This window comes from Vibrio hepatarius (genome assembly GCF_018860525.1).
GTDB lineage: Bacteria > Pseudomonadota > Gammaproteobacteria > Enterobacterales > Vibrionaceae > Vibrio > Vibrio hepatarius_B.
In genome coordinates this window covers 115343-173013 of record NZ_JAHKPM010000029.1, presented here as the reverse complement: position 1 = coordinate 173013, position 57671 = coordinate 115343, and the positions used below count along the sequence as shown (strand labels likewise).

The window sequence follows — 57671 nt, the reverse complement described above, 5'->3', positions numbered from 1 at the left end:
CGATGAGGGGGTAGGAACTCTAGTGGCAACAACTAATGTCAATGTTAACGAAACAGCAAACACCATCGATATTATTAACTCATATACTTTAGAGCAGGATAAAAAATTTGTAAGAACGGAAACGACCATTTCAAATAATAGCACTACGACACCCTTAACCAATGTTCGTTTGTGGATTGGTACTAGAGATGACTTTGTGGGTGAATCAGATAAAAATTATATGGCCAAAGGTAATGTTTCCGATGGCTTTGTCCAAATTCCTGATCAAGACACTCAAGCTAAAGCAATTAAAATCACTGAAGAAATCGATGGAACTGGCGCTGCTGTATTATTTTATTCAACCTCTGATGGTGCCGATACTGTAACCACAGGTTTCGGAAAGTTTTCCAAAATCATGCAGAAGGATCCGCGCTCATCAGAAATAATAACAAACAAAATTGATGGATCTTACGCATTATTTTTGCGTATGAATGATCTAAGCCCTAACGCCAGTGAAAACCTTATATGGTATTATGCCGCCGGAAAAGCAAGTGATATCGAAAGCATAATCCAAACTGTTGCCGATGACAGTAACACGATTACTTCTCCTTCTCTGTCTTCTCCCTCTTCTCCTTCAGTAGAGAATTCTATTCCCCAAACGACGGCGGTATCTGTGGTTCAGTCCAGCGCACCATTAACGAACAAAATTATCATTACACCCCTTGAAATCAATTTTTCAAATGACATAGGTTCTTTAGATATGGTGCAAATAGATAGCTCACAGGTGGAGAGCGATACAACACCCTTAAAGAATGGTAAAGACAAAGCTATTGATTATTCCACTTTGTTTAATGGCCAAAGTAATGTATCTGGTCCACTAAAAGTTTTTGTTGTCGATGGCGGTATTAATTTCCCATCTTGGGTCTCGTCAGATTTTATAAGATCTTTTAATCAAATAAAAGTCGATACCCAAAGTCAAAAAAGGTAAAGAACGTTGTGTCACAGAAATTTATTTTATCACATTGCAGTTATCAGCTTTACAGGCATCATTACTATTTCTGTAGCGGCACAACAAAAGCCTGATTCTGGGCACACAATCCAAGAACTCAACAAATCATCTTTTTTTCCCAAAACGAGGTTAATGCAATCAATTACAGAACCAGTGAAACAAGAAATTACCGCCCCAGGTGGTACAGTAGTTCAAATAAAAACTATTGTGGTAAGCGGTAATTCCATTTTTTCAGATGAAGAACTATTATCACTTTTAGATATTAAAGGGAAAACGTTAGATTTTTCTGCTATACATAACCTTGCCGATACAATTACGGCTTTCTATCACGCACACGACTACCCTTTCACTCGCGCAGTCATCCCTGCACAGACCTTAACAGATGGTAAATTGCAAATAAAAATTATTGAGGGCCGCTACGGTGATATATTCATATCAAATAATGAAATCAACACAAATTATATAGAAGCCGCCCAGCAGTACCTGTCTCTACTAAAGTCAGGAAATATAATAAAAGGTTCCGAGCTTGAAAATATCTGCCTTATTCTAGACGATCAGCCAGGTTACAAAGTTACACCCGTTATCCGCCCTGGAGATAAGATTGGCTCAGGCGATCTTATCGTCAATATGAGTCCGGAAACACCCCATGGTGGAAGCGTACGTATAGACAACCATGGAAATCGCTATACCGGTAGCGGACGTGTTGAGGTAAAAGGTTATTTAAACAGCCCTTTAACTTTTGGCGATAAATTCGACACGACAATAATATACACAGAAGAAAAAATGTGGTTTGGCTCAGTATCGTACAGCTTACCAATTCTTCATTCAGGGCTGCGTGGTAATATGGGGTTCCAACATACGGACTATCAATTGGGTAAAGAGTTCAGCAGTCTTGATGCTCATGGCACCGCAGATATAATAAGTACTGGATTAAGTTATCCTTTAATTCGCTCTCAACAAAAAAACCTTTCACTTTTCACAACCTACCAACGAAAGTGGCTAGTAGATGAACAAAGAATCACCTCTACAAAAGCGAAAAAATCAAGCGACACTATCACAACAGCATTGAACTTTGATTATAGAGATACTCTCTGGGGAGGAGGGGTAACATACGGATCGTTATCTTGGACCCATGGGTTACTTGATTTGGATGACAATTTATACACCATTGATAACTTAACAGCACATACTCAAGGTGTGTTTGATAAAATCAATTGGGATATTCGACGTTTACAAACTCTCCCGACCCAAAAACTCAGTCTCTTTACTCGCATAGTAGGGCAAAAGGCCTTTGAGAACCTAGACTCTTCAGAAGATTTTGGTCTGGGCGGTCCCAGTGCTGTACGCGCTTATCCAGCAGGTGAGTCTTATGGTGACGAAGGAATGTTAGGACAAATAGAACTACGCTACATCTACAAAAATAACATTAATCCATATATATTTTATGATTATGGTCATATCAAAACTAATCACACGGCCTGGACAACACAAGATAACGACCGAACCATAGGAGGTATCGGATTGGGTCTACGAGCCACATACAAAAAATTAAATATAGATACCGCAGCAGCATGGCGAGCAATTGGAGGACCACCACAATCAGATAGCCGTATCACCACACCCACATTTTGGCTAAATATTTCTTATAGTTTCTGAAGTCACTCAAAATTTACAACAGATATTCGTGTTAACTTCTCAGGCAGAAGCGAACCACAAACAATAAGCTCGCCTTTACTACTGAGGTACTGGGTAAAGTACTATTTTAATGGATCATCATCCGGTAATACGCTGTGAATCCAAAGTGCAAGTCTGTGTTTAATGCTTGTACCATCAAGCTTACTATCGGGTAGTGGCGTGATTTGTTTAGCATCAACCAAAAATAAATAAATAGCTTTAACCTTTAAAGGCTGTGGTGACTGCGGTAAATCGAAGCCTTGCATATTGGCCATCTTCCCCCCAATTTCTAACGCTTTTTTTACTAGTTTATCTTCGTTATGCAGCTTTGATTTTTTTGACATGAAAAAAGTCTCTTTAAACAATTACGTTTAGATTACCTCAAACCAGCAAAAGCTCGTGTCAACTGACTCTCAGAATCGTTAGGCTTGTCACACCAATACTCAGCTAGTCGCATTTATCGCTGTCGTTTTAATGCTAACATCCCATTCACCATTTCCGATATGATATAGTGGCCAACACTTTATTGTTATGCACCTTCTCGATTTCAACATTCTGAACATGACGCAGGGAGTACATACATTGAGAAATACTATATTAAAGAATATTCGACAGCGTTTTGAATCCCTGCTAGACCTAGTAGAATCACTTGAGCCTTCGCTACTGACTTCACAACTCGATATAGTCAAAAGTAAATCTGTTAGCGAACATATGTGGTGTATTGTCGGCGCAAGAGAGAGTTATTCACGAGCCCTGAGCTTAGGAAAATGGGATGGATTTTCTTGCTCTCTAGAAGAAACCGATAATCCGTCAAACATTATAGCTAAATTGCACTCTTCAGAAGAGGCATTCAATAATGAAATAAACAAAGTTCATGACTGGACACCAGAAAGACACGATTTACTCGTCCATTTACTTGAGCATGAAACTATGCATGAAGGTCAGTTAATCAGGCACATATATGCACTTAAACAAGAGTTACCCAATTCTATTAAGTGGGCATAAGTGCCCACGAGTCATCCCACCAATTCTATTAAGCAATCTCAATCAAGCAACCATAAATCATCTTAATTACTATTAATGCGACTTCTGAATTGGGAATAAGCAAAGAATGACAACGACCAAACGCCGTGAGCAGCATATCAAAAAAGTATGCGACTTTATTGATCACAATTTAGATGATGAGTTCACACTAGAACAACTCAGCGCACTGGCAGCAAGTTCCAAATACCATTTTCACCGGATATTCAAGTCGTCTTTGGGAATAAGTGCTACCCAATATGTATTATTGGCTCGCATGAAAAGAGCGTCATTTCGTTTAGCATTCGAACATGAAGTAAGTATTACTGATATTGCATTTGAAGCGCACTTTGAAAGCCTAGAGGCATTTTCTCGTGCTTTTTCGAGAATATTTGGTCAGTCCCCCTCTCAATTTAGAAATCAACCTGAGTGGCGTGGTTGGCACTCACGGTATGACTATCATCCCCCAAAAGTTGGAGATAAAGTAATGGATGTAAACATCATTGATTTCAAACAAACCCAAGTTGCTTTAATTGAACATATCGGCTCTGAAAAGCTGATTTATGAAACCGTCTCAACGTTTATACAGTGGCGAAAATCGACAGGATTATCGCCAATAAAAACACACGACACATTTGGTATCCCGCACTCTGATCCAAGTATCACACTAGATGAAGAGTTCCAGTTTGATATTTGCGGTTCTTATCAAGGGGAAATACCAGAAAATGAATATGGGGTAAAATCTGGAGTAATTCCTGGTGGTAGATGCGCGGTTGCAATTCATAAGGGAAGCCATAGCCATATGAATGAAACGATAGAATACTTATATCAAAAGTGGCTTCCTCAAAGTGGAGTCAGTTTACGGGATTTTCCGTGCTTCTTTCGGTATATAAACTTTAGCCATCAAGTGGATGAGTGTGATCTACTCACAGAAATTTATTTGCCTATACGGTAAGAGTCTATCTTCCAAATCGAAGAACCGACCTAAATCATAAGAATTTAGGCTCCACTGGAGTCTAAATTTTATGATAATACTCAACCTTATAATGCATAACAACACAACTTTTGTGAAAGCAAAACCTACAAATCCCACAGCAGTTTTACTAATTAACATTAAAAATCGCTGACTCACGCTAACCAAATAACATGCTACAGAAGTAACGTTTAGGTTCTTAATTGTTACAAGCTTGTGATCCTTTGCCATAATTTAAAAGTGTGAGGTTTGCACAAAGCAAATCTATAGCGTACAAAAAACACACATACGCTAGTAAGTTCATAAAAACGCAATATTAGGGGTTTACTTTACATGCCAACTATTTATGACACCAATTTTGAAGATGCAGAAAATTGATACTCATTTCCTAACCTTTAGCGCTATCAGCGAGCATGTGCAATCATATAAGCTGCCAAATTTCGCTCAGTCTATCGCACGCATTACGCATAGAAAAAACGACGCTAATAAAATCAAACTAGCCGAGTTAAAAAGAGACATTTCATGTCATGTAAGTAGTCTTAAACTGGGCCAAGAAGGTAAGCGTATAGTTATTAGTAATGACATCAGTTTAAAAGACGCCCGCGTCATAAATAAAGAATTGGGGCGCTTAAATCAAATAGAAAAGTTAGAAACAGAGCATGAGTTACGAGCTGAACAATACATGCAAGATACAGCCTATCTCAGCAAAGTGGGCGCAAGGCAACAAACAACAACAGGCCTAAATATCACTGGTAATATTGATGCAAGCGGTGCAAAAGTACTTAGTAAAACGTTTGGTATCGAGTCGGGTAGACGCTTTGACAATAATGACGAAGGCTCAGTGAGAATTAATAGCGTTAGACGTATTATGGCAAGGTTATGGACAGGACTTTCTTTTAAAATAAGTGATCATGTTGAACTGGGTGCGGGAGCTCAAACCCAATTATCTGCAACTCAAACTAAATATAAAAAATTCACTAATCACAAAGAATTAAGTCAATATCTTGCCAAAAAATCATCGCCTAAGCTGATGCAACAAAAACAAAAAGTCCTTAATGCCAAAACCACTATGGCCCCTCTACTATCTGAGCATATTGCCAACATAGACAGTAAAAGATTTGACCAAATTTATCAGACGATGCAGCCTGATCAAAATAAAATTTACAAACATGGTGTCAAGAATAGACATACTTCTGATGCTGAAATAAGTGCAACAGCAAAGTTTAGTGTCAGCCCACGTTATACACTCGGTGCTCAAGCAGCACTCCAAACATCTAAAAGCAAAGAAAAAACAGTAGAAACTGTATACGAAGATCTTACTCAGCATATTAAAAACCAAAAAGATCTAACTAACCTTGCGCCTTTTCTTAACACATTTTTACCAAGTATTAATAAATATAAGGAATGGATAGCGTTTTCCGAGCAGTTAGAGAAAGATATTATTGAATATTCTGATACCGTCAAGAAACACGATCATATAAAATCAGCAAGCCAATGGAACGCTTCTCATGAATGCAATAAACATAGGTTAGAAGATAAGTACGGCAATATTGGCCGCCATCAGCAATTGCAGTTCTTCCATTTGTGTCATGCATGGCTTAATCTCTCAGCTAAAGAACTGAGCCCACCTTCAAACCAAGAAGAAAACAGCTTTAAGCACATGGTCGATCGTATCAGCCTGGCTCTTCAGGATATTGACTTTAAATATTCAGTTACTCGACTCAACCACCTCACCAAAGTTCAGCGGCATGTTATGGAGAGCAAAAAAGACATCAACCAAACGGCTACCATACAAGTCGGCCCCATTACCCTAACGATTCATGAACGCGAACGACATTTTATCCATCCAAGTCGGGTTAGGTGCGGAGAGTATCGAGATGTGAATGTTACACTCTCAGCTCACTCGAATTTAACAGAGTTACTCCAACTTCCCAAGTTACAACAGCAGTTGTCTGAAGTACTAGTAAACCATCAACTTGACTCCATCATAAATATAGGATCTTTATTACAACTCGACTTGACAGGCTTAGTCACTATACAGAAACGCTGGTTCAAACCCGATGCAAAACAATTGGCATTTAATGACCAAGAGCAACGCCAGTTTACCCGTTATTATGTAGGAAGCGATATTGTTACCAGTACCAGCGGTAGTGTTCAGACGGGTACCGGGTTTTCACTCGATGCTAACTTGCGATATCAACAGCGCCAGCAACAGGTGGTAGGTGAAGATATCGACTCTAACGACCTTATATACAGCCTAGTCAGATTCAATAAGCTGTATAAAGATGCGGGTAAAGATCTATCATCGCAGGAGAATCCTTGGGCACAATTTATTCAGTCACACAAAAGCAGTTATCAGGAGATGTTTTTTAAGCTGGCAGATCCCGAGAGTGCTTTACACCATCAAGCCCAAACTTTGCTAAAAGAAGCACAAAAGGAAACTCGAGCCTTAATTACAGAAACTGAGTTTTTCGATCAAATGCAAGCTTACAGGAAAGCAGTAGAAGCATCGGAAGATAGTACTTCTGCAGAAAGCTTTGGCGATGCGCTTTTGGCATTCAATCAATTACTCATAAGCCAATTTGTAAAAACAGAGAAGTTACATAAATCAACATGGGCTAAAAAGCCCTTTAAAGCTGAGCGTTCAAAAGCTCTCAGTAATAAGAGCAAAATTGCTAAAGCATTGCACTTGCAGAGAAAAGTGCATAAAAACACACAGACGAGTTCTTCTCGCTAATGAACAATATCGATACACTATTCTGTTATCAAAAATGCTAACTCAGCTGAAGCTTTAGTCGGTATTATCTCTATGACTTCATAGTGGTCAATGCCCTCGTAATAAAAAGGATCCTGAGTGAGTATATTGTTTAGATCAGCTTTCTCAGACAAGGTTGAAATTATGACTCCACCCGTTCTAGGTTCCTTTCGTCCTGATAAGATAAAGTTTCCTTGCTCATACTGAAGGTTAAGATATTCAATGTGTTGTGAAATAAAACAATCAACTGTTTCTAAAGGGACCTGATAAGTTAAGTTGATGACAAACATAAGCAATCCTGAGATTATATTTCAGTTATTACACTGCAAAGCTCCTTATATAGCAAAGGAGCTGCCTTTTTTTGCCTATCTGCTGCCAAAATTACTCTGCTTCAGCTGCCAATCTTGGCTCGCAGCAACTAAAGCTTCATTTTCTATCACCTGTGACCATATATCAGTTAACAGCAGGTGATCAAATGGGCGCCAACGCATAGATGGCATATTTAATACAGCATAAAGCTGAGCACTGACATCTTGCCAATACTTGTCACTAAGATAAACATCTCGGCTTACAGACTCGGTGAGATAAGTTTTATGACCTCGACCCATTTGTAAGAACCAGTCAACGGGGAAGCGTTGATTATATAGAGGTAAAACTTGTGCCCAAGATTGAGACGATAAGTACCAGTATGGCTTACTTAAGTAAGCGTTAAACATTGGCCCATAGGTAGATTCAGGCCAAATTTTCTGCTGCCAAGGCACAGGTAAAAAGTGCAACCTTTGCTGTTGGCGTAGCTCATACTGAAAACGAAAAACAAAATCACCAAGCATCACCCACGCTTTATGCGAATCCATGGTAGAAATGGTTTCTCGCATCGACCGATATATATATGGTAAAGCTTGCTGCGCAGTTAATGTTTCTGGAATATTTTCAAGCACATCAATAAGCAATGGCATGTCTTTTTCTATCACTTGCAGCGATGGGTTACCTAAATAAGGTAAGGCATAAAAATGATCCTCATTTCTATGTTGCCACTGAGCCCACAAGTTGATGTAGGGCTCATCCAATTCAGCCTCAGACCAGGCATGCTGATAATGTTGTGAAAGGTACGCTTGAGTATCAAGTCTTAGTAAAGGCTGATTCAATCTGACAAGCAGCGGATCTTGAGTCTCATCAAACAACACTTCTCGGCCCTCATATACTGTACAACTATAGAGACCACACACCAATTCACCTTCATCAACTAAAAAACGTCCTGTTTCAAGTTCACGCTCAGTTGCAGGGCGCTGCATTATCTGTAGTGAAAAATTGTTGATTGCAATATCTCTCCCTCGTTGGTAAAGGTTTTGCTGATAACGAATAAGATCGTCACTAGAAATAACAGATTCAATTGCTGTATCAATCGCGGTTTTCTGTATATCAATGATAGTCTGTCGCCAACTTGAAATATGCTCAATAGCTTGGTCTACCATTTGTTGTTTGTAAGAAAAAAAGTCACTTCTAGCCGCCTCATTTAAATGACTTCTTCCGACACCAATTACCATTAAATTAGCTATCAAAGCTTGGTAGCCACATTCTCTAAGACTCTGGCGCTCCCTAACACTGATATTTTCACTCGCTTGTAATTTATCCTCCAGCAATTCTCGTTGATTAATACAAGCTCTATTACCAAAAGGATGAGTCAAGTGCTCGGTTGAATTATAGCGATTGAGCATAAGGTGCAGGTACTCTGAGTCCATTTTCGCGAAAGTCTCATCGAGCACCTTTTCGATCTCAAGAACTTTTGCACTAAACGTCGCATCGTAATGCAGCATATGGACACTAATGATCCTTTTAGCCAGCTCGTTAGTGTGGTTTTTCAGCTGTTGATACTGTTGATCGATATGAACCGCTGTCGCTCTATTGATTATGGCTTCTGGGTTATCATTTGCATAAGTATAGTGACCCAGTTGGGCAAATTGCTCAATGCGCTTTTGGGGGCTATCCATATGAGATAACGTATCGTAGTAGCTGACTGCAAAGCCTATAAAGGGTATAGGCTCTAATGTCACAGCAAGCCTGTCCAACGCAGTGGCTGAATCATCCCACATTGTTCTGACCAATCTATCATACCAAGGGATCAAAGTAATAATGTCTAGGCCTGCGGATAATCCTTCAGCAACACCATAGAGTAATTGCCGACTCAATGTACGCTGTGCAAGACGCTGAAACTGATTTTTTCTTGTATTAGATGCCGTCCCCCTAGATTGAGTATTCTCTTTGATGGCCGAGGCTAAACCAGACCATGCTTGATTTCCTGTAAAGCTATTATTCTGTGGAAAAACTAGGCTTGGGATTTGTTCAATAGCAGAAAGGGACTGCGCATTTTGCAAGCTAGATGAGAATTCCATATCAAGTCGAGATAGCCAAACCTCTTCCTGTTCAAGCTGGCTGTTGAGTATATCGCACCTCTGTGTAGCTTGAGTTGGAAAAAAGACAATAGAGAGCAAAAAAACAAAACGGTGTCTAAGCCTCATTATAAACTCCAACACTTTTTAAGTCGAGGAAGCGGCTTTTCGGGGATGAGAGTAACATCTTGTTGTAATGCAAGGTCAGCCCAAGCTTGTTTTAATTGAAAAGGATGAATTCGAGCATGTAAAGCAAGCTCTCCAGTATGATTGACCATAAGTGAGGTACCTTGCCCAGAAATATATTGGGCTAACTTAATTGAGCTCACCTCATTATTGGGGGAAAACAAAACGACATGGCTGGCTTGCCGAAAGCTAGCAAGCCCTTCTCCTATCAATTCACTGTCTGCGATTGACACAAATTTCACCTCAACATTTGAGTTATTCGATGCACTGGAAATCGCCTTTAACTGCAATTCACGAATATACTTTTTTTTACCATAAGAAAGATGTCTAAACTCATCTCCGTCAAGAACCACAATATCGCTATCTGTAGCAAGAGCGATATCAATAATATTCTTAGCATCTCGGTTCATCTTGGGACTCATATTGTGGTCTGAGAATACACTTGAGCTCACAACAACTAGTGGCTTGTCGGAATTATCTAGATATGAAGTTGTGGTATGAGTCCGCTCAGCTAAGGCATTGACTTTTCCCGGTCTGCGACGAAGCATAGAAGTACTCTTACTACCAAGGTGAGGAGAATCAATATGTTGGTAAGGTATCATTCGACCAGGCCAGTACATATCTCGATTAGGCACACCTAATTCCTTGGCTAAGTGATATTCTGTAACGGGCTTTTCCTTTTTAAGCAGCGCAAGATTTGTTCTGACTTCTTTATATTCAGCTCGCGATACAATGCCTTGCTTTTTTGCTTGATACCAGAGTTCGCCATAGCTCTGACGACGTTCAATCGAACGCTGACGAGTAATTGTGGGCTTTTTTATTTCAGCAAAAGATTCCTTATTGCGATAAGCAAGCCCTGTTGCCTCAAATTCTTTACGTGCAAGCTGAAACTCTATACGTTCACCTTGTGTAAAAGCCATTCCTTGTTCATCAACCCCATCGACAGGTGCGACATGCGAAACGGTACGCATTCCTGTAGGTAATCCACCAGACAGGTAGTCTCGGGCATGAACCAGTTCATGTCCTAAAGCGACAGATGGTTTAATCGTTTCTCTCGTTCCTGGAATCACGACTTCTGTTTTCGGATTGAAATAAATACGTGCAGGCACACCAAGGCCATTTGATTGATGACCAATATATGACAATTCTGTAACTAAAGGTTCAGTGACAAAGTTTTTGTTGCCGGTTGCCTCATTTATAACGACATGGATTTTCTTTAATACATTTTCGGGTGCAGAAGATTTTGAGTAAGGCAAGGCTCTAGATTGGCCGGGTAATGGTAATGGGTGATAATGTGATACTTGACGTAAAAGCGCCCTACCACTTGGCGTACTTTTAATCTGATCTAATAAATTCGTTATATTCTTAATATAATCTTGAGATGTACTTTGTACATAGACCCCTTTTTCAATCTTAAATAGGTACCCCTTGGGATCGCAAACATCAATAATGGTTTCACCATCAGCAGGACCATAGTACAGAGTTCCCGCTGCATAGGATGTATACATAGATAGTAATATCACCAATACCCTTTCCATATTTTATCTCTTTATATTCTTCTCTGAACGCCACAAAAATTTTGATTTCATCGCGAATTTTTTTGCAAAGAGAAAGAGACTGCCTCTCAATTAATCCACTTTAAATGCGCAATCGTTCCGAAAAAAATCAAACAATATGAGTCTGCGACATACTGGTTATATAAAAACTGACTTGGATCAATCAAGAATCATATTTTTCTATAAGCAACTGATATTTATTTTCTATAAAAAACTTGCCTTTTTATATCGAGATTGACTGATAAAATCATATGCGATGGTTTATTATTTATTTTTATGTCATCATAAAAAGACATATCTATTTCTTCTAGCGCCAGTCACGTATACTGGCGGTAAAATCATTAGTTTTAATTAAGTTGAAGGGTAATTATGAGTTTTCTTGTACTTCTTTTATTGCTGCTATTTTCTTTTTTAGCCAAGGCATTCAAATGGCGAAAAAGCCTTTACATTTCATTGTCAATCTTAGTTACTCTATTCTTATTCATAGGCACAGGTGTTGTCCCCAATTATTTACTGGGTAATTTACAAGCTCAATATCAAGAAAAAAAAGAGGTTCATTGGTCATATAACAATGCCATCGTTTTACTTGGATCTGGGACTCAATTGATACAAGAAGATGGAAGTTTTGAACCGACGTTTTTCTCTTATGGCCGTATACATGAAGCTGCTACTCAGTACTACCTTTGTGTTGAAAAAGACTCAATATGTAAAATCATCATTAGTGGAGGCGACGCCCAAGGCAACGGGGTAACTGAAGCTGAGATATATCAAAAAGAACTACTAAGACTTAATGTTCCTAAACAAGACATTATTTTGGAGGCTGACAGTGTCAACACGTGGAAAAATGCTCAGTTTACTTCGGTACTTCTTAATCAACAGCAAGCTGAGACCATAGTACTTGTCTCTTCCGGCTTGCATATGCAACGTAGCCAGCTCTACTTTAAGCATTTCGGTATTCAGACGGTCCCAGTTAGAGCTGATTATATGGATGCGAGAATGTCAGCAATGCCCCTGTGGTACAACTTTGCTGTGACTGATTTCGCATTACACGAATATGCAGGCATTCTACGCTACTATATATATAACTTTATGAATTGGAACGCGACACAAGAACAACCCGGGGATGTTTAAAATATAAAGTAGTAAATGGCGAGGGGATAAACCTCGCCAATCTTTAGAAACTTTATCTATTCGTTCCTTGCAGTAAACTGCAAATCAACCAGTCGCTGATACAACTCACAGCGCGTCAACAATTGCTTATGATCACCGGTATCGACCAAATGCCCGTGTTCTAAAACAGCGATCTGATCTGCATGTTGAATAGTCGATAAGCGATGGGCAATAATGACTGTCGTCCTATTGTGCATCAATGCATCAAGTGCTTGTTGAACATGATACTCACTCTCACTATCCAATGCACTCGTGGCTTCATCAAGTAATAATATATCTGGATCTTTAAGAATGGCTCTTGCAATAGCAATGCGCTGACGTTGCCCACCAGAAAGTCGAACCCCTCTCTCACCGAGAAAGCTATTATAACCATGCGGTAATTTAAGGATAAAGTCGTGAGCATGGGCCTTTTTAGCAGCTGCTATAACCTCTTCATCTGTTGCAGATGGCTTACCATAACGAATATTGTAAAGAACATCCCGACTAAATAGTGCTGGTTGCTGTGGAACAAGCGCCATTTTTCCACGTAAAGCACTAGGATCGATATCACGAATATCCGCTCCGCCCAGTGTCACAGTTCCTTCTTTAGGATCATAGAATCTTTGCAAAAGTTCAAATAATGTCGTTTTCCCAGCACCAGAATGCCCGACAAGAGCGACTACCTGACCTTTCTTTACCGTCAATGAAAATCTATCGATTGCGGGTTGATCTGGACGCGAAGGATAAGAAAACGTTACGTCGTCAAACCGAAGCTCGGTACATAAGGAGTTAACTTCAAAGCGAGGGGTACTGGGCGAAATAATATGGTTTTCTACCTTAAGGAGCTCAATTAGCCTTTCACTAGCACCAACCGCTCTTTGGAGCTCTCCCATAACCTCAGAGATTGTTGCTAAGGATGATGCAACTATTAAGGAATAGAAAACAAACGCCCCCAAATCACCACCAGATATCGTACCATTGATGACATCATTACCTCCGACCCAAAGCATACCTGCAATCGCACTGAACACGATTAAAATAACACCAGAAATGAGGCTGGCTCTTTGCTTAACCCTTTGACAACCAATATCAAAGGCTTTTTCAACTTCAACTGCAAAAGCATCAATTTCCAAATCTTGCCGGCTGTAGCTCTGAACGGTTTTAATTTGCTCTATCGCCTCTCCAGCATAACTTCCAACATCTGCTACCGAGTCCTGGCTTTGACGAGAAAGCTTTCTAACCCGCCGACCATAAATTAAGAGAGGTACAATAATTATCGGCACCGCTATCAGTACAATGAGAGTGAGTTTAATATTTGTTGCAAACAACATAATGATAGCGCCAAAGCACATTAATGCACTGCGCATCGCCATGGATAATGATGAGCCGATAATACTTTGCAACAGTGTAGTATCAGCAGTGATTCTAGCCATAATGTCACCACTTCCGTTGGTTTCAAAGTAGCTGGGGTGCAAAGTAATAACATGATTAAAAACAGCAAGACGAATATCAGCACTGACCCTCTCACCGACACTAGAGACTAGATAAAAACGAAAAAATGTACCTATTGCAATCATAAGAGTAATAAATAAAATAAAGCCAATAGCACGATTAAGGGCCTCTCCTGACTGCTGCTTAAAACCTTGGTCAATCAACAAACGAAGGCCTTGACCAACAGACAAAGTAAGACATGCTGTTAGTACTAAAGCAAACAGGGCAGCAAATATTTTCCATCTATAAGGGCGAATAAACTCTATCAATTCACCTAACACATTTATAGATCGACGATTGGTCATGAGCGTATTTTCCTGATGGGAATGAGAATTATCTATATCATGTTGATTATCGCCACGCATAATACCGCCTAGTGGATTGAAAAATTTATCATCGTTGGTTAAAGGGCTAGTTTTGTTGGTACTTCATCCGTGAGCATAACATCGGGTATATCGACCAGCCAATATATTTTAGGTCAAGACAGTTAGGGTGTTCATATCTAATTTTAATAGTATTTATATCATTTTATTTTTAACATCAAAAAATGAAGAACGCTTTGACACAACCTGGCTTCAAGCCTCATTGTCAATAGATTTCCAACTACGCAATCGGCTTTCTGTACATTGGTGTAGACACTTCCTTTCCTCCCAAACGAATACTGGCTAGTGGCTTAAAACCAAAATTTTTATAGAAATCAACATTTCGTGGGTTAGATGACTCTAAATACGCACCTTCACCTGATCTATCAATAATCTTCAGCGTTTCTCGCATAAGGAAAGATCCTAATCCTTTTGCCATATAAGCAGGGTCAACACCAATAATCGGTAAATACCAACAATCTTGCTTTGGGAAATAGCTTTCCACTTCAGCAAAAACGCTGCTGTCATTAACATTCCATACTGCTTCTTTTGAGAAGAAGTTACCTGCCTTAGTTTCCCCTCGTACATAGTTCACCATGCCATTCTATCAATGCAAATTAAACTATTAATGGTACCATCAATAGTTAGTCTCTATCAGCTAAATTATTGTAATTTACATGCAATCTATATAATCATATCTAGGTAATTTATAGTTATTGACCTTAATGCAACTAGTCATTTAATATCCAACATAAAGTCAATAAAGGAACAATTATGGTAGAGCAACGTGTTCGCTGGGCCATCGCAGGGCTTGGAAAAATCGCCCACCGATTTGCAAACGATCTGACAAAACATGTCCCAAATGGGTACCTATATGCAGTCGCTTCACGAAGTGAAAAGCGTACTCAGTCCTTTGCTCACCAATATGAGGTGGAAAACGCCTATTGTTCGTATCAGGAGTTAGCAAACGATCCAAATGTTGACGCTGTATATATCGCCACTATTCACCCTCTCCACTACGATATGGTCAAACTATTTTTAAGTTCTTGCAAACATGTATTGGTCGAAAAACCTGCTTTCACTACAGTAAGTGACTGGGATGAGATGCAAAAGCTAGCCTCTGAAAAAGGTGTTTTGCTATTGGAAGCTATGAAATCGGTTACTTTCCCCGCTTATCAGAGTTTGCGCCAATTTATTAAGCAAAACAAAATCAAAATAACGTCAATAGAGGCCGCTTTTGGTAACTGGCACTCGTTCGATATTGAGCAGCAAATATTCAACCCCGAGTTATGTGGCGGAGCTACTCTGGATGTAGGTGTATACCCACTTTGGTTATACGCGGACTTATCTCACCTTACTGGCTCTAGCATTTTTCTTCCGAAAGTCACGTATTGGCAAGATAATCCAAATTCAGAGGTAGATGAAACTGCCGAGTTCCTTTTCGATCAAGGAATCAGTGGTAACATCAAAGCCTCAATTACCCAAAACTTAGAGCGTCATGCCATCATACAAGGTCCTGAGATAAAGATTATTATTCATGATAAGTGGTGGAATCCAATTAAGATAGATGTGATCTACAAGGGAGAACATACTGTCATATCTCAATCACCACTAGGAGGTGGTTTTGAATATGAAGCAACTCATGTCTCTGAGCTAATTCTTCGCGGGGACGATAGTTCGACAATACTCAGAGCAGATACGAGCCGAAAAGTCATCGCCATTATGGAACAAAGCCTAAAAGAACAAGGGTTTTCTCGACTTCTAAAGAAAAATAGCTAAATTTCGTAAAACCAAGTATCTTGCTGCAAATCGAGAAGCTCAGGCTGACCTTTTTCGAGCTGGTATAAATGGAACTGACTCAAAGGTGGTGAATATACATGCAAGGTGACAAGAGGTTTACCATCTGCCTGCAAATTAGAAATCTGATGAATATCATTGTCTCGACTTACGGTTACGCTCCCCTTTGGATAATGCGATGACTGAGAAGCATAAATATAGCCATTCGGCGCAGTCTCAAACAAGGTTTCAGTTGCTTCCCCCTGCAATACACGTACACCACAAGCAGTATTCAAATGGTCATGAATCTTGCTTCGTTGACCATTAAGCCAACTTAATATCAAAATTTCACAGTGTTTATTTTTAAATAAACGCTTCCGGCAATAATTATCTTGATCAAAACTCACCAACGATTTTATCTCTTCATCTGTAAGATCTACATGTTCTAGTATGAAGCGAATTGTTGCCAGTGATAGAGGCTTATTCGCCAACTGGATTTGTTCTATAAATGCCTGAAAATTGAGCCTAAAATCACTATCAAATAATGCAGCAAGTGCTGGTACCTGATCGGTAATCGTTATTGGATGTCCCAAATTACCCTCCTCATCTTGGTAGCTATGTTAAAGCAATGTAATTACATGATGATTCAGTAGACACTTACATGCATTAAAAGTGTCATAAATCAGTTCCGAATAAAGAGCTAGATCACGCTAAAATTGCAATTAAGCTTTAGACCAAGTTTCACTCAATAACAAAATGGCATCAGCTCATGCAATCTTACTATTAACTCTGATCGGTCCTCGTAGCAAGAGAGCGATAAATCATTTTCCTTAACCAAATATGAGCAGGATCAGTTGACCTTCTTTTGTGCCAAATAACATCAAAGTTAAAGGAATCAATATGAAATGGTGGCCTAAAGGTGACCAGATCTGGTTGCTTTTCAAATGCATTCAAAGCTCGTTTTGCTACTGTTAGTATTAGGTCCGTTCCTCTCACTAAATCACCAGCAATCCCCCAATGAGGAAGAACCATACTAATATTTCGTTTATGTCCAATTTTACTAAGTGAGCTATCAATTTCATTATCGGTCCCCTCTTTAAGTGCAACGAGAAGATGAAAACGAGATAACCAAGCTGATAAACTCAAATAACCACACTCTGGGATCGTCGACTTATCAGCGACACAAATAAACTCCTCTTGAAAAAGTGTTTCGGTTTGTAGTTCAGCACCGATATCAGGGAAAACACCAAATGCTAAATCAGATTCACCATCTATCACACTTGCTATCATAGCGTCTCTGCTACCTTGTCTAACCACAAATTTTATATTCGGGGCAATTGCACGAATCTGAGACAATAAATTAGGCAGAACTACTTTCGCACCATAGTCTGACATAGCAATCCGAAATGTACGATTAGCTATTTTTGGAGAAAACTCTAATGGTGCAAACAAAGTTGTCAACTGAGCTAGCGCCTCCTCTAGTGGTTGTAAAAGCTCTTCGGCTTTCGATGTTAATTCCAGCTTACCTGACCGGCGGATCAACAATGGATCATCAAATGTTTTTCGTAGATAAGCCAAAGAATGGCTTACAGCGGGTTGGCTTTTACTCAGCCGAATTGCAGCACGAGAAATATGCTTTTCAGACAATAACGCCTGTAAGGTCACTAAATGATTAAGATCAACTCGTCTTAGGTAGTTCATATTATGGCTTGTGAACGGCATTTTTACTTAACTCATTGTACAATATAAAAAATTCAACTAACTTTCAATTCACCTAGAACCATATGAGTTGTAGTTTGGACGCACTCCAAAAGATTTATTAGCGCATGTTTTTCCAAGCAAACTGATTGGACGATGGAACTGGATATACAAAATGTTCAAAACGTACTGATGGCCTTGAGCGCCCTACTCATAAATAATGCAGCGCTCTTCATCAGTAATAAATGTTTTATCTTCCGGATCCTTTTCTATGGTGCCAAATGGTAGCTGGGCTATCAGTTTCCAGTTGCTAGGAATCCGCCATTCTTGTGAGACACCTTCATCAATTATTGGATTGTAGTGTTGTATAGATGCCCCTATATTTTCTGCCGCCAACGCAGTCCAAACCGATAACTGTGCCATTCCATTAGCTTGCTCGGACCAGTTTTTAAAATTTTCAGCATACAAAGGGTAGATTTGTTCCAGTTTTTTAATCACTGAAGTATCTTCAAAAAAGAGTACCGTCCCAAACCCAGAAGAACAACAAGCATCTATTTTAGATAAACTCGTATCTAAAGCATCAAACGTTAGTAATTTACTCAGTTCATGTTTTACTAATGCCCAAAGTTTACAGTGGTGGTTACCAAACAATATCACAACACGTGTACTCTGGGAGTTAAACGCAGAAGGCGATAACTTTACCGCCTTGTTTACTAGATCGGAGATATGCTTCTTAGGCTGGGTAACACTGTCGCCTAAACAATATATAGTGCGTCTCCTTCCTAGGTTTAGCAAAAATGAATTTTTCATCAGCTTTTCCATTTTTATATTCTATTAATGATATCTACTTTTCTTTCTCTAAAGGGTAAGTATTTACTTTTATTACTCAGAAAACTTGAAAATCATTACTGCATCAATACCCACAACCATAACATGGAAACATAAAATAAGGATTTAAGACTCATTTTATTTGTAAGCAAAATAATAATTAATGAAACTAAAAATAAAATATAAATATAATCAATACTTCATAATGCCTATGCGACTATGTAGGAAAATCAATGCTCTTAGCTTAGTTAAAGAGCTATTCATTGCCAACTTGTCATAAATATCTTCTATCGATAGCAAGTGGATTATGATAATTAAATTTTTTTTTGGCATCTTATTTTTTGTGATCCTATGTTCTTGTTCATTCTCACATAATTTTCATTCTGAATGAAATTCGTATGACGAATGAAATTCACAAAAAAGATCATGTGTATTCACATAATGAATATTTACCAAAAAAATCAACAGGTTTGTCTCAGCATAACCTCTGAAGCATTTCTTAGTCAACCTATTCAATACTATAACCATTGCATATATTTTTCATTTAACAAGTTTAATTAATCTTTATTGTTAAATTAACATATAAAATATTTTAAAAATTTCATAGTATCACCATTTAATCCGTTAAATTAATTATAATACCGATGGACTAATTAAGATAATAAAAACATTTATTATTAAATATAATTATCAGTCTAATTAAAATGTTATTATTTAATTGTAGAACAAAAGTAATACCTATGTTACCGAGCAATAAATCATAATATCTGATAGGACCTCTTATATATCTCTTACACCTTTTAGAAAAAACCTGTAACTTATAGGTGTACTATAACTAGTTACTACTTATTTAAAGCTGGAAACCTTACCCAGCCGTTAACTAACATAGAATCTTAAGATTCAGAGGGTATACACTATGGCTAAAACCGCATTAATCACTGGTGCAAGTAGAGGGATCGGAAAGGCAATATCTCACTACTTTGCTCAACAAGGGTATCATTTAGTGCTAATTGCCAATAGCCTAAACAACCTAAACAAACTCAGGTCTGAAATAAATCGAGAGTTTCCAGATCTATCAATACAGGTATACAGTATTGACTTCTCATACCCTGAACTTTTAGAGTCATCACTACTACCAATTTTAGAAAATATTAATAACATAGATGTATTAGTTAACAGCGCTGGCATACTTAAAGCTGGTAACATTGGACTCTCTTTCACCCAACTCACAGAGTTGATCAATATTAACCTGACTTCAACAATGGTGATATGTAATGTTGTAGCGCAAAAAATGCAGCAACAAAAATTTGGTGAAATATATAATCTAGGATCGACTGCTGGACTATCCCCTGTAGCAAAAATTGCAGCTTATTCAGCCACGAAATCAGCCATAGTCAGTTATAGCCAATCGCTTTATCAAGAGCTCCTACCATACAACATAAAGGTATGTTGCTTATGTCCAAGCGTCGTTGATACCGATATGACAGATGATGGACGAATCGATAATCAACTTAAAATTGAAACCAAAGATATCACCAAAGCAATAGATTTTGTTCGCAGCTTATCTTCTGGCTCAGCTATGTCGGTTATTCCAATACGATGTAAAATCATTGATTTAGAAAATAGTTAAAATAAGAAGGGGGCTACATGACGTAGCCCCCTTCACTTCATAAACAACAAAATTAACGGCTTTGCAGCTCAGCAAAAATAGCTTCTGCGTCAACAACGCCTCCAGAGATAGACAAAGTGGTAAATGGAACTAAATCTTCTGGTGATGTAGGGTTTTTGACCAATAGCTCTGGATAAATACGAGCTTTGCTCATTAACAGATCTTTAAGCTCAACAGCTGACAGATCAGGGTAATGTGACCATACCATTGCAGCCACTCCAGAAACCACTGGTGCTGCCATACTAGTACCACTATATGCAGAGTATGTATTATTTGGCGTAGATGATAAAACCCGGTAACCAGGAGCAAATACATCTACCGTTTCCTGACCATAATTACTAAAACTCGCAACGAGAGAATCATCAGCATATTTCGCAGAAGCACCTACATCCATCCAAGTTGAAATAGGCTTGGACCATTGGTGTTTTGCAAAGCGGTTAGGGAAGCTTGGTTTGATATCGTTATCATTGCGGCTATTGCCTGCAGAGTGCACGATAAGCACACCTTTCCTTGCTGCATAACGGAATGCATGATCAACAATAAACTTACGCGGTGAATAGCTCTTACCAAAGCTCATATTGATAATTTTTGCGCCATTATCTACCGCGTAACGCACCGCATTGGCAATATCTTTATCTCTTTCATCACCATTTGGTACCATGCGAACAGCCATGATCTGAGCATGTTCAGCCAAGCCATCAATACCAATACCGTTGCGGCGTTCAGCTGCAATAATACCGGATACGTGTGTACCATGTGATCCTACTGGGCCTTTAACATCATTATTCCCATAACCCTTCTCCCAAGCATTATCGATATCATCCATTACAATATCTTGACGAGTGTCTAACTCTAAATTGTAATGATAATCGAGAGCAGTCTGATAACGATTTTTACGCGACTCCAAATAGTCAAATGAATACCATGATGCAAATACTGCTAAAATACCTTTTGTAGCTTCGACTACCTCTGGATTCGAATGCGATAACAATATTTGTAAACCATCCACTGTAAAGTCTTTATGTTCGACCAACTCAAGGATATCTACTTTGAACTGACTCGCCTGCTCGAAAGCAATAGTAACTTTCTCAAGCAAGCCTTGGTTCTTGGCAACAGACGCAAGATAATCGGCCTCAACACCTTTATAGTATGCAAGCTCTTTAGGCGGAATCCACTCTTGAGCGCTAACCATTTCAAGATACTTTTTGTATTCACGAGTCACTTCGAGGGTATCTTGATCAACATTTAATCCTAGTGAATTACCTAAAAAGTTCCAGCCATGGACATCGTCAATATAGCCGTTTCCGTCATCATCTATACCATTACCCGGGATTTCGTCTTCATTGGTCCAAAGCTTATTTTTTAAATCTTCGTGTTCAATATCTACACCTGAGTCAAGGACTGCAACAATGATTGGTTGAGGTTTGAGTGGTGGAAGCATTGATTCATACACATAATCAGCCCCAACTCCTTGTAAGTTAGAGTAGTTAGCAGACATATTGAACCAATCTCCTCGTTGTTCCGAGGGGGGGATAACCATGTTTGTTGAAAATAAAGCCGCAGGTTTAGCGAGATGTTGTGAATAGTCTTCAACAATATTGCCTTTTACATCAGTAATAAAAGGTAAGTTAGTCGGAGCTAGTTCTACACTAGCTGAGGCCGACGCTGAAGCCATAATTGCAACGGCAAGCGTAGTAAGCTTATATCCATTTTTCATCTTAATTACATCCTATTTAATTATGCGCTCAAAAAGCGCACAAAAGATAAGATGCAAAACTTAGAAAATCATTCATATCGTCAATTAAATGATATTAAGATCTCACTATTGGTGACACTTATTCTCTAAAGTTTGAGATAACTTCTATTGATTTAAGTAACACTTTCATAACAAAAAAACCAAATAAAAAGACTCATCTACATACAGCACACCATCTGGACAAATATACTGTTTTGACCTTAAAAGATAGCGAAAGACAACGGTAAAACATCACAAAATCGTATTTTAAACTTGAAGAATATATGACACATGCTTAACTAGGGTGGATAGTAAACAACTGAAATTTATAGCACTAACCACTGAGGAATAAAAAATGGAACAAAAAAATTCGTTTCAAGATCAGATACCCAATAATCATTGCTTTGGGTGTGGGCCTCAGAATAAACAAGGATTAAAAATTCATAGCTACTGGAATGGCGAAAACGAATCGGTCTGCAGCTTTACTCCCCAACCACATCATAGTGCTGGCCCATTGCATTTTCTTAATGGCGGAATCATTTCAACCATTATTGACTGTCATTGTGTATGTACTGCTATTGCCAAAGGTTACCAAATGCGAAGCAGAGAAATCGGCATGGGTGAAACCGTGTGGTTTGCAACAGGAAACTTGGACATAACGTTTTTAAAGCCCGTGCCCATTGATAGTGATGTAAAATTGATCGCCTCTATATCTGAGGCAAAAGACAGTAAAGTCATGTTAAGCTGCGAGCTTTTTTCTGACGGAGATTTATGCTGTCAAGGTACTGTTATCGCAGTAAAAGTGCCCAATAAATGGTTTGAATCTCGTTCATAGGTATCTCGATATAGATATTGAGCACTTTTCATCTAAGCAGACGTTATTTGTTTACTAAGATGGAGCTTTTCACTACGTAAGTAGCTCAACAACCACCAGCTGATGAGCCCTAAATTACATTTAGCTTTTGCTTTTTCTAATTTTGCTCAACTTTAAAAAATGAAAGCTCTGTATTTTGTTTGTCCGCCAGTGAAGCAAGTTCTGTCGCTGAAGACTTCGCTTGATCAACTGCACTAACGTTCTCATTGACCAAGTCAAACATAGCTACAGTACTTTGAGAGATCTCCTCAGTCACACTGTATTGCTCTTGAGAAGCAGTAGCAACAAGGGTATTAATACCAGAAATGGCTTCCACTGAACCAGCAATATCATCGAAAGACGACTTAACATTATCAGACAAATCTACTGATTCTTGTATAGAAGCAACATTAGCAATCATATTATTATTCGCTTTTTCTGATTGCTCCTGAAGTTTAGAAATGATCTCTTGAATATTTTGTGTCGACTCTTGTGTCTTACCCGCTAACTGACGAACCTCATCAGCGACAACAGCAAAGCCACGGCCCTGATCACCTGCACGAGCCGCTTCAATTGCGGCATTCAAGGCAAGTAAATTAGTCTGTTCGGAAATAGAACTGATAACATTGGTGACTTCCCCAATATTAACCGCACTGTTTTTTAATTCCTCAATCATGCCTGCCGTTTCCTGTACTGACTTGTTAATGTTCTGGGTCAATACAATTGATTTATCCAAGGCTTTGTTACCATCCTTCACATTGCTGATCGCTTTCTTGGTTTCATCCTCAGCTTGTACCGCATTGGACGACACTTCTTTAGAAGTACTAGATAACTCATTGATAGCCGTTGATATACCTTCTACCCTATTAAGCACATCCTGAGTATTATCTGCCGTATTTTGCATCAGTTGAGTTAAGTGGCTAGAGGCCGCATTAGTGTTATCCGAAGAATCCGTTAATTCTCTAATCAACTGAGAGAGTTGCTCAATAGACTGATTGTAAGTCTGTTTGATCTTGAAAAATTCATTCTTTGACGGTGTCAACACTAAAGGTTTGAGTGTACCTTTAGCCAGTTGCTTTATCGCGTGTGACATTTCATTGATATTATTCGCCAGTAAATTATTAATTAGCATCAAAAATAAACCTGACACAACACAGGATATTATCGACAAGACAATCACGTTGAACACTGACGAAGAAAGAGAAGATTTGAGTGCCGTGTAACGTGTCTGTAAGAATGCTTCTTCAGCACTATCAATTTGCTCAAAGATGACTCGCATATCATCCACATATTTCCTACGTTCTTGCTGAATGAAATTCAAAACTTCAGAGTCACTCGCAGATGATCTCAGCTTGATGCCCTTATCGATTTCAACACTAAGCCACTCCTCATAGAGGTTCCTAATCTCATTTAACCTTTTTGTTTGGACATCCGTTGGATTGTTGGCAAAAATTCCAGTCAGGTACTGCATGTCTTTTTTTATATTTTCAATTCCTAACTTGTAGGGCGATAATGAGGACTGAGATTTCGTTAGCATATAACCACGAAAACCAGTTTCAATATTTAGGATTTGCTCAAGTAGGCTATCAATCTTGCCTTTTATCGTATAGGTCTTAGAAACTTGTTCTTGGCTTGTAATCACATTCTGATTTGACTGACTAGCGAGAAGAGCAATTGAAATAAAACCTACAATAATGACGGTAAGTGCGCCAAAAATCAGCAACTTTGTCGGCAGTGTTTGCAATGTTTTCATAAAACATATCCTAATTGTCGTTTCAATCAATAATTCTAGGCGAAAAATCACCACTTGTGATGATTTAAAGCACAAATTAACTTCATTTACATCAAATTATGAGTAATTAATGCATACATCAAAGCAATAAATGAAGTATCAAGATTAAGTTTATTAGAGACAATAAAAAAACGCACACATTGATTTAGTAATGTGTGCGTTTAAAGAGATAGAGCAGGGTTAAAAGCACGTATCCTATGATGATGTACGTGACTAATTAAACCTTCAACTGGTTGACTCTTCAGACTCCGCTTTACTTGCAAGCTGAATTTCTTGTTGCCTCAGCATTGTATCGAGTTCATCTCGACGTGCTTTAAATGCCACCATTTCATTCTTTGATACTGAACTCGCCATTGGAATGTTTGCAGTCATAGCATTTACTGCTCGCCCGCGATCAATCAACTCATAATGAATATGTGGGCCCGTAACACGCCCTGTCGCACCAGAAAGACCTATTCGTTGCCCACGTGACACTTTTTGACCTTTACTCACTAAAATTTTACTTAGGTGAAGATAGCGAGTCTTATAACGACTGCCGTGTTGAATAACAACATAGTTACCCGCATATGGATGTTTGCGAGTCATCACAACAACTCCATCGCCTGTAGCTTGAATTGGAGTACCCGTAGGGGTCGCCCAATCAGTACCATTATGAGGAGCAATACGGCCAGTAACGGGATGTTTGCGTGTAGGATTAAAATTAGAACTTAATCGATAGTTGCCACCCACTGGCTTACGTTGAAAAGCACGCTGTAAACTGTTGCCATTCTTATCATAGTACTGACCGTCAGAGTGAAGATATGCTGTTATCTCTCTGCCGCGATTATAAACCTTTATTGCTTGCAATTCGCGATTACCCGTATCTTGCTCACCAACATACTGCTTGGACAGAACCACTTCGAAAACATCACCAGCACGCAGGTCACGGGAGAAGTTAAGCTTATCTTTGAGTAAAGTAACAATCTGTTCATTTTCATTAATCCCAAGACCAACACGGTGTAGAGATTGAGAAAAACTGCCCGCTATTTCTCCTACTAACGCTTGCTCTCTCCATATACTAGGGATTTTGACAGTGTTAAACGCATAACTTCCATCATCCAACAAGCGGTATACCGCCCGCTCAACAATACTAAATTCCAATTCCATTTTAGCTAAACGCTTGGTATCTGTATCTCGCCAGAACCTCAAAGTGTTCCCTGGTCTTAAAGTGTCTAGTGCCAGATAGTTAAGGTCCGTTTCCATTACTTTCATCAGTTCGGTATAGCCAAAGCCCAACTGGTTGAAAATGGTACTCAAGTTATCCCCTCTTTTAATGACATACTCATAATCTGGTATATCACCGATCACTTCTGTCTGATTCATCAGATTACTTGTGATGCTCGATTCGGGTAAAGAAAGGTGGATAGTACGTTTGTACTGGCTGGTATTATTCGTTGCAGATATAACCAATGCAGCAGCAAGAGGAAGACTCAAAAGTATCATTTTTCTCGGCTTAGAAAGCTCTCTAAAACGAGATTTAAAACTATTGGGTTGCACAATTTGACCTATACATGGCTAAAACAAAAAACAAAGATTACGGCTTTCTGGAAGGATTGTCACCTTCCGATTGTCATTATTGAATCAATAATAAGACAAACAAGCCTATGTATAGACTAACCATTATTGATAATGATATCAACTTATCCATTAAGATCAGAATCATGATAAGTTGAAATTAAGCTTTTATCAGAGCAAAACCCATTGAGTTGATCATGATTTGCATTTGGATAATTAACCCAGCGCTGGCTATCAGCTAAATAACAATACTGAAAATGGTTATCTCTGAGTACACGAGCACTCTAATTGTAGAATGTCGATTTAACCACTTTTCATCTCTACTGGCTGCCAATCCAAGAAGCCAGTCACAATATCAACTGATTGGCTTCATTATTGGCATTAGTGCCTAGTCTCTTTAAACCCGAAAGATATCGCAATAAGACCAAATACGATGAAATGAACTTTATGCGAATAAAGCCAAATTGTACCATGCACATCATAGCTATTTATGCATTTTAGCCATTCTCTTACTGAGTTCATTTTGTAGGAGGCTTAAAGCATAAGGTTTCATCACTTTCCACTTTTGGCATTCTTCTCTGCTTCTACCACAGCCAACGCACCAGCCCTTGGGTCCCGAAAACTCACAAATATCGATACATGGGCTTTTTTTTTGTTTTTCATCAATTACTACTCCAAAAGGCAAGTAAATGTCTCAACGATTAACAGACTTCAAATTACATAATATCTTTTCGACACTCGGCTCTAAAGTAAGCAAACCATTAAATTCCTCGAATATACGCTGCTCTAAATTCTTAAAATTAAGCGGTAGCATTCGCTGACAGATCCCGTAGTTGTTTCCAACAGTTTTGTACCCCTTCCAGCTGGCTATATGTTCTTGCTCTAGCGCCATAAAACGACGAATAAATTCAGCCTGTGAAGGGCAATCTTCTTCAGCATGCATACACACAGGAAACAATTTTTGCTTAATTTGTGGCACTTCAATAAAAGTTTCAAAATGAATTCCCCCTTGATTTTGGTTAAACCAATTTGTTTTGTATAAATTGAAGGTAATTTCCACAATTGTAAATTTCCCAATCATCATCAAACCAATTGGCTTGTTGAAGCATTCTTTCCAGATTGCGGAATACACCTTTTATATCTTTCATATTACTTATTTCATTAGTTAATGTGTTAAGGAGACAAATTTTCAATTCATTCTCGAATGATTCAGGATTTTTGATACCCAACACGATATAAAACAAACAAGCCACCAAGCGCTGCTGTGACTATGCCAACCGGTAACTCTTGTGGTGCTAAAACCGTTCGGCTCATCAGATCACCAAACAGCAGAATAACAGCTCCTGCTGACGCACCAGAAGATAAACCAAAAAGAAAAGGGTCCGCTAAATCATTTTTGGTGGATGTCTGCAGCAAGGCTCCAACCATTGCTAAACCAACTCCCGCTACAACGGCTAGTATCGCTCTTGGCAATCGAACATCGATAAATATTCGGCTGGTAATACTCATATCAGCATAATTAAATTCACCCAACCCTTTTACAATCTCACCCAAAGATAGTGAGACCGAACCACATTTCAGACTTAACACAAACGCGATGGCTAAAGCCATTGCACCAAAAAACCACGCTAATCGATATTTACACCACATAGAAAAATCAAGATTACTCAGAAATAATTAGGCATTAGGACATCTGCAAGTTTTTCAATGGCCTTAATATTTTCAGGCCCTGGTGTAATCTGCTCATATCGTAACGTTAGATAGCGCTCTGACATCACACCTTTAGTGTGTTTCATTAATGGATGACGTTCCAAAAAATTCTTAAGAGCATTAGCACCATTTTCCGTTTGATAATCAAGCAAAATAATCACATCTGGATTGGAACGAGCAACAAACTCCCAAGACGTTGACGCCCAACCAGTAGGCATATCACCAGTCACATTGACACCCCCTGCAGCTTCAATAATGGCATTTGGCATTGCATACTTTCCTGCGGTAAATGGCTTATCTTCTCCAGAGTCATACAAAAATACTTTTAGTGGGGGTGTACTATTTATTTTTTTCCTCTCAGTGATCTTCGCAATACGCGCTTTCCAATCAGCAATTAATTGATCAGCTTGATCTTGAACGTCAAAGATGACCCCCAATTTTTTAATGTCACTGTACAGTAAGTCCATACTTGCAGCCTTTTGAAGCTTTTGTGTATGAATGCAACTTTCAGATAGAACAAGTGTATCAATATTATAAGGGTTGAGCGTTTGTGGAGTAACATCACCACCAACTTTCATACCATAGTTCCAACCTGAAAAAAAGAAGTCGGCTTTTGATGAGATAAGTATTTCAAGAGACGGATACTTAGGTGCAAGTTCAGGAATATCACCCAAATTTTTTTTAAAGGATGACTACATTTTGTACCACCCTGAAATACCTGTCACACCCACAATATCTTTTTGTAAACCAAGAGAAAACACCATTTGCGACATATTGATATCATGGATTACAGCCCGAGATGGTTGCCGCTCGATAGTTAATGGATTACCACAATTATCAAGAGTTACTGGGTAAACTGTGCTTTTCGCATAAACAAAAGACAGTGGAAAGAAGAGTGAAAGAGAGGATACGAAATATCGCTTCATTGTATAGATCCTATCAAAGATAAATAACTACTAGGTGGTGGTGCTGCTTCAAAGTGGTGAATGGTGCTTTCCATTCGAGGGTGTTTAAACTCAATTACATTCAGTCCAAAGATGGGAGTCATAAATTCGTTTTGTATCAGACTATTAGGCGCCCCGAACACGACCATTTTTTGCTCTGACATAAGCAAAACTTTATCAGCAAAAGGGCTAACTAAAGGTAAATCATGCAATACCGCAATAGTGGCAATTTGCTTCCTTTTTATAAGTGACAACAGCTCTAGCCTAGCTAATGGATCAAGATGATTTGTTGGTTCGTCTAATAGCAGAAGTCTCGGCTCTTGCGCAAAAGCCCGTGCGATACTAGCTCGTTGCTGCTCACCCCCTGACAGTTCTCCAAAATATTCTAGGCTTTTATGAGAAAGACCGACATCTCTGATAGCTTGCTCTATGGCTCTTGCATGCTCTTTTTTACTACAACACAAATTATGTGGCACTCGACCTAAACCAACATATTCAACCACTCTCATTCGAGGCTCAACAAGCTCGATTTACCGCAACCATTTGGCCCAATGATGACTATACACTCACCTTGATAAACATTAAATTTAATATCTGATACCGCCCTCCAGTGATCAGGACCGTCAACGCAAAGATGCTTGATTGATAGAATGGGTGAATTCAGGTTTTCCATTACATGACAACTTTTAGCCACTTTTGATATGTTATAACACATTAAAAGTGGTTGGGTGATTCTATTATTAGTTAGAAATAAAGCGAAATCGTCCTATCGAAGAGTGGGAGTAAGGTAAGAATAGTATTAGCAACTTTTCGCTACAACACCACTATAGAGTTGATAGCCTCAGCAATCGAAGTGAACTGGATTTTCGTCAGACATACTTCGGCTTGAGCAAACTGGTGCTCCTGAATAAACTCAGTAACACTCTCAAGCGAGAGCATTCGGTCCTGTGATTCAAGCGTATAGCCAAATCGGCAAGATTTGACTTGATAGGTATGACCAAGACCGTCAATCAGACAATCGGACGAGCTAAAAATCAGACAGTCGAGTTCTCTCGATAAAGCTTGTTCGCTGGCGAGAAAAATCAGCTCAGAGTCTCCTTCAAGTTTAAGTATACAGGGCCATTGCACCATAATAATGTCTTGCTTGCTGTTGTTAGAGATTGAATCTATCACTTAACGGCTATCAAGACTACTTCCAACCATATTGCCACTGGCTTGCATCTTTTAAATCATGCCAATCGATAAGATAGTTATTTTTTGAAAGAATGGCTTGCAGGGTGCAAGAGACAACCCTTCCTTCCTCATCATATTCGGCGTCTGTCACTAAAAAGTGCTTTTCTCGTTTTAAAGGGGAAACAGCTGTCCATTTACTATTCGCAAGCTTAGCGGGGTTAATTTTATTCATTGTATAGTTATCAATATTTAATTCGGCCAGGTGTTTATACTTTTTGAGAGTGACCATAGATCAAAACACTTACGTTTTACTCTCATTGATATCATCAATCAACCGTTCTAACAAAGCGACAACTTCTTCACTCGCCACTTCCATAGTGTTTAGATGTTTGAACATAGCTTGTGTATCACCTACTTTTCCTGACTCAAGTGCTAATCTACCTGATTCATGAACTTGCTTATGAGGAGCATCAAGAGACTTGAAGTTATTCAGATGGCTATACAACTGCTTTCCCTTACCTTCGAAATACCACTTTCCAAGACGGCATTCAGTATGCTTGTTAACTTGAGTATTAAAATCTTCATTTACAACTTGTTTGTATACCGCATTTTTCCACACCATATGGTCCATTTTTACAGTATCCAAAAATGCTCTCGAAGCCTTATCATAAATTACTCGCTTCATATTTTCTGAGCTTTCAAGAACGTCATTGAGCGATGAACGTATTGCATCAGAAGATATTACTACTTGTTCTACACTCAGAGCATCATTCTGAATTGATTGCTTAATTTCAGAAGACTGTGCCAAAATAGCTTTTACCAGTGCTTCAATTTCTTCACTTGATTTGTTTGCCTTTTCCGCTAGGGTTCTTACTTCATCAGCAACGACTGCAAACCCACGTCCTGCTTCTCCTGCCCTCGCTGCCTCAATGGCGGCATTTAGTGCTAAAAGGTTCGTTTGTTCGGATATTTCTTGGATTGCTCCTACAAGGTGACTAATGTTAGAAGCTGTATCAGAGAGTGTTTCTGCAGATGTCATACTATTTGATGACTGTTCTCGAATATGAAGGGCACTCTCAGACAATTTGGCCAATGCTCTTTCTGCTTCAGTAAATGTATCACCAACGTCTTCCAATACCGTTGTTTCGTGCTCAAGTTCAGTTGCAGAATCTGCCAAACCGTTTCTTATTCTATCTATTAAATCACTACTTCCAACTAATAGTGGCAGTACTTGAGACGATAAACCTATTTGTTGCTGTGATGTGCTTTTCTCTTCCAAATCAGCTTTTAAGGCCTGAATATCTTCCAAAGACGCTTGATATTTCAACTCAAGTTCGTCGATTTTATCTTGAAGTTCTTGATTTTTTTGCTTTAGTTTTGATGTCCAAATCATAGTGTTTAAATCCGTGGCTTTAAAAATAAAAGAAAGTGTTGTCGCATAATCGGAGCGAGAAATGACCAATGCACATAGTTAATGATAGTTAAGTAATTAGCGTGTGCAGTAAAACCAGAGTATCTTTATCTGATTATGGCCCTCCCTACAATTTCATTCAGATGTACGGCAAATCTTAAGGTGCTGACAGAATAGAAAAAGAAAGTCGCCAACCCCACAAGCTGCACCAATTTTGATATCAATCATTGATGCGTTTTTTTTTAAAGAACGTATTATGACTCATCAACAAGATTATTGACTGGAGCATGAAGGTTGTGACTAAACCAAATGGCACTGAAGCACCGCATTTCATAAAAAATATGGAGGACTTTGCTTTGAACACAGACTACTCTTTGCTCGACACTCTGAATCCCGACCCCGATGCAACAAGCAGTGGTGAGGATCATCTGCCAAGACAAGTACTATCTGGGCACTATGTGCCAGTCAAACCTTCTCCAATTGCTGAGCCTGTATATGTAAGCCACAGTTCGACATTTTTTGAAGAACTCGGACTAAGTGATGAGCTAGCCAAATCAGACAATTTCAAGCACCTTTTTTCCGGTGATATGGATAATGCTCCTGAACCAATGAAGAATACTGGCTGGGCAACGGGTTATGCTCTCTCTATCTTCGGTACTGAATACATACAACAGTGCCCATTTGGTACGGGGAATGGCTACGGAGACGGCCGAGCTATTTCAATATTTGAGGGGGTGTTGAATAATAAGCGCTGGGAAATGCAGTTAAAAGGTGGTGGTCCAACCCCATACTGTCGAGGTGCCGACGGTAGGGCTGTACTTCGCTCAAGTGTGCGAGAATATCTTGCTCAAGAATACATGCATGCTCTTGGGATCCCGTCTTCCCGTTCTCTATGCCTTTTTGCATCACAATCAGAAACTGTCGACAGGCCTTGGTACAGCGAAGGAACTCGCTCTGACAATCCTGACATCCTGGTCTCTAACCCGGTTGCGATTACAACCCGAGTCGCCCCCTCTTTCTTACGTGTGGGACAACTTGAGCTCTTTAGTCGTCGGGCTCGCTGCAATACTAACCCTGATGCAATGAAAGAGTTAGAAATGATCACCCTCCATATAATCGAGCGAGAATATCGAGATGAGATTGATCACACTTTACCACTTACGGAGAAGGTATTAATACTAGCCCGTGCATTTCGAGAAAGACTAACTTCTTTAGTCACCAATTGGATTCGAGTCGGCTATTGCCAAGGTAACTTTAACAGCGACAACTGCGCTGTTGGAGGGTTTACTCTAGATTATGGGCCATTTGGATTTTGTGAGTATTTTGAACCTTATTTTCAACCATGGACTGGCGGTGGTCGCCACTTCGCTTTTCTAAATCAACCTTTGGCGGCGGAAAAAAACTTCGAGACGTTCTGCGCAGCATTGGAACCGCTCTTGCATTCATCACCAGAGCAGAAAAGGCAACTAGCGAAGATCTGTGAAGGTTTCTCTCGGTTGATTCAAACTAAAATTAACCAGATGTGGGCAGATAAACTTGGACTAGAAACACTCGATCATAAGTTGCTCAACCAACTTATCACATTGATGATGAAAACCCATGTCGACTACACACTCTTTTTTCGTGAGCTTTGTAATATTCCCGAAAACATCTCAGACATTGAAAGCAGTTTCTACGCCGCGCCCAGTGATAAAGTTACGGAAGAATGGCAACAATGGTTAACCTCATGGCGAAAAAAAATACCTTCAGCATCAAGTCCGGAAGCTATCGCTAAACAGATGAAACAGATTAACCCCAAATACACATGGCGTGAGTGGTTAATTGTGCCTGCCTACCAGCTAGCAGAAAATGGTGATTATACTTTAATACATGAGTTGGAAGAGGTTTTTCAAGACCCTTATGGTGAACAATCACAGCAGATGGAAGATAAGTATTACCGCTTAAGGCCACTAGAGTTTTTTGCTTCAGGTGGCGTGTCACACTACAGTTGTTCGTCATAAAGCACTCTATTTAAATAGAACAACCATCAAACCATAGCAAAGAGGACTTAACCAAGTCCTCTTACAAATACAGATTATTTACCACCAATACTCAATCGTGAAAATCTGATCTCTGGGGCGAAGAAAGTCCGACTATCATTGATATCTTGGGTACTACCCACTGCATCAACTTCTTGCAACATCTTGTAGAAGTTGCCAGCTACGGTTATTCCGCGCACCGGTTGAATACGCTGCCCATCACGGCACAAGAAACCACTAGCACCAAACGAGAAGTCCCCACTGACCACATCTGCGCCAGAGTGAATACCTTGCAATTCAACCAACTCCAAGTACTCACCCGCTTGAACTTCAGATGTACTACTATGACCAAGTGCAATCATTTTATGGTTTGCAGAGACATCTAAACTGGATTTTGCACCTCGAGCAGCACTCGCTGTCGATACCACGCCCAAATAACTTGCGCTATGGCTGTTATGTAACAGAGTTTTAAGCTCACCATTAGCAATTAATACATTATCTTGCGTCGCAAAACCTTCACTATCAAAGCTAGCAATGGACATACCATTTGGCATATAAGCTACATCGGTTAAAGAAATCAGATTGCTGGCAATACTTTGACCAAGTTTATCAGCAAGTGGCGTTACACCTTTCACCGCGCTTATACCGGAAAACGCACCACCAAAGGCGCCAAATAGACTGCTTAAGGCATTAATAGAAAATACAGCCGAATATTTTCCTGTTGCTATTGGTGAACCATCAAGTAATTCCCGAGCAAGATTGTAGCCCTCATCGACACACATTGCCGGGCTTAAATCAGTAAAACGTCGACCCACTGACATTTTACCTGCCATGGCTTGTTTACCGTCTTTTTCAAGTAATGCATAGGCATAACAATTGAATGAGCGTTCAAAGTGCTGACACAAACTGCCTTGAGTATTAGCGATGATAAGCTGAGCTTCACCGTCACTGTACCCATTGTAAGGAGAGCTGACTCCATCAGATTTTTCGATAAGCCCTTGCTCAAGTGAGACGGCTAGTTGAATTTTATCATCAACTGACGCTGTGTCCGGTTGGGCAATTTCGGCAGCATCGGATTGGATGTGGCTGTTTATACAAGCAATCGTTTGGTGTTCATCTTGCTTAGAAAAGCGTGCGCTTTCTAACGCGTTGGTTAGCATTAAATCCAAACTGGTTTGTTCAAGAGATTCTGAGTAACTAGTGGCCACGCGCGCATCTTTGACAACACGCACCCCAAGAACCTGACTAGAACTGACTTTATATTCATCTAACTGTCCTTGGTTCGCTTTAAGGGAAAAACTGCTATTGCGACTGACAATCACATCTGCTTCGGCGTCTTGGCGTTTAGCTTCTGCTAAAACGTAATCCACCGAGTTAAGAAGTTGTTGTTCACTACTCATTAGTTACCACCTCCAACCAGAATATTATCCACTTTAAGGGAAGGCTGCCCTACGGTCGTCGGGACAGAACCACTGACTGAACCGCACATTCCCGGTGCTAAGGCCATATCTTGGCCCACCATACTGATTTCTTTAAGTACTTTAGGGCCAGTGCTAATAAGGGTTGCTGTTTTTAATGGTTTGGTAATTTTGCCATTTTCGATTAGATAAGCTTCTCGCACCGCAAAGTTAAATTCTCCTGTGCCCGGTTGAACCGAGCCACCACCCATTTTTTTGGCGTAAATACCTCGCTCTATTCCAGATAGCATATCATCAAGAGAATGATCACCTGCTTCAATAAAGGTATTTCGCATCCTAGACGCAGGAGCAAACTTGTAGTTCTGGCGACGGCCTGATCCTGTCGGCTGATAACCCGTTTTCAGGCTACCCATTTTATCGACCATAAAACTGGTCAACTTACCATCTTTAATCAATTGAGTGCGTTTAGTTGGCATGCCTTCATCATCAACATGAATCGATCCCCACTCGTTGGTCATGGTGCCATCGTCAACAGCACTAACAGATGAATGTGCGATCATCTCACCCATCTTGTCGTGAAACACCGATGCCTTCTTGGCAACCGCTGTCGTTTCCAGTAAATGGCCGCAGGCTTCATGGAAAATGACACCACCAAAACCATTACCAATCACGACTGGCATTTCTCCCGATGGGCAGGGATCTGCGCCCAATTTAACCAATGCTTGCTGCGCTATGGTTTGCCCAAGCTCTTTGGCATCCAATGTCTGACTAAATTCCCAACCAGAGAGCGCACCAGGCCCCTCCATACCAGAAGTTTGCTCATCACCTTGCTGAGCAACCGTATTACCTGCAATACGAATATAATGGCGGGTATCATCAACTTGTAGACCTTCAGAATTGAAGATAGCGATTTTCTGCTCACGCTGCAGCACACTGCCAATAAACTGGCTGATAAAGCCACTTTCTGCTCTTGCGGATTTGTCCACATCCAATAGAAAAGCAATCTTTGCATCTAGATTAGCATCGTGGCTAAGGGGCATTTTACAGCCATGTTGAGCTGGATATGAGTTTAAATTCAGTGCTCCTGATGAAACAATTTGCTGGCGTTTGTCCTTGGCAGCAAGGAATGAAGTCACTCGTTTTAATTCAGCCTCATCTGTGCTGTTAGTGTAACCATAAAGAACTTTATAACCAAAAAAGAGCCGGATACCAATACCAAAATCGATACCTGTGTTGACTTTATCTACTTCACTTGAAGCAATTTGAACAGTATTCGTTTGGTGATGTTCAACGAATAGCTCGGCAAAATCAGCGCCTAAAAAAAGAGCGTGATCGATGACGGCTTGCGCTGTTACAAAGTTAAGCATGAAATCTCCTAGGGGACTGCACTTAGAGACTTCATCTTAACAAGAATTGGCTTTAACTACCTCTATTGTTAAAGTGGTTTTTGGTATTTTTGCGACTAAGCGATCAACTCCTTCGGTTTCAACTCTTCTTCAACATCATACTCTCGCGCACTCTTTCCAGTTAATTCCATCATAATTTGTTTAATTAACACCCCATAAATAAACATCATCGGCAACCCAGCCACCACACACAATGATTTTATGGTATTGATACCACCGCCTGTCAAAAACACACTAAAGCTAATCAAAGCAATTGCTCCAGCCCAAAGTAGCTTTACTTTAATGTCAGGATCCCCATTTATGGACAATCGGTTTGTGGTCAGCATAGAAGTCGCTACGCTCGCACTAGACATGGTAGTGAGCATTAAAAAAAACTGGATTATCAAAAACAAAGAGAGAACCAGATTCTTTGCTGGTAACGTTTGAATTAGGGAAACAACGGCGAAAGTTTGCCCACCACTACTCATCCATTCTTGTACAGGGTAGCCACCTAATAGCTGAGCCCATACCGCGTAACCGCCAAAAATTGAAATAAAAAAAGTACAACCAAGAGAACCCATTGAAATCGCATACAAAATCATTTCACGTATTGTCCGCCCTCTTGATATGCGAGTAATGAAAAGCCCCATCATTATCAGGTAAGCGTAATACCAAAACCAATAATATTGTGTCCATGCTTGCGGGAAGCCACTTTGCTGCACAGGATCAGTCCAAAGTGACATACGAAAAAAACTATCTAACATTACCCCCAAAGAATCGGTGAGATTGTTTAAAATAAATTGCACATTGGATGAGAACAAAACAAACAAAGCGAATATAATCGCCGAGATCACTGTATAATCAGATACCTTGCTTATACCCTTATTAAATCCCACCAAGGTGACAGCAAATAAAACCAAAACAAACAGCACTATGATGCTCCCCTGTAGAACAAGATTATTCTCTACACCAAACAACTCAGCAGCGCCAGCACTAAGCAAAGTTACCGTCAACGCCAATGAACTTGCAAATGCTGCCAAAGTACCAAAAATCGCCAGTAAATCTATGGATTTAGCCACGTATTTATTACGACCTAGTACTGGCTCACATAAGGTAGAAAGCTTTAAAGTGCGTTTCTTTTTAACATAGAAGGCATAGGCAAACGGAATCGCAGGGAAACAATAAATCGCCCACCCTGTGACACCCCAATGGAAAATAGAATAAGTTACAGACCAAGCGGCGGCAGTATAACTATTCGCTTCTGCAAAAAGAGGAGGCGATTGTAAATAGTACATGGGTTCACCAATACCCCAATAAATCAAAGATGCTCCTACTCCAGCAGTAAAAATCATCCCTCCATACGAGAAATTAGAGTATTCAGGTTTATCATCTCCTAAGCGGATATCTCCATATTTCGAGAAAGCGAGCCAAAGCAAAAAACCAACCAATGCCAAACTAACAAACTGTACTAACCAACCAAACCAGTCGGTGACAAAAGTCATCGCATTGCCTGCCATATCTTGAGCTTGATCAGGATACAAAGAGGAAATAAGTAGAATAAACAAAACAGTTACAATAGCAGGGATAGCCAATCCTAAATTAAGATTCTTCAAGACTGTCTCTCCACTTTGCTAATGCTTGGATGTGGCTTGGCTCGATACCGCAACAACCCCCAATGACACTCGCGCCCAGTTGATACCATTTTTGCGCATATTCAAGGTATTCCGAAGGTGAGAAATGTCTCATCTCTTGTAAAGATTGGTTGGCTTGATGATCAGATTTAATCGGCGCAAAGCTGTTGGCATACACGCCAATAATAAGCGCTTTACCGGTTTGCTCTGTCACTTGATTCACTTCTTGGATAGCATGTTCGATCACTTCAGGTATTGAGCAGTTAAAGAAGATACCTGCTACATTTTTATCCAGCAGCTCGGAAACTGCGTCAGAAACTGACTCTCCAGAGCGAAGGCATGGTGACTGGTCAGTCTCATCTTGCAGGGTAAAAGAGATGTATACGGGCTTATCAGTGTTAGATAACACTTGCGTAATCACCCTCATTTCGCCAAGGCTTGCAACCGTTTCTGCCAACCAAACATCCACATACTGCTGCTGAGCATCGACTAAATGGGTTGTGATTTCCTGTGCTCTTTGCGTATCAAATAAATCTGGACGATATGAACCAAACGCCGGCGGAAGTGCACCTGCAACCAAAATTTTTTTCTCTGATTCTTGCGCTACTTCGCGGGCAAGCTGCGCAGCTTTCTCTGCCAGTACTTGGCCTTGTTCTGCATAAAGCGCTTCACCTAAATGGAAAGGTACACAAGCATAACTGTTGACAGTTATGATTTGTGCGCCTGCGTCAATAAAGCCGTGATGAGCTTGTTTAACATGCTTTGGTGATTCGATCAGTGCTTGCGCACTCCACAAGGGCTGAGAAAAGGGCGCGCCAATGCGTTTTAACTCGCGCCCCATTCCACCATCCAATATTGTAAGGTTAACCATTTAGACATCCATACGTCTTAACATCTTAATGATCATTAAATCACAATAGACTGCAAGTTACAGTTAATTTTCTTCATACTTAACATGAAGAAAATTCATGGTGAGTTTATTTATTACCCACTTTTTCTGGCCAAGGATTTGTTGGCGCCTCAAAACTCGGTTGTCCTAGCACGGGGCTAGACAGTACGTAGAAGCCATGATTGGTAAAGAGCCAAAATAGATTTCGGTCGTACTCAACATAGACAGAATGAGATAAATTTCCCATCGCATAATCAGCCACTTTATCAGGAGCAAATGGAGGAACAAAATAAGCCGTTATTTGGGGTTCGCTCGGTTTAGACACATCAAATACTTGTAGACCTGCGTTATAAAAATTGTAAGGCAATAACCCTGATTTAGCAGTACCCGGTTGATGGTAAGCACCAGTGCGTTTAGGACCAAAACTGCCTCGACGTTGACAAAAATCACTAAAACTAACATCTTTTGGTGGAACCGGTCTTGGCAAAACACCTTTAACCACTGGGTTTATAGGGTTTGATACATCAATAATATAAACATCTTTATAAGGCTCATAACAGTCTTCATTAAGTGGATAACCGCTATAATAAATCAGCCCAGTCTCCTCGACTTGAGACACATCGATAAAATCTCCTTCCGTGCCAGCAACACTGGGCGGGAAAGTAACATGGCCTACCGTCTTCATCTGGCTTGGATCATGTATATCGACCACATAAAGCCCTAACCCTCCCATAGCAGCATACGCATATTCTGATTTTTTATTATTAATAAACAGTGACATACGCGCTCCCATCCATGATGTACGATTACCTACACGAGGGTTTTGTTTATACGCTTTTTCATGCTCAGGATCACCAGCGATTTGACCGGGAACTGACAGCATGTCTAACAAACGAGGATTGCGAGGATCCGACATATCCCACGCCTGATAGCCCGCGCTATAAAGATCGTTGGCATATTCAGTTAGGGCATATCGTTTATCTGGGGCAGCAGCAACATACATCACACCATCACCATAATACGACGGTATGTCGCGCACGCCAGAGCCTTGTTGCTGACCAATTGGAGCATCAGGATTAAGAATATCCGTGGTGCGCTCAGCAAGCAAAGTCCAATCTTCTGGCATGGGTCCTTTCATGCTGTATACCTTAAAGCCTTTTAAGTGCTGACTTTGCCGAATAGCTTTAACTTGCTCTGGACTACGATATTTATCCTTAAGTAAGCCAAAACGCCTGACCTCATAAGCTTGCACCATCACATAACTTTGCTCAGATTCACTCCATTGAATCGACGCGGCGCCCATCATTTCTCCGTCTTTGAAAGGTGACTGTAGCTCTCCAGGACCTGATTTCCCCCAAGTATGACCTTTAGTTAGTAGCAAACGCACATCTTTAGGGTTAGTCACATCAAAGACTTTTAAGTCACCTCTGACATACTGATATAAGTAACGCTTGCCATCAAAATCCACCATATTTTGCCAAGTATGAAAAGGCTCAACCGTAATCGGATAATAGGCTTCAACCGTCATATTATGCTGATAGCTTTGTGTATCCCAATAGTCCAACTGGCCTTCAAACGGCTGTGCCTGATGCGAGCTTGGCGCTTCCTTGGGGTGATAAAAACGCCCATCCGGACCAAACCCATAGTCAGATGGACTGGGAGCTTTAGGCTCCTTATTGGGAGATAGAGAAACTTGCCTTTTTACCATCTCATCATCAATCACATATGGCGTATCAGCACTCGCTGCACACGCCATATTACTGGCAATTAATGAAACCAAAACAAGTGAACGTATCGGAATCGAACCACACATAAACAGCCTTATTATCAATCAGGTAAATGAGAATAAGACTATATCTCAGCAGGAAAACAGAAAACTGAACCTTGTTTGCTTTATCTCAATAGGATATCTGGAATTTAGTCAGTAGTGTTGGCGAAAGTTACTTACTTCTCTACTTTTCCTTGATTGAGAATACGCAACGGCAACACTGACCGCCAAACCAGCAAAGATCCACTCAAAGGTAAATTGGCTGATACTCAGCAAGCGATCCATCAAATCATCAATCGTTGAAATCCACATATAAAGTACAAACTTTGCGCCACTTTGAGTCAGTATCAGTAGAGCAGCGATGGTTTTGAGACCAAGAGTTTTTGGATTTCTGGTGCCGTTTTGACCGATCAGATAACAAATAAAATAGGCGGCAATCATAGGCTCAATAAAGGTTACTGAAGCTATAATACTAACTGCGACTGGATATGGAATAGATAAAACACCCGAATCAGAAGGTGGCGTGAGATAGGCCATTAACGGATGTGTTATCGCTTCTAAAATTGGAGTTACCCAGAAAAACACGCTCATACTGAATAAAACCACCATAAATCCAATCATAGATAAGGTATAACGCCACTTTAAGCAGCGATGAAAAATCACAATACCCAAGGTTGTCACAAAGGTGATCATAAGCTCTGGAAGATAACTGAGAACCCAAACAAACATATATTTTTGGTCAGTAACATAACCAGCTGTTAATGAAAGACGAACAAACAACTCTTGAATTGCAGCCATAGTGACAAAAGCAATACCAATATGTTGAGCGAAACTGATTGAGGACTTCCAGCGCACCAATTGCAAACTCAACCAAAGTATTCCTAAGCTTTGAATAACAAATATGAACATATTTATCCATTGCGTCGGTTGCCATTGAGGATAAGCTACCCCCCAGTTCGTCATTTGTATATGGATATTAACAGCGAGTATTCCCACAATAAAAAGGTAAACTCCGAGTAATAATTTTGACGATTTAATATTCATATTGATCCCATAAAACTAATTACTTAAAGAATTTGGCTGATACTCTAAAATATCACCGGGTTGGCACTCTAAGACTTGACAGATTTTTTCTAATGTACTGAAGCGAATGGCTTTCGCCTTGCCATTTTTTAAGATTGATAGGTTTTGCTCACTGACACCCACTCGTTCAGATAACTCTTTTAAGCGCATCTTGCGTTTGGCCATCATCACATCCAGATTAATAATTATATCCACCAAAAACTCCTAAATTGTGTGTTTTTGTTCATCGGCAATTTGCTGAGCTTCACGCATAACATGTGAGATACCAACCACTATAAATCCGCAAAAAATAGTCATGATATCCAATCCTGTAAAGCTCAAAGCAAGAACGCGCTGGCCAACAGGGTTATTAAAACTCAAAGCTAGAGAAATAAGGCCTTCATATATAAAATTACCTATTGCCCAATAAAAAAACACCAACCCCAACTGATGATAATATTTGGTAGTCTGAATAGTAAAGATTTCAGATTTTGCGTAACTTTTGAACAAACCTCGTAGAATTGAAAGTGCATAAAACAAGATCCCACAGGGGATAACACTGGCTAATAAAGCCCAGAGACGTGTTTGAAGAGTCAAAGGCAAAGTAGTAAAAGACCCAATATCGTAGCTTAACTGCACGATACCAGTCTGAAGCATTAGATCACTCGAAGTTTGCACCGTGAACCAAAAATAAACCGTCGCCAAAGGCAATAACACCAACAAAATGTTAAGAATGAATCCAATTCTTCGGCTGTACGTTTGAATCTGTTGCATAAAAGTCTCCTTATTAATTGCCGGAGGTATCTTAGCATCAAAAACATACATAGCAATAAAAAATTATCGATAAACATTAAATATTAATCCTTTAACAGGACTTTACTGCTCTCCACAGAAGAGCAGTAAGTGAGTTAAGCATCACCATAACTCTTAGGAAGGGTTGTAAAACTGAAGTTTACGATTAGCCCCTGTAGTTATTCTTTACATTAAACTTACCTGCACTCTCGTCTTTAGGTCGACAAAAATGGCAGATAAGTTGATCCGGCGATTGAGAACCGCATGAATCTTTTAAGGCCTGAATCAAATCAGAAAAATGAACGCCTTTCGCTTCTCTATTTAATAAAACAAAGTCGAATCCATGTTTGGCGTTTACGCGATCAATCTTGCCGATAAACTTAGCTACATCTTCAGGCATAGTTCCAATTCCCCCCGTCAAACGATAATCAGTAGCCTCACTATTAGACGAGTCATAAATTTGGGATTCTTCTTCAAATACAACCTTTCCCTGCTGCAATTTTTCCGCAAAAGCCATGGTATTAGAAACCAAGACATTATTCGTTGTAGAAGCAAAATCTAACTCAAGATTGTCAGGCTTCTCAAACGTTCTCTGCTCTCCCTTAGCGCTTCCATGAGCAGAAATCAATACCTTGTGATTAGGCTCATTTTGACGATCTGAGCGACGAAATAAGTAAGCAATCTCCTTTCCTCCAATGCGTATGGGTAACACACTCACACTATGTAATGATTCTAGTCTTCTGATTTCTTTCGATGGAAGGTTAGTACCATTCACACGGATGCCATCGCCATTGGAAATACGACTATCTATGCCATGCTTAGCTAAAATAATACGAGCATCTTCAAGGCTAGAAGCACGATATTTGTCTTTATTTGGTATGTAAACACCAAAAGTACCCGGTTTATTGTTACTCTCCCAAATAGCAGCTTTACTGCCAGAACACTCTTTACTTGAGTTAACGACTCGCACCTGCCCTCCCCAACGATTATTTACAAAATGGTTAAATTCTTGTTTTTTCCTTTCCACCATTTCCGCATTTTCTTTACCCGCAATCGTGACTTTAATACGCTCTAACTTATGCGAATTACCACCTTTATAGTGAGACATCGCCTTAAAAATATTCTCATATTGAGCAGCCTCTTTAGATAGTAAATTACGAGTTCGTTTTATATTGCTGAGGTGCTCAAATTTATCAATTTGGGCGCTGGTCACCTTCATATTGAGATTGGTTCGAATAGTGGTTGAATTTATGAATGTCATAAAATGAATACTCCTTAACAAATAACAACCCACTATCCCAACTACTTAATCTAAAAGCACAATACTACTCCTGAAAATTATTGAAAATAGTCATATTATTTAACCGAATGAATCATTTGTTAAAAAATTCAATCCAATTGATTCATTGGTCATACAAAAATTTCAATGACATACTTTAAGCCCATTAGAGCTCAATGTTGATACACTACACTTGTTTTTACAGTTGATACCAAGCCTTGAGTTAGTCTAAAAATTAGCTTGATCTACCGATGTATAATTAATAATGCGAGGACACACGATAGTACGTGTGTCCTAAAAAGATCCCCTGATGTATTTAACTAAAAGTGCCCTGCAACTTGCTCTATCTCGTTCAACGCATTATCGATTTGTTCATTTGATACGTAAGGTGCAGGGCCCAACCTCAGCTGGTCTCCCCGACTATCGGTTTGGATCCCTCTAGCCTTAAGCCGTTTTACCCATTCAGCTGCTTTTGGTGTAGTTAAAGACAGAAAACCGGCATTATCTTGAATATTATGTCGCGGAAACGCTAAAACCTTGTTCGCAAGATTTAGACTTTCAATACCTTGCCATAACCTAGTGATCTGTTGCCGATTGAGTTTTGCAAGTCTTGCTACGGATAAATCCTGCTGGTCAAAAAACTCAAATACAGCAGCAGCACGGTAATGGCTGGTAGGATCATAAGTTGAACCGGCAAATGCGCCTTGCCCTTTGCCATAACTCACTTGATGGGCCTTTTGGTTTAAAGATTCAAACTCAGCAAACCATCCTGTGATAATTGGCGAACCATTGTAACCTCGGGGAATACGCATAAAACAATTACCCTCCCCTACTTGGCAATATTTATAACCACCACCAACAATAAACGCGTGTTGCAGCTGCCAGTTAGCGAGATCTAACTCAATCACGTTAGTTGCATGGTAGACATCGACTAAGCATGGAATAGAAAGTGACTTTGCCGCACTGGCAACTTGACCAACTTTTTTGAATATTTGACTCGTTGCGAAGAAGACTGCCGATAGCATCACTGCGTCTGTAGAACGATCCAATTTTTCTATAATACGTTCAACTAAGCTGTCTGATGGCTGAGTAGGAACAACTTCTATATGAATATTTAGCTCTTTAAGCCGTTCTAGTTGACGACGTATTGAATGAAATTCACCATCTGTGGTCACTATTTTTATCTGTGTATTTTTCTTCGCTTTGAAACAATTGAGATCAGATAAGAACCTAAGAATAAGCTCATGAGTTGACTGTCCCAGAACAACTTGCCCATTTGGCTCATGCATAGTTAAACGATAGAATGCTCTAACTCTCTCTGCTTTTTCAAACGCTAATTCCCATTTATCATCAATGTGTTTAGCTGCGTCGTTGAAGCAATCTAACACACCCTGCTTTGCCACATCTGGCCATGCCTGATGAGAGTGTCCAGACAGCAAAATGCGCTCGGCAACATCAAATTCTCGGTAATGCTGCTGTAAATCTTTAGCAATATCCATTCTTTGATCCTGTTTCGCTTAAAGTTGAGTACGTAATTCAAACAGTTCAGGAAAAAAACTTATATCGAGTGCTTTTTTTAAAAATGCCACTCCAGATGAGCCTCCGGTACCTCGTTTATGACCAATGATACGTTGCACCGTATACATATGCTTAAATCGCCATTGCTGAAAACTATCTTCAATATCCACCAGTTTTTCCGCTAATTCGTACAATTCGAAGTATTTATCTGCATCACGATAAACTGTAAGCCATGCATTGAGTACTGAGCCGTTTTTTTCATAAGGTAAGCTCACATCTCTTAATAGTTGGCTCTTGTCTACCTCTAACCCTTGCTGGGCAAGTATTGACAAGGTCACGTCATACAAACTAGGCGTTTCGAGCACTGCCTTTAATTCTTGATACGCTTGAGCGTTATTTTCATGAACTTTCAGTAATTCTCGATTCTTGTTACCTAACAAAAATTCGAGTTTTCGATAGCCACAAGACTGAAAACCTGAAGAATGGCCCAAAGCGTCCCTAAACTTAAGATAATCCACTGGGGTTAGGGTGGAAAGAATAGACCAAGATTGGGTAAGCTGATTAAAGATTTGTTTAACACGAGAAATTACTTTAGATGCATGGCCAAAATCTCCCTGTTTAAGGTTTTCTATCGCTTCCGACAACTCATGACCAGCAAGCTTGAGCCACAATTCACTGGATTGATGGATAATAATAAACAGCATTTCATCGTGTTGGTCAGATAGTGGTGTTTGTGCTGAAAGGATTTGATTTAATTTTAGATAATCCCCATACGACATGTCGTCTTTGAAATCAGTATGAATGTCTTTTTCCATTTCTCTAAAATTATTATGCGGACAAACCATAGGAAAAATTCCCTCTTATTTAAAGAATGAGACATCAATTGCATATATTTTTGAGAAATTCAAGCTAATAATAAAAAAGGGCACACTTAATGTAAGTGTGCCCTTGAGATAAAAATAAAAAGTATAATGGCCTTATTTTACACGCTATCGACGACTAAAACACTAAGCAAGCTACTGAGCGTCAGCAGTAAAGACATCAGCATAAGTCGTGATTGTACGAAGGCTGATTTGAGCACTATCTGTTTCTTGCGAATACAAGCCTAACTGACCCGTTGATTTATCATGGCCTAAATTCTGGTTATTAAGACCATTGACCAAGTGATTGCTGTTATCTTTCCAAGTCCAACGTTGACTCAGGTTTTGGCTACATGTTTGGAGCTTGTCTAATGACTCGCCATCTAGGCACATGGTCACATCATTTACACTCATATATTGCCCTGATTTATCAAAGATGAAAGATTGCGTATCTTTGGTAGAATCACATGTCTCAGGCACAATACTGCCATCCTTGCTAACACCAATACAGCGGTTGTTAAAACCACCTAGTTGCAGATTAACAGGCCTACCACCGGTGAACACAGGGTGATTCCAATCCACTTCAAACGAGACACTCTTATTAACTCGGCGACGGCCATCGTTCTCAAAACCATGATATGAATGGTTTGTTACAAAGTGTTTATAGGTACCATTATAGATAGGTCGGATATTCACCGAAGAATCAATAGTAAATTCAGTTTTACCTGTCACACTCGGGTCTGCTGTATAGATGACTTCCATTTTCGGAACAAAACCTGTGTAGCTGATAGGACTTATCCTGCTGGTATCCAATGGATAAACATTAGCCCATAGAGCATCTGTCGAACGGTTCATCATTGACTCAGCAGTATCAAACTGATCACGTACCCATTTAAATCGAATATTCTGTGCATCGGTCCCTATCCTTTCAACACGGTAATCCTGTGTGTCGAACGTGAATCGAAGCTGCTGGCTATAACTAGCACTGGCGCCCAATGATGCTTTAGGACCATCAGGGCCAAGGTCTCCGCCTGCGCTCACCCCGAGCTCAAACCCAGATACCTCTGTAGAACTATATTTTGCATTAAGGTTTGTTCTTGGGACGGTTCTCAAAATTGCCGCTTTATCATTTGAAGCACTAAAAGCAAATTCATAATCTTGGGCTATGGCATCCGTTGCCCAATCAGTCACATACCCATCATAACTATTGTAGTCGGCGCCTGATGCACTAAGAGCACCAATAGAACCGGCACCGATAATCGGGCTCAAGATACTCGTGACAACAGCTCCTGCAAATGCAGCATTATCGGCTTCGAGGTCGATATGAGAAAGCTTATGATCAAGATTTTCATTAAGATGGATACCAACGCCTGATGTATCGTTATCTAAACTAATACGAACAATTTTTGCATCAGGAGTTGCAGAACCAGACTTACCAAAGGATAGAGAACGCTCCAAAATAACCCGGTAAATAAGAGACATATTGGCGTTATCACAAAAAACTCTTTGACCCTTATTTTCAAAGTTGAGTGATGTATCAAAGGTACACTCTTGGTCAGTAATTGGACGATTCACCCTCAAATAGAATGCAACATGAGGAAGAGTACTTGCATCAGAGTTGACACTTTCACTGCCGTCTCGAAGTTCGGAGATTAGAGGGGTCTCTAGTTCAAACTTGTTAGGATCGTTTTCATCGACTAGTGGAGTATACAGTAACTCTCCTTTGTGTGGTGTAATAACCAAAAAATCGCTAGTAAATGATAGTCCAGTTTTATTACTGAGAAGCTTTTTTGCTTCTTCTTTTTGAGATGGGTCTTCAATTGCAGTGAAGTCAATTAGATAACGTCGTTCTAACTTTAAAACATTATCTCTGATGGTCGTCATCGATGGTGGCTCAACTTCTCCGTTTAGCCAATAGCTCGCATTAATATAGGCTACTTGGCTACTATTCTGTAAGCCACTTAATATTTGAACTGATACGCCTTGGGGCTCATTTATCGTCGCATTAGCCGTATTCCATGCCATACATGAAGCAATAGCAATAGCAATAAGTGTCTTTTTTTTGTTTAATACCATAAAAACCTCTACAAATTTATCATTCAGGTCCTACCTTTAATAGATCTCATTCGCTTTCATATAATACTAAATTATATAATTAGCAATGACGGCTATAGAACGCTAGATTTAACTCACATCATAAAAATCAAGCAATTGTTTTATATGAAAATTAGCGCCTATTCATCCATGGTTTTCTGGGATAAAATCATGTAGTCACACAATAATCCCGACACAGATATAAATACATCTATCAATACAAGTTGAGAAGAAGAATAATTATCAATTTAACCGCATGTCACAAAACTATTAATAGTTGGTAATATCTAATATTCTTTGTAGAATAACCATGGTAGAGTAAAAGCTTTAATTATTATTATTTTTATAAAAAAAATGCATTATTAATTTAATTAATAAGGATAATTTTTAAAAATCACATAACTAAAAATATCATTATAATTATATGGAAAATATAAATATAATTTATAACAGTAACTCAAATATAATATTATTTGGACAGAAAACACTTCACGTTCACTAGTTCAAAATGAACTCATACAACTTTAGGTCCAAACTTCAACTTGTCGGATTGATGTTCCGTCTGGCACCTCAAAGTTCTCATCAAGTGTAGTTATTGCAGAGTTTTTTAGTCCACACTTGCATGGAACCATCATTAAAAATGATTTGTCAGGCTATGAACAGATTGTTCAAGTAAGCGTTATGTTTCACACATTAACGATGAACGAGCAAACCATAAAAAGACAATTCATTTTCATATTTGCAAACAAAAATTCAATACTGAATTATATTATTTCCATTTGTTTTATTTTAATGTAACGATAGGAAATTTTTGAGTTATACATCAAAACCATTTGAATAGCTCATCACAAAGGGATTGGAGTAGACAGTGAAAAATAGAATAAAAAGTATCATTACATTAAGCGTAACTTGCCTAACAACTTTATTACTTACTGGCAATTCTTATGCTAATGATAACAATGAGCATAATTTATTAGCTTACTCAGTAGCTTGGAAGCAGACAGCAGCAGAATACAGGGCGCTCTACTATCAAGGTTTTAACCTAGCCAAAATGCACCTTGACAAAGCGATCACTGAGCAAAAAAAAGGTGATAAGCCTTTAGCTGTAGTGACAGATCTTGATGATACTTTAGTACTTCCACTTGAATACTGGGGAAAGTTAATACAAAACAATAAAGATTTCTTTGAGGATCCTCTTTGGGATGATTGGATCCCAACAAACGGTATGGTTCCTAGCCCAGGTTCAAAAGAGTTTCTTGAGTATGCAAAAAACAACAAAGTAGACATCTTTTATGTTACTTCACGTAACCAGGGTGAACCAACATGGGAATTAGCCAAGCAAAATATTTTGGCTATGGGATTCCCATTGAAAGATGATGCTCACCTTACGGTCTTAACGGATACATCCAATAAAGAAACACGCCAAAATGAAATATTAAAGGACTATAACGTGGTTGTGTTCCTTGGTGACAACCTGAATGATTTTAAGCGTAAGTACTATGTCAAAGGCGATGTGGAAGGGCGTATCGCTAAAATGAAAGAAGACAAAGATTTATTTGGCAGTAAGTACATTCTTTTCCCAAACCCAACAGATGGCCATTGGCTTGCCGCTATTTTTGGTGAGTCTGAACCCAAAGCAACGCCAAAAAATCGAGAAATACTCATTGAGGCAGCAGCCAAAACAGCTTGGAAAAATGAAGGTCAATAAACGATTCAAGCAGACTGTCAATTAATTAATAATAAAATGATTGTTTTCCATAGGGCCCCTGTAGAGGAGGCCCTATGCTTTCTCTTATTAGCACTATAGACTTCGAGTTGTAATACCTCGCGCTTTGTTAGTGCACTGCGCTGCGATCTCACTCTCCGTCATAGGAATAGCTTCACTTGAGACAACGTGAAAGAGACCTGCTGTCTTAACTTCAAACTCACCTGTTTCTTGAACGACATGACGACGCAATACTTCCGCTAAAGGCTGATTACCCCATTGCCTCCATGCTTGCATCTCACTCTCACAAGGTACATCTACGATTAAACCATTCTCAAACTTAGAGCAAGTTAAATCAAAAGAATTAACCATCGAGGAAATATACTTATTCCAATCCCATGGTGAACTATAATTGTTTCCAGATAAGTCATTTACATACTCACTTAAAATGTCTTCCCTAGCTGATAAACCACTGCCCCCAAAAGTATAACTAATACTTTCACCTTTACTTAAATAAGGTTTATACGCGTTACCATTCCAATCATTATATAACGGTCTTTCATACGCATTATAATAGTCAGGAATATCTTTTATAAAATTATCCTTATACCTAAGGAAACCATTAAAAGTGAGATCATAGTCCATGACCAGCTTATTTGTGTATGGAATTTTGGCTGTCACCTCGGTAAAGAATACACTTACCGATTTTCTATGATTCGGTGGGATCTCAGTCTCATATCGAGTTTCAAAGGCGATAGTTTCTTGACCTGAATTACTATCCGTCCAACTATTGTTTTTCGCGAATGAAGCGCTTACCTCTGTATTGCTTTCTACACCTGTCCCAGTAAATGGTACTCTAAACTTAAACTTAAACCCTTGTTTTATACCCACCTCGCTAGAAGTCCCTTGAGTTGAACTTTTTGACCAAGAAGCTGTTTCTTCGTGCCTGACAACACTAGTTGCGGTATCTGATTGAGAACTCGAGCAATTGTAGGATACTTGTTTAACATAGGACTTAGGAACCTCATCAGTTAAATGAGCTTCATAAAGAATTAAATCCTCACCAGTTGTATAGAAGTTTATGTTTTCTACATCAACTGTAAGCCTCTGAGAGAGATTAGGGAACTTGACCCCACTAGGGTATATATAATTCCTATAATCAGGTGCTAGTTTATAGGTAGAGCCATCAATATAGGTACGAGCAATCCCCATTCCTGGTTTCCTATCAAACCCATCTCTTCCGGCCCACGCAAAACCTAATCCATGCCCTAAATTATAGATTGGCTTATAAAACCTTGGGGAGTTAATAATCTCAGCAACACCATTAAGACTTGTTCCCTCTGCTGGAATAATAACATTATCTGAAAAAATGTTTGGTATTAGTGGATTTTCACTAGCAAGTACACTTTGGCTACATATTATAGATATTAAAATGGCTATTTTTTTCATACACAAATCCTTTTAAATGAATAAAAAAGAACCCAACCATCAACTGACATTAATATTATTAACAAGAAACTATCAACCTTGGAACTAAGAATGGCTAAAATTTCCACTCATTGAGTCACTCCCCTAAAATAATATAAATATCAGAAATGGTAACAATAGTTGGCATGAAATATTATTTATAGTTAATCCTTTATAATACAAAGAATAAAAATCGTAAACATATAAATATATTGGTAATTAAAAATAATAAAGGAATGTAATCTCATTGAATATCGGAATTTTAAATCCTAAATATAACAATGATAAATTAATGAGGTGTTTTTCATGAGTGTTTTATATTTTAAGTTATAGCATATCAGAAATGACACTATGCAACAGGTAAATAGGTAGGTAAGACTTACCACATGTTAACGTCAGCCATGTAGATAAAAATTTAGACTAATGCCGTTTATTGTTAATAAACGGCATTATTATTTCAATGTGGCAAAAACTGATTTAAGGTAAGTTATTGTGCTGAGTTTTGGTCAGAAGTAGCAACAATGTCCACATCATCAAAATTTCGATAACCACGGATCATAATATTGAACGTACCTGCTGGTTTGTTGAAAACACACTGTTCGTTACTCCCATTCTGGAATGGACGACAGTCAAATTCTGTCTTAGATACTGGACCGTTATAAGTTACATACAAATCCGCATCACCTCCTTGTGACCCAGAAACAGAAATAGTCACCTTTCCAGCCTCTGTAGTACGATATACAAACTGCTGTTCGTCAAAGTATCCTGAAGTTAACCCTTCAACAGGCACACTATTTTCAAGCTCAATGACTGAAGGGTCCGCAGCTTCAAGACTCGTCTCAACCAAATAAGCAATCGCCAACTTTGCAAATTTTGTTGCATGGCTTGCTGTAGGATCAGAATTTTCTAGCGTGTCATTGGGGGTATGAAGGTTCGGGTTTGTATCATGGAAAAAACTCTCTGCAGGTATTGCAGCTGAATAGCCTGCGTTATGCCAAGATGCATGGTCGGAACATGCGTAACCACAACGATCAGTCTCATAAGTCAATTCACTAATATAAGTATCCATCAACTCAGTAAGAAACTCCACTAAATTAGCATCTGTATAATCCGTCATGAAGGTCACATCATGAGCCGACCCTTGATGGTTAGTCATATCAAGCTGCAAAACGGCAATAACATAAGCCTGCTGCTCATTGAGTGTTTCAGCAATATCTTGAGACCCTCTCAAACCTACCTCCTCAGCCGCATAAGCATAAAATTTAATGGTACGATCTGGTTGGATACCACTTGCAATCATAAGACGCAACGCTTCGGTTGCCGTAGCAATGCCAGATGCATCATCATCAGCTCCCGGAGAAATAGTTCCTTCAGTAGTCCATGAGCCTACAGTGGAATCAAGATGCCCTCCCACAGCTACAATTTCTTCAGGATATTTAGAGCCAAGTAAGGTCACTTCAACTGATTTTTGCGGATATTCGCTGTGTGAGATTTGCCTTGCAGATGCAAAGGACACCTCCTTAATTTCCTCACTCCAACGTTCAAATAGCCAATCGGAAGCAGCAATACCTGTAGAAGTAGTATAGAAACGGTTAGTAAAGCTGGTAAGATTCTCAATGGTGGTTAATATATTATTCGGCTCCACTTGAGCAATAAGTGATTCAACGGTTTCGTGGTGACTTATCACTGGCTTTTCAAACAAACTCACTGAAAGTGGCATTGCCGCAGCTCTTAAAGCTTTTTCCTGATTGTCGTGAACCATATAACCACCACAGCGGTGCTTCTCTTGATGCATATGACTCGATAAAGAAGCTAATTGATTTTGATGGATCTTCGCTACAAGTGTATTTGGGTATGCAGCAAAGCCTTTGTGTGAAAAGCTGGTCAATATATCAGCGCCATGTTGAGTAATGAGATGTTTAGCATCAGCATCTGTGGTTATCCAGACTTCTCCTTCTTTTAGCTCTGTTGAATCGATTGCACCGAAGGCTGACATGTGCCCAAATAAAGCAAGAGTGACAAGTGTTTTTTTCATAACCAAGCTCAGTTCCTTTTTTGATATTATTTCTATCGATAAAAATAGGGCTCCCTGGGGAGCCCTATGGTTCATTCAATTTTATAACACATTGATTATAAAAAACTTTGATACATGTTGGATGTGTTACTCTTGGGAGTTTTCAGGGCTGAAGCTGGCCACAATATCAACTTCGTCGAAGTTGCGATATCCACGAACCATAATGTTGAACTCTCCAGCTGGCTTGTTGAACACGCACTGTTCATTACTGCCATTTTGGAACGGACGACAATCAAATTCAGTCTTAGAGACTAGACCCTCGTATGTTACATACAGATCAGCATCCCCACCTTGCGGCCCAGAAATCGAGATCGTCACTTCACCAGCTTCCGTAGTGCGGAAAGTGAAAAACTGCTCATCAAAATATCCTGAAGTAAGGTCTTCGACAGGTACTCCATTTTCTAGCTCATTGGCTGGCGATTCGACATCATCAAGACTTGTTTCAACCAAGTAAGCAATAGCCAATTTCGCGAATTTCATAGCATGGCTAGCAGTCGGATCAGAGTTTTCTAATGTGTCTTCTTGAGTATGAATATTAGAGTTGTATTCATGGAACATAGTCTCAAAAGGCATCGCAGCTGGATATCCCGCATTATGCCAAGAAGCATGGTCTGAACAAGCGTAGCCACAGCGATCAAATCCATAGGTAATTTCATCGGTGTAAGTATCAATCAGCTCTTTAAGAAAAGCCGTTAGATTTGAATCAGTATAGTCAGTGATAAACGTAATATCATGAGCGGAGCCGTTGTAGTTCGTCATATCAAGTTGTAGCGCTGATATCACATTAGCCCCCTCACTCTCCATTGCCTCTGCAATATCTTGCGAACCACGTAGACCAACTTCTTCGGCAGCATATCCATAGAACTTGATGGTACGATCTGGCTGAATACCACTTGCAATCATTAGACGTAGCGCTTCAGTTACAGTCGCAATACCTGAAGCATCATCGTCAGCTCCTGGAGAAATGGTACCTTCTGTGGTCCATGAGCCTACAGTAGAATCAAGGTGTCCTCCCACAACGACAATCTCATCAGGATGCTTCGCACCTAGTAATGTCACCTCAACTGATTTTTGCGGGTATTCACTGTGAGAGATTTGACGTGCTGATGCATAAGTTACGTCTTTAATTTCTTCACTCCAGCGTTCAAACAGCCAATCTGACGCTGCAATACCTGTAGACGTGGTATAGAAGCGGTTAGTAAAGCTGGTCAGATTCTCAATGGTTGTGACCAAATTATTTGGCTCAACCTGAGAAATAAGTGACTCCACAGTTTCATTGTGACTAATCACGGGTTTTTCAAAATCGCTCATAGAAAGAGGCATAGACGCCGCTTTTATGGCACTTTCCTTGTCAGCATGCACCATATAACCACCACAGCGGTGTTTTTCTTTATGCATGTGGCTTGATACAGCCGCTAGCTGACTTTCTTTAACTTTCGCAACGACTGCATTGGGGTATGCGGCAAAGCCTTTATGAGAGAAGCTTTTCAATACTGTTGCGCCATGCTGAGAGATTAGCTCTTGGGCATCGGCATCTGTAGTGATCCAAACTTCACCATCTTTTAATGTGTTGTTATCAACCGAGGCAAAGGCAGATGTACTGCTAATTAAAGCAATAGCTAATAATGTTTTTTTCATAGCGAGACTCAATCCCTTGTAACTTCTATTAAAAATAAGAGCAAAGAAGGGCTCCGGTGTCGGAGCCCTGAAGTTTAGAATGGTTTATTGAACTTTGATGAAGCGGTAACGTTTCGTTTCAGAACAAATACCACCTGAAGTACATACTTGGTATTCAACGTTAATACTTCCATTGTGGCGGAATTTATCAATGTATGAAGTGAACTCAGTTGCTCCGACGACTTTACCGTCACGCTTCACAACATAGTAATCATCAGTCGCGTATTCCCAAGCGAGTTTAACGCGAGCTTTGCCATTCGGCTGTTTGTCACCAAACTGCAGTCTCAGCGGGAATGCATCCGTTGTTCCACCTTCAATAGTGATGGTTTTATTGGTTGATGTCGCTGCACCTGCATCATCTGTTACAGTTAGAGTCACCATGTAGTCACCCGCTGCTGAATAGGTATGACTAACAACGGCACCAGATTTAGAAGTACCATCACCGAGATCCCATTCGTAAGACACTATCTGACCGTCGTTATCTGTACTGGTACTAGTCAAGTCGACTTTCTTACCAGTGACAACATGATCAAACGCGGCTACTGGTGGAACATTAGTGCTACCAGCGTCAAATGAAGCTTTAAGACTCGCATCTGCATATTCAGAATAGCCAAAGACATTGATGGTGTATCGACCAGCTTCCGGACTCTCAATCACACAAATTTCATTTGTTACAGAATTACTCTTACAAATGTTTTCTTGTTGACTTGGTGCGTAATCTAGACCGATGTAGATATCTGGATCACCAGATGCTACTTCAAGTTCAACCGTTAAGTTGTCTTGACCTTCTGGTACTTCAATATCGAAGTAAGTTTTCGAACCTGTACCACCTTCAACCGTAGTCGCTACGCCATTTTCTAGACTTTGATATTCTGGCTCTGGTGGCAATGGTGGCTCAGCACAAGGCTCTACGCCAACAATATCAAATGCTGCAACAACGTCATCAGTACTGTAGCCTAAATCATTGGCCGCATTTTTAACGCCACAAGCGCCTTGCCAGTAATTACTGTCTTCCGCCCAGTAAATCTGGTTTGCAAGTACAAACAGTTCAAACGCTTTCTTAGTATCCCAACCTTCTGTTGTTGCGATATGGTAGAAGGCCTTATTAAAGACACCTGAGCTGTAGTGAACATTCAATCCATCGTAATAATCAGAAGCATGGTTAATAGAAGAGCCATCACGAGATGGATCTTCCATATAACGCAGAGCACCTTCTTCTTTGAAAATATCACGCCCTACCATCCAATCGTTGGTACCTTTCATGAAGTACTCAGCAGCTTCACCGGCAATATCCGAGAAAGCTTCATTCATACCACCCGACTGATTGGCGTAAATAAGCCCAGAATTCTGTTCAGTAAATCCGTGGCTAACTTCATGGGCTGACACATCTAGGCTGACAAGCGGATAAAACATACTACCGCCATCACCGAATGTCATAGCCTCACCATCCCAGAACGCGTTTTCATAGCTACTACCGTAGTGAACCCGCATCATTAGCTTGAATGATAATGGCGCGGTATCAAACCAGTTCTTGTACATGTCGAATACGACATTACCAAAGTAGTGAGCATCATTGAGAGGTGAGAATGCACCGTTAACCGCTTTATGTTCGTTACGTGGGCACTCATATGAATATGTTGTTGTCCCTTCTGTTGCTCCATCCAGATCAACAGTAACAACATTCTCTGACTCCATAACACAATCAGTACCATTTTCAGTAACATCTAAATAATGGTAGTCAGTTCCATATTCATACATGCCTGTTTTATCATTACCACCTGGTCCGGTACCAACTTCAGCATGGGCTATACCTTCCCAGCGCTTGATAATTTCGCCACTATGAGCATCTAACATAGTGAAAGGACGTGATGGATGTCTTTTTCCTTGTAGTAAGTAGGAAACCACATAGATCAAACGAGTTTTGTCACCATCTTGGTAGATATAAAGGTTATCTTTCGCATTTGCTATAGACTTGTTACCTGTCAAACCAGCGGAAATATCCTTACTGGCTAGCTCTAAAGCTTGAGACCGATTTAATGATGGTTTAACAAACTTACGGTCAACGCCAGTTACTTTGACGTATTGCCCTTGAACCGATTTAAGGGCTCCTCCACGAACGCTCTGTGTTGCATTCAGTGAATGCCCCCATACAGGTACGCCCCAGATATTTTGTTGAACCTTCACTTTGTGAATACCGCGTTTCTCCAGACTCACTTGTTTCACCATTTTGAAACTGGAAGCGTTATCAACACCAAGCTGAGAATTCAGCCCAGAAAAAGAAGTAAAGTTGATGGGTTTGCTTAGATAGACTGACTCACCGGCATGTGCTGATAACGACAGTGCACTGGCT

Annotated in this window: 44 protein-coding genes and 3 pseudogenes (2 of these 47 running past the window's edge); 11 read left to right on the top strand and 36 right to left on the bottom strand. The window is 39.7% G+C overall.

Annotated elements, in window-relative coordinates:
- Nucleotides 1-967, top strand: partial view of a two-partner secretion domain-containing protein gene (locus KO511_RS08610; protein WP_215987031.1) — the final stretch only. Its footprint begins 1613 nt before the window's first position; 967 of the gene's 2580 nt are visible here — the last part of the coding sequence; the start codon falls outside the window, past its left edge; it ends in the stop codon at nucleotides 965-967.
- Nucleotides 968-973: 6 nt separating this feature from the next.
- Complete coding sequence (locus KO511_RS08605) at nucleotides 974-2644, top strand: ShlB/FhaC/HecB family hemolysin secretion/activation protein (RefSeq protein ID WP_215987030.1); 1671 nt, start codon at nucleotides 974-976, stop codon at nucleotides 2642-2644.
- Between the two features lie 101 nt (nucleotides 2645-2745).
- On the opposite strand, the gene KO511_RS08600 is transcribed toward KO511_RS08605, so the two are convergent.
- Nucleotides 2746-3006 (bottom strand): DUF5062 family protein, encoded by a 261-nt coding sequence (locus KO511_RS08600; protein WP_125322921.1) that lies wholly within the window; start codon nucleotides 3004-3006, stop codon nucleotides 2746-2748.
- Nucleotides 3007-3244: 238 nt separating this feature from the next.
- Between KO511_RS08600 and KO511_RS08595 the strand changes: the two genes are divergently transcribed.
- The 3 genes from KO511_RS08595 to KO511_RS08585 all read left to right on the top strand — a co-directional run bounded on the left by KO511_RS08595 (nucleotide 3245) and on the right by KO511_RS08585 (nucleotide 7392).
- A complete protein-coding gene (locus tag KO511_RS08595) occupies nucleotides 3245-3667 on the top strand; it encodes a hypothetical protein (RefSeq protein ID WP_215987029.1) in 423 nt (140 codons plus the stop codon).
- A 106-nt stretch (nucleotides 3668-3773) separates the two neighbouring features.
- Complete coding sequence (locus KO511_RS08590) at nucleotides 3774-4637, top strand: AraC family transcriptional regulator (RefSeq protein WP_215987028.1); 864 nt, start codon at nucleotides 3774-3776, stop codon at nucleotides 4635-4637.
- A 364-nt stretch (nucleotides 4638-5001) separates the two neighbouring features.
- On the top strand, nucleotides 5002-7392 hold the full coding sequence (locus KO511_RS08585) for a hypothetical protein (RefSeq protein ID WP_215987027.1): 2391 nt from the start codon (nucleotides 5002-5004) through the stop codon (nucleotides 7390-7392).
- A 17-nt stretch (nucleotides 7393-7409) separates the two neighbouring features.
- Here KO511_RS08585 and KO511_RS08580 read toward each other — a convergent pair whose 3' ends face one another.
- From KO511_RS08580 to KO511_RS08570, 3 genes are all read right to left on the bottom strand, one after another.
- Entirely contained in the window at nucleotides 7410-7700 is a 291-nt protein-coding gene (locus KO511_RS08580) for a YciI family protein (RefSeq protein ID WP_215987026.1), read from the bottom strand.
- Between the two features lie 75 nt (nucleotides 7701-7775).
- On the bottom strand, nucleotides 7776-9926 hold the full coding sequence (locus KO511_RS08575) for a hypothetical protein (protein ID WP_215987025.1): 2151 nt from the start codon (nucleotides 9924-9926) through the stop codon (nucleotides 7776-7778).
- Nucleotides 9926-11521, bottom strand: a complete 1596-nt coding sequence (locus KO511_RS08570; RefSeq protein WP_215987024.1) for a M91 family zinc metallopeptidase — start codon at nucleotides 11519-11521, stop codon at nucleotides 9926-9928. Before KO511_RS08570 ends, KO511_RS08575 begins: the two co-directional genes overlap by 1 nt.
- A gap of 387 nt (nucleotides 11522-11908) precedes the next feature.
- Here KO511_RS08570 and KO511_RS08565 point away from each other — a divergent pair, with 387 nt between their 5' ends.
- The gene (locus KO511_RS08565; RefSeq protein WP_215987023.1) at nucleotides 11909-12670 is read left to right on the top strand and encodes a YdcF family protein; all 762 of its coding nucleotides are present in this window, start codon (nucleotides 11909-11911) and stop codon (nucleotides 12668-12670) included.
- 56 nt (nucleotides 12671-12726) lie between these two features.
- Here the strand turns inward: KO511_RS08565 and KO511_RS08560 are convergent, their stop codons facing one another.
- Nucleotides 12727-14484 (bottom strand): ABC transporter transmembrane domain-containing protein, encoded by a 1758-nt coding sequence (locus KO511_RS08560; protein WP_252724299.1) that lies wholly within the window; start codon nucleotides 14482-14484, stop codon nucleotides 12727-12729.
- Between the two features lie 298 nt (nucleotides 14485-14782).
- The gene (locus KO511_RS08555) at nucleotides 14783-15139 is read right to left on the bottom strand and encodes a GNAT family N-acetyltransferase (protein WP_215987021.1); all 357 of its coding nucleotides are present in this window, start codon (nucleotides 15137-15139) and stop codon (nucleotides 14783-14785) included.
- Nucleotides 15140-15315: 176 nt separating this feature from the next.
- Between KO511_RS08555 and KO511_RS08550 the strand changes: the two genes are divergently transcribed.
- On the top strand, nucleotides 15316-16320 hold the full coding sequence (locus KO511_RS08550; RefSeq protein WP_215987020.1) for a Gfo/Idh/MocA family protein: 1005 nt from the start codon (nucleotides 15316-15318) through the stop codon (nucleotides 16318-16320).
- On the opposite strand, the gene KO511_RS08545 is transcribed toward KO511_RS08550, so the two are convergent.
- From KO511_RS08545 to KO511_RS08535, 3 genes are all read right to left on the bottom strand, one after another.
- Nucleotides 16317-16910 (bottom strand): cysteine dioxygenase, encoded by a 594-nt coding sequence (locus tag KO511_RS08545; protein ID WP_215987019.1) that lies wholly within the window; start codon nucleotides 16908-16910, stop codon nucleotides 16317-16319. The two genes, KO511_RS08550 and KO511_RS08545, sit on opposite strands and share 4 nt — an antisense overlap.
- 190 nt (nucleotides 16911-17100) lie before the next feature.
- Complete coding sequence (locus tag KO511_RS08540) at nucleotides 17101-18039, bottom strand: LysR family transcriptional regulator (protein WP_215987018.1); 939 nt, start codon at nucleotides 18037-18039, stop codon at nucleotides 17101-17103.
- A gap of 183 nt (nucleotides 18040-18222) precedes the next feature.
- Entirely contained in the window at nucleotides 18223-18825 is a 603-nt protein-coding gene (locus KO511_RS08535) for a nitroreductase family protein (RefSeq protein ID WP_215987017.1), read from the bottom strand.
- A gap of 934 nt (nucleotides 18826-19759) precedes the next feature.
- Here KO511_RS08535 and KO511_RS08530 point away from each other — a divergent pair.
- Nucleotides 19760-20473 carry an SDR family NAD(P)-dependent oxidoreductase gene (locus KO511_RS08530; protein WP_125322133.1) on the top strand — a complete coding sequence of 238 codons (714 nt, stop codon included), beginning with the start codon at nucleotides 19760-19762 and terminating at the stop codon, nucleotides 20471-20473.
- A 52-nt stretch (nucleotides 20474-20525) separates the two neighbouring features.
- Here KO511_RS08530 and KO511_RS08525 read toward each other — a convergent pair whose 3' ends face one another.
- Nucleotides 20526-22229, bottom strand: a complete 1704-nt coding sequence (locus tag KO511_RS08525) for a S8 family peptidase (RefSeq protein WP_215987016.1) — start codon at nucleotides 22227-22229, stop codon at nucleotides 20526-20528.
- Between the two features lie 373 nt (nucleotides 22230-22602).
- On the opposite strand from KO511_RS08525, the gene KO511_RS08520 reads away from it, so the two are divergent.
- Complete coding sequence (locus tag KO511_RS08520; RefSeq protein ID WP_215987015.1) at nucleotides 22603-23082, top strand: PaaI family thioesterase; 480 nt, start codon at nucleotides 22603-22605, stop codon at nucleotides 23080-23082.
- Nucleotides 23083-23218: 136 nt separating this feature from the next.
- Here the strand turns inward: KO511_RS08520 and KO511_RS08515 are convergent, their stop codons facing one another.
- The 10 genes and pseudogenes from KO511_RS08515 to KO511_RS08470 all read right to left on the bottom strand — a co-directional run bounded on the left by KO511_RS08515 (nucleotide 23219) and on the right by KO511_RS08470 (nucleotide 31666).
- Nucleotides 23219-24853, bottom strand: coding sequence for a methyl-accepting chemotaxis protein (locus KO511_RS08515; protein ID WP_215987014.1), 1635 nt, complete (start codon nucleotides 24851-24853; stop codon nucleotides 23219-23221).
- Between the two features lie 264 nt (nucleotides 24854-25117).
- Entirely contained in the window at nucleotides 25118-26374 is a 1257-nt protein-coding gene (locus KO511_RS08510) for a peptidoglycan DD-metalloendopeptidase family protein (RefSeq protein ID WP_215987052.1), read from the bottom strand.
- 556 nt (nucleotides 26375-26930) lie between these two features.
- Nucleotides 26931-27131, bottom strand: a complete 201-nt coding sequence (locus KO511_RS08505) for a DUF1289 domain-containing protein (protein WP_252724288.1) — start codon at nucleotides 27129-27131, stop codon at nucleotides 26931-26933.
- Nucleotides 27132-27140: 9 nt separating this feature from the next.
- Nucleotides 27141-27594 (bottom strand): annotated as a pseudogene (locus KO511_RS08500) (hypothetical protein).
- A gap of 61 nt (nucleotides 27595-27655) precedes the next feature.
- The gene (locus KO511_RS08495; protein WP_215987013.1) at nucleotides 27656-28096 is read right to left on the bottom strand and encodes an iron chelate uptake ABC transporter family permease subunit; all 441 of its coding nucleotides are present in this window, start codon (nucleotides 28094-28096) and stop codon (nucleotides 27656-27658) included.
- A gap of 17 nt (nucleotides 28097-28113) precedes the next feature.
- A pseudogene (locus KO511_RS08490) lies at nucleotides 28114-29082 on the bottom strand (ABC transporter substrate-binding protein).
- Nucleotides 29079-29773, bottom strand: a pseudogene (locus KO511_RS08485) (ABC transporter ATP-binding protein). The pseudogenes KO511_RS08490 and KO511_RS08485 overlap by 4 nt, the downstream one beginning before the upstream one ends.
- Nucleotides 29774-29913: 140 nt before the next feature.
- Nucleotides 29914-30231 (bottom strand): DUF4144 domain-containing protein, encoded by a 318-nt coding sequence (locus tag KO511_RS08480; protein ID WP_215987012.1) that lies wholly within the window; start codon nucleotides 30229-30231, stop codon nucleotides 29914-29916.
- Between the two features lie 58 nt (nucleotides 30232-30289).
- Nucleotides 30290-30505, bottom strand: coding sequence for a TIGR02450 family Trp-rich protein (locus KO511_RS08475; protein ID WP_215987050.1), 216 nt, complete (start codon nucleotides 30503-30505; stop codon nucleotides 30290-30292).
- A gap of 69 nt (nucleotides 30506-30574) precedes the next feature.
- Nucleotides 30575-31666, bottom strand: a complete 1092-nt coding sequence (locus KO511_RS08470) for a methyl-accepting chemotaxis protein (protein WP_215987011.1) — start codon at nucleotides 31664-31666, stop codon at nucleotides 30575-30577.
- 314 nt (nucleotides 31667-31980) lie between these two features.
- Between KO511_RS08470 and KO511_RS08465 the strand changes: the two genes are divergently transcribed.
- A complete protein-coding gene (locus KO511_RS08465; RefSeq protein WP_436840214.1) occupies nucleotides 31981-33684 on the top strand; it encodes a protein adenylyltransferase SelO in 1704 nt (567 codons plus the stop codon).
- A 74-nt stretch (nucleotides 33685-33758) separates the two neighbouring features.
- On the opposite strand, the gene KO511_RS08460 is transcribed toward KO511_RS08465, so the two are convergent.
- The 12 genes from KO511_RS08460 to KO511_RS08405 form a co-directional block, all read right to left on the bottom strand.
- Nucleotides 33759-35102: a TldD/PmbA family protein gene (locus KO511_RS08460; RefSeq protein WP_215987010.1), complete on the bottom strand. Its 1344-nt coding sequence runs from the start codon at nucleotides 35100-35102 to the stop codon at nucleotides 33759-33761.
- Nucleotides 35102-36487, bottom strand: a complete 1386-nt coding sequence (locus KO511_RS08455; protein WP_215987009.1) for a TldD/PmbA family protein — start codon at nucleotides 36485-36487, stop codon at nucleotides 35102-35104. Before KO511_RS08455 ends, KO511_RS08460 begins: the two co-directional genes overlap by 1 nt.
- A 95-nt stretch (nucleotides 36488-36582) precedes the next feature.
- Entirely contained in the window at nucleotides 36583-38118 is a 1536-nt protein-coding gene (locus KO511_RS08450; RefSeq protein ID WP_215987008.1) for a BCCT family transporter, read from the bottom strand.
- A complete protein-coding gene (locus KO511_RS08445) occupies nucleotides 38105-39007 on the bottom strand; it encodes a homocysteine S-methyltransferase family protein (protein WP_215987007.1) in 903 nt (300 codons plus the stop codon). The genes KO511_RS08450 and KO511_RS08445 overlap by 14 nt, the downstream gene beginning before the upstream one ends.
- 106 nt (nucleotides 39008-39113) lie before the next feature.
- A complete protein-coding gene (locus KO511_RS08440; RefSeq protein ID WP_215987006.1) occupies nucleotides 39114-40838 on the bottom strand; it encodes an LVIVD repeat-containing protein in 1725 nt (574 codons plus the stop codon).
- A 108-nt stretch (nucleotides 40839-40946) separates the two neighbouring features.
- A complete protein-coding gene (locus KO511_RS08435; protein WP_215987005.1) occupies nucleotides 40947-41837 on the bottom strand; it encodes a hypothetical protein in 891 nt (296 codons plus the stop codon).
- A 15-nt stretch (nucleotides 41838-41852) separates the two neighbouring features.
- The gene (locus tag KO511_RS08430; RefSeq protein WP_215987004.1) at nucleotides 41853-42071 is read right to left on the bottom strand and encodes a helix-turn-helix domain-containing protein; all 219 of its coding nucleotides are present in this window, start codon (nucleotides 42069-42071) and stop codon (nucleotides 41853-41855) included.
- A 9-nt stretch (nucleotides 42072-42080) separates the two neighbouring features.
- Complete coding sequence (locus KO511_RS08425) at nucleotides 42081-42629, bottom strand: DUF2975 domain-containing protein (RefSeq protein ID WP_215987003.1); 549 nt, start codon at nucleotides 42627-42629, stop codon at nucleotides 42081-42083.
- Nucleotides 42630-42813: 184 nt separating this feature from the next.
- Nucleotides 42814-43908 carry a putative adhesin gene (locus tag KO511_RS08420; protein WP_215987002.1) on the bottom strand — a complete coding sequence of 365 codons (1095 nt, stop codon included), beginning with the start codon at nucleotides 43906-43908 and terminating at the stop codon, nucleotides 42814-42816.
- A 338-nt stretch (nucleotides 43909-44246) separates the two neighbouring features.
- Nucleotides 44247-45425, bottom strand: a complete 1179-nt coding sequence (locus KO511_RS08415; protein ID WP_215987001.1) for a hypothetical protein — start codon at nucleotides 45423-45425, stop codon at nucleotides 44247-44249.
- Between the two features lie 18 nt (nucleotides 45426-45443).
- Complete coding sequence (gene kynA / locus KO511_RS08410) at nucleotides 45444-46289, bottom strand: tryptophan 2,3-dioxygenase (RefSeq protein ID WP_215987000.1); 846 nt, start codon at nucleotides 46287-46289, stop codon at nucleotides 45444-45446.
- 171 nt (nucleotides 46290-46460) lie between these two features.
- Nucleotides 46461-48380: a leukocidin family pore-forming toxin gene (locus KO511_RS08405; protein WP_215986999.1), complete on the bottom strand. Its 1920-nt coding sequence runs from the start codon at nucleotides 48378-48380 to the stop codon at nucleotides 46461-46463.
- An 886-nt stretch (nucleotides 48381-49266) separates the two neighbouring features.
- Between KO511_RS08405 and KO511_RS08400 the strand changes: the two genes are divergently transcribed.
- Complete coding sequence (locus KO511_RS08400) at nucleotides 49267-50106, top strand: 5'-nucleotidase, lipoprotein e(P4) family (RefSeq protein ID WP_354668154.1); 840 nt, start codon at nucleotides 49267-49269, stop codon at nucleotides 50104-50106.
- Between the two features lie 93 nt (nucleotides 50107-50199).
- Here the strand turns inward: KO511_RS08400 and KO511_RS08395 are convergent, their stop codons facing one another.
- The 4 genes from KO511_RS08395 to KO511_RS08380 form a co-directional block, all read right to left on the bottom strand.
- On the bottom strand, nucleotides 50200-51552 hold the full coding sequence (locus tag KO511_RS08395) for an aerolysin family beta-barrel pore-forming toxin (RefSeq protein WP_215986998.1): 1353 nt from the start codon (nucleotides 51550-51552) through the stop codon (nucleotides 50200-50202).
- Nucleotides 51553-52057: 505 nt separating this feature from the next.
- Nucleotides 52058-53605 carry a M20/M25/M40 family metallo-hydrolase gene (locus tag KO511_RS08390; RefSeq protein ID WP_215986997.1) on the bottom strand — a complete coding sequence of 516 codons (1548 nt, stop codon included), beginning with the start codon at nucleotides 53603-53605 and terminating at the stop codon, nucleotides 52058-52060.
- A 126-nt stretch (nucleotides 53606-53731) separates the two neighbouring features.
- Nucleotides 53732-55282, bottom strand: coding sequence for a M28 family metallopeptidase (locus KO511_RS08385; protein WP_215986996.1), 1551 nt, complete (start codon nucleotides 55280-55282; stop codon nucleotides 53732-53734).
- An 84-nt stretch (nucleotides 55283-55366) separates the two neighbouring features.
- Nucleotides 55367-57671 carry the 3' portion of a M4 family metallopeptidase gene (locus KO511_RS08380; RefSeq protein WP_215986995.1) on the bottom strand. 35 nt of this gene lie beyond the right edge of the window, so the window shows 2305 of its 2340 coding nt (coding positions 36-2340); its start codon lies off the right edge, out of view; its stop codon occupies nucleotides 55367-55369.

What these genes read in the sequence shown, in the direction of transcription:
- KO511_RS08575 (WP_215987025.1), bottom strand. Translation starts at nt 9,926, where the DNA reads ATGAGGCTTAGACACCGTTTTGTTTTTTTGCTCTCTATTGTCTTTTTT.
- KO511_RS08515 (WP_215987014.1), bottom strand. Translation starts at nt 24,853, where the DNA reads ATGAAAACATTGCAAACACTGCCGACAAAGTTGCTGATTTTTGGCGCA.
- KO511_RS08445 (WP_215987007.1), bottom strand. Translation starts at nt 39,007, where the DNA reads ATGGTTAACCTTACAATATTGGATGGTGGAATGGGGCGCGAGTTAAAA.
- KO511_RS08535 (WP_215987017.1), bottom strand. Translation starts at nt 18,825, where the DNA reads ATGAAAAATTCATTTTTGCTAAACCTAGGAAGGAGACGCACTATATAT.
- KO511_RS08420 (WP_215987002.1), bottom strand. Translation starts at nt 43,908, where the DNA reads ATGACATTCATAAATTCAACCACTATTCGAACCAATCTCAATATGAAG.
- KO511_RS08435 (WP_215987005.1), bottom strand. Translation starts at nt 41,837, where the DNA reads ATGAATATTAAATCGTCAAAATTATTACTCGGAGTTTACCTTTTTATT.
- KO511_RS08510 (WP_215987052.1), bottom strand. Translation starts at nt 26,374, where the DNA reads ATGATACTTTTGAGTCTTCCTCTTGCTGCTGCATTGGTTATATCTGCA.
- KO511_RS08540 (WP_215987018.1), bottom strand. Translation starts at nt 18,039, where the DNA reads ATGCCGTTCACAAGCCATAATATGAACTACCTAAGACGAGTTGATCTT.
- KO511_RS08415 (WP_215987001.1), bottom strand. Translation starts at nt 45,425, where the DNA reads ATGGATATTGCTAAAGATTTACAGCAGCATTACCGAGAATTTGATGTT.
- KO511_RS08600 (WP_125322921.1), bottom strand. Translation starts at nt 3,006, where the DNA reads ATGTCAAAAAAATCAAAGCTGCATAACGAAGATAAACTAGTAAAAAAA.
- KO511_RS08475 (WP_215987050.1), bottom strand. Translation starts at nt 30,505, where the DNA reads ATGAATAAAATTAACCCCGCTAAGCTTGCGAATAGTAAATGGACAGCT.
- KO511_RS08530 (WP_125322133.1), top strand. Translation starts at nt 19,760, where the DNA reads ATGGCTAAAACCGCATTAATCACTGGTGCAAGTAGAGGGATCGGAAAG.
- KO511_RS08565 (WP_215987023.1), top strand. Translation starts at nt 11,909, where the DNA reads ATGAGTTTTCTTGTACTTCTTTTATTGCTGCTATTTTCTTTTTTAGCC.
- KO511_RS08425 (WP_215987003.1), bottom strand. Translation starts at nt 42,629, where the DNA reads ATGCAACAGATTCAAACGTACAGCCGAAGAATTGGATTCATTCTTAAC.
- KO511_RS08525 (WP_215987016.1), bottom strand. Translation starts at nt 22,229, where the DNA reads ATGAAAAATGGATATAAGCTTACTACGCTTGCCGTTGCAATTATGGCT.
- KO511_RS08555 (WP_215987021.1), bottom strand. Translation starts at nt 15,139, where the DNA reads ATGGTGAACTATGTACGAGGGGAAACTAAGGCAGGTAACTTCTTCTCA.
- KO511_RS08585 (WP_215987027.1), top strand. Translation starts at nt 5,002, where the DNA reads ATGACACCAATTTTGAAGATGCAGAAAATTGATACTCATTTCCTAACC.
- KO511_RS08550 (WP_215987020.1), top strand. Translation starts at nt 15,316, where the DNA reads ATGGTAGAGCAACGTGTTCGCTGGGCCATCGCAGGGCTTGGAAAAATC.
- KO511_RS08560 (WP_252724299.1), bottom strand. Translation starts at nt 14,484, where the DNA reads ATGACCAATCGTCGATCTATAAATGTGTTAGGTGAATTGATAGAGTTT.
- KO511_RS08570 (WP_215987024.1), bottom strand. Translation starts at nt 11,521, where the DNA reads ATGGAAAGGGTATTGGTGATATTACTATCTATGTATACATCCTATGCA.
- KO511_RS08480 (WP_215987012.1), bottom strand. Translation starts at nt 30,231, where the DNA reads ATGGTGCAATGGCCCTGTATACTTAAACTTGAAGGAGACTCTGAGCTG.
- KO511_RS08440 (WP_215987006.1), bottom strand. Translation starts at nt 40,838, where the DNA reads ATGTGTGGTTCGATTCCGATACGTTCACTTGTTTTGGTTTCATTAATT.
- KO511_RS08455 (WP_215987009.1), bottom strand. Translation starts at nt 36,487, where the DNA reads ATGCTTAACTTTGTAACAGCGCAAGCCGTCATCGATCACGCTCTTTTT.
- KO511_RS08520 (WP_215987015.1), top strand. Translation starts at nt 22,603, where the DNA reads ATGGAACAAAAAAATTCGTTTCAAGATCAGATACCCAATAATCATTGC.
- kynA (WP_215987000.1), bottom strand. Translation starts at nt 46,289, where the DNA reads ATGGTTTGTCCGCATAATAATTTTAGAGAAATGGAAAAAGACATTCAT.
- KO511_RS08470 (WP_215987011.1), bottom strand. Translation starts at nt 31,666, where the DNA reads ATGATTTGGACATCAAAACTAAAGCAAAAAAATCAAGAACTTCAAGAT.
- KO511_RS08395 (WP_215986998.1), bottom strand. Translation starts at nt 51,552, where the DNA reads ATGAAAAAAATAGCCATTTTAATATCTATAATATGTAGCCAAAGTGTA.
- KO511_RS08385 (WP_215986996.1), bottom strand. Translation starts at nt 55,282, where the DNA reads ATGAAAAAAACATTATTAGCTATTGCTTTAATTAGCAGTACATCTGCC.
- KO511_RS08590 (WP_215987028.1), top strand. Translation starts at nt 3,774, where the DNA reads ATGACAACGACCAAACGCCGTGAGCAGCATATCAAAAAAGTATGCGAC.
- KO511_RS08405 (WP_215986999.1), bottom strand. Translation starts at nt 48,380, where the DNA reads ATGGTATTAAACAAAAAAAAGACACTTATTGCTATTGCTATTGCTTCA.
- KO511_RS08390 (WP_215986997.1), bottom strand. Translation starts at nt 53,605, where the DNA reads ATGAAAAAAACACTTGTCACTCTTGCTTTATTTGGGCACATGTCAGCC.
- KO511_RS08580 (WP_215987026.1), bottom strand. Translation starts at nt 7,700, where the DNA reads ATGTTTGTCATCAACTTAACTTATCAGGTCCCTTTAGAAACAGTTGAT.
- KO511_RS08460 (WP_215987010.1), bottom strand. Translation starts at nt 35,102, where the DNA reads ATGAGTAGTGAACAACAACTTCTTAACTCGGTGGATTACGTTTTAGCA.
- KO511_RS08495 (WP_215987013.1), bottom strand. Translation starts at nt 28,096, where the DNA reads ATGTGGTGTAAATATCGATTAGCGTGGTTTTTTGGTGCAATGGCTTTA.